Source organism: uncultured Streptococcus sp., assembly GCF_902463925.1.
GTDB lineage: Bacteria > Bacillota > Bacilli > Lactobacillales > Streptococcaceae > Streptococcus.
On record NZ_CABQHE010000003.1, the window covers coordinates 1 to 57671 of the forward strand.

Annotated in this window: 55 protein-coding genes and 4 pseudogenes (1 of these 59 running past the window's edge); 16 read left to right on the forward strand and 43 right to left on the reverse strand. The window is 39.6% G+C overall.

Annotation, left to right across the window (positions count from 1 at the left end):
• Positions 1-183 precede the first annotated feature (183 nt).
• From hpf to RDY04_RS02890, 3 genes are all read right to left on the reverse strand, one after another.
• Positions 184-732 carry a ribosome hibernation-promoting factor, HPF/YfiA family gene (gene hpf, locus RDY04_RS02880; RefSeq protein ID WP_295496733.1) on the reverse strand — a complete coding sequence of 183 codons (549 nt, stop codon included), beginning with the start codon at positions 730-732 and terminating at the stop codon, positions 184-186.
• 78 nt (positions 733-810) lie between these two features.
• Entirely contained in the window at positions 811-1473 is a 663-nt protein-coding gene (locus tag RDY04_RS02885) for a ComF family protein (RefSeq protein ID WP_303951953.1), read from the reverse strand.
• Complete coding sequence (locus RDY04_RS02890; protein WP_303951956.1) at positions 1454-2773, reverse strand: DEAD/DEAH box helicase; 1320 nt, start codon at positions 2771-2773, stop codon at positions 1454-1456. Before RDY04_RS02890 ends, RDY04_RS02885 begins: the two co-directional genes overlap by 20 nt.
• A 54-nt stretch (positions 2774-2827) precedes the next feature.
• Between RDY04_RS02890 and RDY04_RS02895 the strand changes: the two genes are divergently transcribed.
• Together RDY04_RS02895 and cysK are read left to right on the forward strand one after the other, a co-directional pair.
• Entirely contained in the window at positions 2828-3454 is a 627-nt protein-coding gene (locus RDY04_RS02895; RefSeq protein ID WP_303951958.1) for a YigZ family protein, read from the forward strand.
• A 101-nt stretch (positions 3455-3555) separates the two neighbouring features.
• A complete protein-coding gene (gene cysK, locus RDY04_RS02900) occupies positions 3556-4476 on the forward strand; it encodes a cysteine synthase A (RefSeq protein WP_303951960.1) in 921 nt (306 codons plus the stop codon).
• A gap of 169 nt (positions 4477-4645) precedes the next feature.
• Here cysK and RDY04_RS02905 read toward each other — a convergent pair whose 3' ends face one another.
• The 15 genes and pseudogenes from RDY04_RS02905 to RDY04_RS02975 all read right to left on the reverse strand — a co-directional run bounded on the left by RDY04_RS02905 (position 4646) and on the right by RDY04_RS02975 (position 20197).
• Positions 4646-5305, reverse strand: a complete 660-nt coding sequence (locus tag RDY04_RS02905) for a CBS and ACT domain-containing protein (RefSeq protein ID WP_295492848.1) — start codon at positions 5303-5305, stop codon at positions 4646-4648.
• Between the two features lie 134 nt (positions 5306-5439).
• Positions 5440-6150: an ABC transporter ATP-binding protein gene (locus RDY04_RS02910; RefSeq protein WP_302545747.1), complete on the reverse strand. Its 711-nt coding sequence runs from the start codon at positions 6148-6150 to the stop codon at positions 5440-5442.
• A complete protein-coding gene (locus tag RDY04_RS02915; protein ID WP_295492854.1) occupies positions 6150-6914 on the reverse strand; it encodes an ABC transporter ATP-binding protein in 765 nt (254 codons plus the stop codon). The genes RDY04_RS02910 and RDY04_RS02915 overlap by 1 nt, the downstream gene beginning before the upstream one ends.
• 2 nt (positions 6915-6916) lie before the next feature.
• A complete protein-coding gene (locus RDY04_RS02920; RefSeq protein WP_003097900.1) occupies positions 6917-7867 on the reverse strand; it encodes a branched-chain amino acid ABC transporter permease in 951 nt (316 codons plus the stop codon).
• 3 nt (positions 7868-7870) lie between these two features.
• Entirely contained in the window at positions 7871-8755 is an 885-nt protein-coding gene (locus tag RDY04_RS02925) for a branched-chain amino acid ABC transporter permease (protein ID WP_303951964.1), read from the reverse strand.
• 43 nt (positions 8756-8798) lie between these two features.
• Complete coding sequence (locus RDY04_RS02930) at positions 8799-9974, reverse strand: ABC transporter substrate-binding protein (RefSeq protein WP_303951966.1); 1176 nt, start codon at positions 9972-9974, stop codon at positions 8799-8801.
• A 154-nt stretch (positions 9975-10128) separates the two neighbouring features.
• The gene (locus RDY04_RS02935) at positions 10129-10410 is read right to left on the reverse strand and encodes a YlbG family protein (RefSeq protein WP_295492865.1); all 282 of its coding nucleotides are present in this window, start codon (positions 10408-10410) and stop codon (positions 10129-10131) included.
• Positions 10403-10852 carry a YlbF family regulator gene (locus tag RDY04_RS02940; protein WP_295492868.1) on the reverse strand — a complete coding sequence of 150 codons (450 nt, stop codon included), beginning with the start codon at positions 10850-10852 and terminating at the stop codon, positions 10403-10405. Before RDY04_RS02940 ends, RDY04_RS02935 begins: the two co-directional genes overlap by 8 nt.
• Before the next feature lie 86 nt (positions 10853-10938).
• On the reverse strand, positions 10939-11529 hold the full coding sequence (clpP, locus tag RDY04_RS02945) for an ATP-dependent Clp protease proteolytic subunit ClpP (RefSeq protein WP_295492871.1): 591 nt from the start codon (positions 11527-11529) through the stop codon (positions 10939-10941).
• A gap of 183 nt (positions 11530-11712) precedes the next feature.
• A complete protein-coding gene (upp, locus tag RDY04_RS02950) occupies positions 11713-12342 on the reverse strand; it encodes a uracil phosphoribosyltransferase (RefSeq protein WP_003097908.1) in 630 nt (209 codons plus the stop codon).
• 97 nt (positions 12343-12439) lie between these two features.
• A pseudogene (locus tag RDY04_RS02955) lies at positions 12440-13026 on the reverse strand (levansucrase); the annotation flags it as partial.
• 79 nt (positions 13027-13105) lie between these two features.
• Complete coding sequence (locus tag RDY04_RS02960) at positions 13106-14269, reverse strand: MalY/PatB family protein (protein WP_303951969.1); 1164 nt, start codon at positions 14267-14269, stop codon at positions 13106-13108.
• A 10-nt stretch (positions 14270-14279) separates the two neighbouring features.
• Positions 14280-15374: a cystathionine gamma-synthase gene (locus RDY04_RS02965; protein ID WP_303951971.1), complete on the reverse strand. Its 1095-nt coding sequence runs from the start codon at positions 15372-15374 to the stop codon at positions 14280-14282.
• A gap of 294 nt (positions 15375-15668) precedes the next feature.
• Positions 15669-18449, reverse strand: coding sequence for a cation-transporting P-type ATPase (locus RDY04_RS02970; RefSeq protein ID WP_303951972.1), 2781 nt, complete (start codon positions 18447-18449; stop codon positions 15669-15671).
• A 116-nt stretch (positions 18450-18565) separates the two neighbouring features.
• Positions 18566-20197 (reverse strand): polysaccharide biosynthesis protein, encoded by a 1632-nt coding sequence (locus RDY04_RS02975; protein WP_303951973.1) that lies wholly within the window; start codon positions 20195-20197, stop codon positions 18566-18568.
• 94 nt (positions 20198-20291) lie between these two features.
• Here RDY04_RS02975 and RDY04_RS02980 point away from each other — a divergent pair, with 94 nt between their 5' ends.
• Positions 20292-21737 carry a UDP-N-acetylmuramoyl-L-alanyl-D-glutamate--L-lysine ligase gene (locus RDY04_RS02980; RefSeq protein ID WP_303951975.1) on the forward strand — a complete coding sequence of 482 codons (1446 nt, stop codon included), beginning with the start codon at positions 20292-20294 and terminating at the stop codon, positions 21735-21737.
• Between the two features lie 67 nt (positions 21738-21804).
• Here RDY04_RS02980 and RDY04_RS02985 read toward each other — a convergent pair.
• The 12 genes and pseudogenes from RDY04_RS02985 to RDY04_RS03040 all read right to left on the reverse strand — a co-directional run bounded on the left by RDY04_RS02985 (position 21805) and on the right by RDY04_RS03040 (position 33660).
• Positions 21805-23036: pseudogene (locus tag RDY04_RS02985) on the reverse strand (lipid II:glycine glycyltransferase FemX).
• Between the two features lie 290 nt (positions 23037-23326).
• Positions 23327-23890: a TIGR00730 family Rossman fold protein gene (locus RDY04_RS02990; RefSeq protein WP_303951976.1), complete on the reverse strand. Its 564-nt coding sequence runs from the start codon at positions 23888-23890 to the stop codon at positions 23327-23329.
• Positions 23891-23954: 64 nt separating this feature from the next.
• On the reverse strand, positions 23955-24308 hold the full coding sequence (rbfA, locus tag RDY04_RS02995) for a 30S ribosome-binding factor RbfA (protein ID WP_272131891.1): 354 nt from the start codon (positions 24306-24308) through the stop codon (positions 23955-23957).
• 93 nt (positions 24309-24401) lie between these two features.
• The gene (gene infB, locus RDY04_RS03000) at positions 24402-27236 is read right to left on the reverse strand and encodes a translation initiation factor IF-2 (protein ID WP_303951980.1); all 2835 of its coding nucleotides are present in this window, start codon (positions 27234-27236) and stop codon (positions 24402-24404) included.
• Positions 27237-27254: 18 nt separating this feature from the next.
• Positions 27255-27557, reverse strand: coding sequence for a YlxQ-related RNA-binding protein (locus tag RDY04_RS03005; RefSeq protein ID WP_002883776.1), 303 nt, complete (start codon positions 27555-27557; stop codon positions 27255-27257).
• On the reverse strand, positions 27550-27846 hold the full coding sequence (rnpM, locus tag RDY04_RS03010) for an RNase P modulator RnpM (protein WP_008535929.1): 297 nt from the start codon (positions 27844-27846) through the stop codon (positions 27550-27552). Before rnpM ends, RDY04_RS03005 begins: the two co-directional genes overlap by 8 nt.
• A 20-nt stretch (positions 27847-27866) precedes the next feature.
• Complete coding sequence (nusA, locus tag RDY04_RS03015; protein WP_303951986.1) at positions 27867-29063, reverse strand: transcription termination factor NusA; 1197 nt, start codon at positions 29061-29063, stop codon at positions 27867-27869.
• 65 nt (positions 29064-29128) lie between these two features.
• Positions 29129-29602 (reverse strand): ribosome maturation factor RimP, encoded by a 474-nt coding sequence (gene rimP, locus RDY04_RS03020; RefSeq protein WP_295492920.1) that lies wholly within the window; start codon positions 29600-29602, stop codon positions 29129-29131.
• A gap of 140 nt (positions 29603-29742) precedes the next feature.
• Positions 29743-30996 (reverse strand): LCP family protein, encoded by a 1254-nt coding sequence (locus RDY04_RS03025; protein ID WP_303951988.1) that lies wholly within the window; start codon positions 30994-30996, stop codon positions 29743-29745.
• 8 nt (positions 30997-31004) lie between these two features.
• A complete protein-coding gene (locus tag RDY04_RS03030; protein WP_303951990.1) occupies positions 31005-31526 on the reverse strand; it encodes a GNAT family N-acetyltransferase in 522 nt (173 codons plus the stop codon).
• Entirely contained in the window at positions 31519-31962 is a 444-nt protein-coding gene (gene tsaE, locus RDY04_RS03035) for a tRNA (adenosine(37)-N6)-threonylcarbamoyltransferase complex ATPase subunit type 1 TsaE (protein WP_014633907.1), read from the reverse strand. Before tsaE ends, RDY04_RS03030 begins: the two co-directional genes overlap by 8 nt.
• A 276-nt stretch (positions 31963-32238) precedes the next feature.
• The gene (locus RDY04_RS03040; RefSeq protein ID WP_303951991.1) at positions 32239-33660 is read right to left on the reverse strand and encodes an NCS2 family permease; all 1422 of its coding nucleotides are present in this window, start codon (positions 33658-33660) and stop codon (positions 32239-32241) included.
• A gap of 208 nt (positions 33661-33868) precedes the next feature.
• Between RDY04_RS03040 and RDY04_RS03045 the strand changes: the two genes are divergently transcribed.
• Complete coding sequence (locus RDY04_RS03045; RefSeq protein WP_003097936.1) at positions 33869-34681, forward strand: Cof-type HAD-IIB family hydrolase; 813 nt, start codon at positions 33869-33871, stop codon at positions 34679-34681.
• Positions 34682-34725: 44 nt separating this feature from the next.
• On the opposite strand, the gene RDY04_RS03050 is transcribed toward RDY04_RS03045, so the two are convergent.
• Positions 34726-35457: a cyclase family protein gene (locus tag RDY04_RS03050; RefSeq protein WP_303951993.1), complete on the reverse strand. Its 732-nt coding sequence runs from the start codon at positions 35455-35457 to the stop codon at positions 34726-34728.
• A 378-nt stretch (positions 35458-35835) separates the two neighbouring features.
• Between RDY04_RS03050 and RDY04_RS03055 the strand changes: the two genes are divergently transcribed.
• The 9 genes from RDY04_RS03055 to serS all read left to right on the forward strand — a co-directional run bounded on the left by RDY04_RS03055 (position 35836) and on the right by serS (position 43995).
• The gene (locus RDY04_RS03055; protein WP_303951995.1) at positions 35836-36843 is read left to right on the forward strand and encodes a PTS sugar transporter subunit IIB; all 1008 of its coding nucleotides are present in this window, start codon (positions 35836-35838) and stop codon (positions 36841-36843) included.
• Positions 36844-36860: 17 nt separating this feature from the next.
• The gene (locus RDY04_RS03060; RefSeq protein WP_002889174.1) at positions 36861-37661 is read left to right on the forward strand and encodes a PTS mannose/fructose/sorbose transporter subunit IIC; all 801 of its coding nucleotides are present in this window, start codon (positions 36861-36863) and stop codon (positions 37659-37661) included.
• A 15-nt stretch (positions 37662-37676) separates the two neighbouring features.
• Positions 37677-38591 carry a PTS system mannose/fructose/sorbose family transporter subunit IID gene (locus RDY04_RS03065; RefSeq protein ID WP_303951999.1) on the forward strand — a complete coding sequence of 305 codons (915 nt, stop codon included), beginning with the start codon at positions 37677-37679 and terminating at the stop codon, positions 38589-38591.
• A 12-nt stretch (positions 38592-38603) separates the two neighbouring features.
• The gene (locus RDY04_RS03070) at positions 38604-38990 is read left to right on the forward strand and encodes a DUF956 family protein (RefSeq protein ID WP_303952000.1); all 387 of its coding nucleotides are present in this window, start codon (positions 38604-38606) and stop codon (positions 38988-38990) included.
• 263 nt (positions 38991-39253) lie between these two features.
• On the forward strand, positions 39254-40246 hold the full coding sequence (locus tag RDY04_RS03075) for a PTS sugar transporter subunit IIB (protein ID WP_303952001.1): 993 nt from the start codon (positions 39254-39256) through the stop codon (positions 40244-40246).
• Positions 40247-40313: 67 nt separating this feature from the next.
• The gene (locus RDY04_RS03080) at positions 40314-41129 is read left to right on the forward strand and encodes a PTS mannose/fructose/sorbose transporter subunit IIC (RefSeq protein ID WP_303952002.1); all 816 of its coding nucleotides are present in this window, start codon (positions 40314-40316) and stop codon (positions 41127-41129) included.
• Between the two features lie 14 nt (positions 41130-41143).
• Positions 41144-42055, forward strand: a complete 912-nt coding sequence (locus RDY04_RS03085; protein WP_303952004.1) for a PTS system mannose/fructose/sorbose family transporter subunit IID — start codon at positions 41144-41146, stop codon at positions 42053-42055.
• A gap of 78 nt (positions 42056-42133) precedes the next feature.
• A complete protein-coding gene (locus tag RDY04_RS03090; RefSeq protein ID WP_303952006.1) occupies positions 42134-42508 on the forward strand; it encodes a DUF956 family protein in 375 nt (124 codons plus the stop codon).
• A 209-nt stretch (positions 42509-42717) separates the two neighbouring features.
• Positions 42718-43995 carry a serine--tRNA ligase gene (gene serS, locus RDY04_RS03095; RefSeq protein ID WP_303952008.1) on the forward strand — a complete coding sequence of 426 codons (1278 nt, stop codon included), beginning with the start codon at positions 42718-42720 and terminating at the stop codon, positions 43993-43995.
• A 500-nt stretch (positions 43996-44495) separates the two neighbouring features.
• Here the strand turns inward: serS and RDY04_RS09575 are convergent.
• The 10 genes and pseudogenes from RDY04_RS09575 to RDY04_RS03140 all read right to left on the reverse strand — a co-directional run.
• Positions 44496-44697 (reverse strand): annotated as a pseudogene (locus tag RDY04_RS09575) (competence protein ComB); the annotation flags it as partial.
• A 286-nt stretch (positions 44698-44983) separates the two neighbouring features.
• Positions 44984-45523: a cysteine hydrolase family protein gene (locus tag RDY04_RS03100; protein WP_303952009.1), complete on the reverse strand. Its 540-nt coding sequence runs from the start codon at positions 45521-45523 to the stop codon at positions 44984-44986.
• Positions 45524-45543: 20 nt separating this feature from the next.
• Positions 45544-46191 (reverse strand): HI_0552 family protein, encoded by a 648-nt coding sequence (locus RDY04_RS03105; RefSeq protein ID WP_303952011.1) that lies wholly within the window; start codon positions 46189-46191, stop codon positions 45544-45546.
• Positions 46192-46255: 64 nt separating this feature from the next.
• Complete coding sequence (der, locus tag RDY04_RS03110; protein ID WP_303952013.1) at positions 46256-47566, reverse strand: ribosome biogenesis GTPase Der; 1311 nt, start codon at positions 47564-47566, stop codon at positions 46256-46258.
• A gap of 105 nt (positions 47567-47671) precedes the next feature.
• Positions 47672-48574 carry a primosomal protein DnaI gene (gene dnaI, locus RDY04_RS03115; protein ID WP_303952015.1) on the reverse strand — a complete coding sequence of 301 codons (903 nt, stop codon included), beginning with the start codon at positions 48572-48574 and terminating at the stop codon, positions 47672-47674.
• 3 nt (positions 48575-48577) lie between these two features.
• The gene (locus RDY04_RS03120; protein WP_303952017.1) at positions 48578-49753 is read right to left on the reverse strand and encodes a DnaD domain protein; all 1176 of its coding nucleotides are present in this window, start codon (positions 49751-49753) and stop codon (positions 48578-48580) included.
• Positions 49750-50229 (reverse strand): transcriptional regulator NrdR, encoded by a 480-nt coding sequence (nrdR, locus tag RDY04_RS03125; RefSeq protein ID WP_303952019.1) that lies wholly within the window; start codon positions 50227-50229, stop codon positions 49750-49752. The genes RDY04_RS03120 and nrdR overlap by 4 nt, the downstream gene beginning before the upstream one ends.
• Before the next feature lie 133 nt (positions 50230-50362).
• Positions 50363-51856 carry a HAMP domain-containing histidine kinase gene (locus tag RDY04_RS03130; RefSeq protein WP_303952021.1) on the reverse strand — a complete coding sequence of 498 codons (1494 nt, stop codon included), beginning with the start codon at positions 51854-51856 and terminating at the stop codon, positions 50363-50365.
• Positions 51853-52542 carry a response regulator transcription factor gene (locus tag RDY04_RS03135; RefSeq protein ID WP_303952022.1) on the reverse strand — a complete coding sequence of 230 codons (690 nt, stop codon included), beginning with the start codon at positions 52540-52542 and terminating at the stop codon, positions 51853-51855. Before RDY04_RS03135 ends, RDY04_RS03130 begins: the two co-directional genes overlap by 4 nt.
• 155 nt (positions 52543-52697) lie before the next feature.
• Positions 52698-53234 carry a DUF177 domain-containing protein gene (locus RDY04_RS03140; protein WP_064519554.1) on the reverse strand — a complete coding sequence of 179 codons (537 nt, stop codon included), beginning with the start codon at positions 53232-53234 and terminating at the stop codon, positions 52698-52700.
• A 297-nt stretch (positions 53235-53531) separates the two neighbouring features.
• Here RDY04_RS03140 and rsmG point away from each other — a divergent pair, with 297 nt between their 5' ends.
• The 3 genes from rsmG (at position 53532) to RDY04_RS03155 (ending at position 56389) form a co-directional block, all read left to right on the forward strand.
• Positions 53532-54245 (forward strand): 16S rRNA (guanine(527)-N(7))-methyltransferase RsmG, encoded by a 714-nt coding sequence (rsmG, locus tag RDY04_RS03145; protein WP_303952026.1) that lies wholly within the window; start codon positions 53532-53534, stop codon positions 54243-54245.
• 68 nt (positions 54246-54313) lie between these two features.
• Complete coding sequence (locus RDY04_RS03150; protein WP_303952028.1) at positions 54314-55678, forward strand: TrkH family potassium uptake protein; 1365 nt, start codon at positions 54314-54316, stop codon at positions 55676-55678.
• A gap of 39 nt (positions 55679-55717) precedes the next feature.
• The gene (locus RDY04_RS03155; protein WP_303952030.1) at positions 55718-56389 is read left to right on the forward strand and encodes a TrkA family potassium uptake protein; all 672 of its coding nucleotides are present in this window, start codon (positions 55718-55720) and stop codon (positions 56387-56389) included.
• A gap of 16 nt (positions 56390-56405) precedes the next feature.
• Here the strand turns inward: RDY04_RS03155 and RDY04_RS03160 are convergent.
• Together RDY04_RS03160 and tkt are read right to left on the reverse strand one after the other, a co-directional pair.
• Positions 56406-56576: pseudogene (locus RDY04_RS03160) on the reverse strand (ascorbate 6-phosphate lactonase); the annotation flags it as partial.
• Positions 56577-56629: 53 nt separating this feature from the next.
• Positions 56630-57671, reverse strand: the 3' portion of a protein-coding gene (gene tkt / locus RDY04_RS03165; protein WP_303952032.1) for a transketolase. The gene runs 935 nt beyond the window's last position; 1042 of the gene's 1977 nt are visible here — the last part of the coding sequence; the start codon falls outside the window, past its right edge — the gene reads right to left on this strand; the stop codon is at positions 56630-56632.

Below are 57671 nucleotides of genomic sequence, written 5' to 3' on the forward strand. Positions count from 1 at the left end.
TCTTCCGAAACAGCTTATTTATAATATCATCTCTATCTTGTCTTGTCAATAACTTTTTTAAAGTTTTGGAACCTTTACGAGTTAGAGACAAATCACTTAAGACAACTTTTATATCTTAACACCCTTTTGGATAGCTGTCAAGAGGTTTTTAAAAAAATAATAAGCAGGGTATAAACCTGCTTATTATTTTGCTTCAATCAAGCCATAGTTACCATCTTCACGCTTATACAGTACGTTAGTCATATGATCTTTGCTATCAGTATAGATAAAGAAATCGTGTCCCAACAACTCCATTTGAAGAATTGCTTCTTCAACATCCATTGGTTTCAACTCAATATTTTTAGTTCTTACAACTTCAACAGTTGGTGCTTCTTCAATTTCTTCTTTATTAAATTCAGCTGAGAACACTTCACCTCTTGAAACTTTCTCACGATGCTTACGTGCAATTTTTGTTTTGTTTTTACGGATTTGTCTTTCAATCTTATCGACCACTAAGTCAATAGAACCATACATATCTTGTGAAACATCTTCTGCACGTAGTGTTACAGAACCTGTAGGGATAGTAACTTCTACTTTAGCTGTCTTTTCGCGATAAACCTTAAGATTTACACGTGCATGTAGTTCTTGGTCTTCGTTGAAGTATTTTCCAACTTTGCTAAGTTTACTTTCAACATAGTCACGAAGTGCTTCAGTTACTTCGATGTTTTCGCCACGGATACTATATTTAATCATAAAAGACCTCTTTCTCGCTTGTTAGCGTTTTCTTTATCTTTATTATATCCTTTTCATGAAAATTTGCAAGGGTTTTTATTATCTAGCCAAGGAAAAGGTCAAAACTTCTTTAACATCCAAGTCATCTAATAGTTTGACCATTTGATACAGGGTAGATCCTGTTGTGTAAATATCATCGATTATGATGATCTTACTTGGCAGCTCAATACCTTTCTTCAAACTGAAAGGATTATCTTGACTTAACCTCTCTTCGCGTGTTCTCGAGGATTGCTTCTCAATATCTCTTTTCTCAAAAATATTTTTATAGGGGATTCCCTCTAGCAATCCTTTAACTTGATTGAATCCTCTATCTTCCAAGCGTTCTTCCGACAAGGGGACAGGTACTAAGATATATCCTTTCTTTAAAAAAGACTTTAAATTGGTTTTAATTTCTTGGTGAAATATTTTTCTAAGGCAATAATCTCCCATAAATTTATAGCGACTAAAATACTCTTTCATATTTTCTTCATAACAATAAATGGCAAAATGTTTTGGAATATAGCCTTTCTTCGCCCAAATTTTGCAATCAATGCAACCATTGCGATCTATTATTTTACAACAATTTGGACATCTCCCCTTCCCAAGCTTTTTAAATTGACCTTTACAATCTTCACAAGAATACTCTCTTCTTTGTTTAAACATAATTAAATCACTTAATTGAGCTACTGATTCAATCCATTCATTACATAGTAGACACTTCATTTTCAAAGCCTCCTTTTTTATTCATTGCATTTATTTCTTTCCGACATTGCAACATTGATTTAGATAATCCTTCATGAAAGAAATAGAGTTTCCCTGTAGGCCTCTCGGGCGAACGCCCCACCCTACCACCAATCTGAATAAGACTCGAACTAGTATATAAGTGATGATTTGCCATACAAACAAAAACATCTACTTGTGGAAAGGTAACACCACGTTCGAGAATAGTTGTTGTCACTAAGATTGACAGTTCTTTTTTTCGGAATTTCTCTACGATGGTTGAACGCTCCTCGCTTTTTGATGAAACAAAGACTATGTTTTCAGTAGGAAGGTATTTTTTTAGGGTAATACTAAATTTTTCACCTATTGCTATATTTGGGAAAAAGATCAATAGAGGAAAATTTGATTTACGCTGCTTCTTAATCTGGTGAATTAGAGGACTTGGGAGCTTGCCTTTCGTCAACGACTTTTGTAACCTTCCTTGCCAAAAGAAACGAGGAAAGACTAAAGGATTTCCATGGAAGCGTCTGGCAAGGTGATGCTTTTCTAAAGCTCCAAGGCGAACTTGCTCTTCTAAAGCTAATGTAGAAGTTGCTGTTAAGTAAATATACCGACCTGTTTCCGTCTTTGCTTGTTTAACAGCATGATTTAACATGACATTCCCTACAAAGGGGAAGGCATCAACTTCGTCAACAATAATCAAGTCAAAGCTATGATAAAATTTTAGTAATTGATGAGTGGTAGCTATAACGAGCGGACTACCATCATATGGTTCACTATCAGCATGAAGCAGAGAAATACTACAAGTAAAATCTTTCTGCATACGTAGAAACAATTCTCGACAAACATCAACTCGGGGACTTGCAATGGCGACACGATTTTTATTTTCAAGAACATAGGCAACAATCTTATAAATCATCTCTGTCTTACCAGCACCAGTCACTGCATGAACTAGACTGTGTTTTTGGTTTTTATAAGTCTTTAAAAGCTTTTCCGAGACCTCATTTTGATAAGGAGTCAGTTTTCCTAACCATTTCAAGACAGGAAAATTTACTTCTGATTTTTCTGAAGGAAAGTAATAGAGTTCTTTTCCTTCTTGGTTTCGACCAAAGACAATACATGCTCTACAATAATACTGGCCATTCGGTAATTGCCAATCTCCCTCTATTTGACTATAACATCTTTTACATCTAAGTTTTTTATCAACCTTTATCATACTTTCTAATTTTACAGCCTCTGAGAGATAGTCCACTGGTAACTGTGCTTTCGTAAATAGTCGTCCATAATATTCTTTAGGTATCATATCTTTCTATTCGAAAATATGTTTGAATTCACCTTTTTATGATAAAATTTTTTTATGGACTACAAAACAATTGCCAACGATAAAATCGTTGAAGAAGAAATCAAAAAATCTCGTTTCATTTGTCATTTGAAACGTATTAGCAATGAAGAAGAAGGGAGAGAGTATATCGCTCAGATTAAGAAAAAACATCACAAGGCCAATCACTCTTGCTCTGCAATGATTGTCGGAGAAGATGGTCAAATTAAGCGCTCTAGTGATGATGGCGAACCTTCTGGAACCGCTGGTGTGCCTATGCTTACTGTTCTAGAAAAACAAGGACTTACTAATGTCGTAGCTGTTGTGACTCGTTATTTTGGAGGAATCAAACTTGGGGCAGGTGGTCTTATCCGCGCTTACTCTGGTAGCGTTGCCCATGCAATCGAAGAAATTGGACGAGTGGAAATCAAAGAGTTAATGGGCCTAATTGTAAAGTTGACCTACTCTCAATACCAAGTTTTCTCTAACTTCCTTGAAAAAGAAGGTCTCCAAGAATTTGATACAACTTTCTTATCAGAAGTTTCTACCACTTTGTTTGTTGAAGAGTCTGAGATTGAAAGACTCGGTCAAGAGCTCACTGAGTTCTATCAGGGGAAAGTTAATTATGAAATATCTGGAAAGAAAATTGTTGAGATTCCTGTCTGATAGTCAAACATTATCACAGTGATAAAGAAGATGTATTTTACAAGTTAGTTCTACCGTCGTATACTTAAAACCATCAATCAAAGATTAAGAGGATTTTAAATATGACAATTTACAACTCAATCACTGAACTTGTTGGAAAAACACCTGTTATTAAACTTAACTCTATTGTTCCAGAAGGATCAGCAGATGTTTACGTTAAAATCGAAGCATTTAACCCTGGTTCTTCAGTAAAAGACCGTATTGCTTTTCGAATGATTGAAGATGCTGAAAAAGCTGGTACGATTAAACCTGGTGATACCATTGTTGAACCAACTTCAGGTAACACTGGTATTGGTCTCGCTTGGGTTGGAGCTGCTAAAGGCTATAAAGTTGTTATCGTAATGCCTGACACAATGAGCGTTGAACGTCGTAAAATCATCCAAGCTTATGGAGCTGAACTTGTTTTGACTCCTGGTAGCGAAGGAATGAAAGGTGCTATCGCTAAGGCTAAAGAAGTTGCTGCTGAGCGCGATGGTTGGGTGCCACTCCAATTTGCTAACCCTTCAAATCCAGCTGCCCATGCTGATACAACTGGCCAAGAGATTCTTGAAGACTTTGGGGCAGATGGTTTGGATGCATTCGTAGCTGGTATCGGTACCGGTGGTACTATTTCGGGTGTTTCTAAAACTCTGAAAGCTGCTAACCCAAATATCAAAGTTTATGGTATTGAAGCTGACGAATCTGCTGTCTTGAACGGTGATAAACCAGGACCACACAAAATCCAAGGTATCTCAACTGGCTTTATCCCTGACACATTGGATACAAAATCATATGATAGCGTTGTACGTATTCCTTCTGATGAAGCTATCTCAACATCACGTACATTGGGTAGCGAGGAAGGTTTCCTAGCTGGTATCTCATCAGGTGCTGCTATTGCTGCTGCTCTTAAAGTTGCTGCTGAACTCGGCGAAGGTAAAAAAGTATTGACACTTTTGCCTGATAATGGTGAACGTTACCTTTCTACAACACTTTATGATTTCTAAAACTAACAAAAAAGAAGCTGAACATTTAATGTTCTAGCTTCTTTTTTGTTGTTAAAAACTTATAGCCAGCTGCTAATCGTTCCAATAGAAAAACAACCTGTTGCTAATATACTGACCTATAGGAGTAGGACACCGAAATAAACTCGTTTAGTCTTGACTCCTTTTCTTATTAGTCTAATTCTTTTGCTTCTGTCTCAGCAATTTCAGTAACTGTAAACCCTGCTTCTACAAAAACTTTTTTAAGGTATTCTGGTTCTACATCCCCTTCAACTTGTAGTTCAACGCGAAGCACGGTATCAGTTTTTGGTGCAACAATTGTACGTTCAATGTTGAGATTTTCACTAGAAATGAGGTTGGCAATTTTTTCTAGGACACGTGGTGTGTCTAAGACTTCAAGCCCAATACGGATTCCGGCTTGACCATAGCCAGAGATTTCCAAAAAGGCACGAAAGACATCTTTATCTGTAATAATTCCAGAAATTTGGTCATTGTCTACTACTGGAAGAACTCCAACCTTGTTTTGCAACATAATGTAGATAGCATCCTCAAGGCTAGCATATTTGGAAACAGTAAGGACATTTTTAATCATGATATCTCCTACTTTTGTCTTATTAAGGAGATAGTTCATTTCATAAATAGACAAGCTAGTTGCTTTTGATGGTGAAGCCTCCGCCATTGTACCTTCTGTAATAAGACCAACCAGTTTATCGTGTTCAATTACTGGCAAGCGGCGCAAACCTTTGTCACGCATAATGTCTGCAGCTGTTGCAACTGTTGTTTCTGGTGAAACGTAAACCACACGTTTCGTCATAAAATCTTTTACTGCCATGTTTCATTTTCCTCCGAATGATTTCTTAATTGTATTATACCACACTAGTTGTAACCGATTGCATTATTTTGCTGAAAAATTAATACCTTACAATCAGTATGAGACTATAGAAAAACGCCCTTGGGCGCTTTTTCTTATCCTCCAAGATAGGCTTTACGAACTTCGTCTGATGCAAGAAGTTCTTTACCAGTACCTGAAAGAACCACTTTACCAGTTTCAAGAACGTAACCTCGATCCGCAATTGATAAAGCCTTATTGGCATTTTGTTCAATCAAAAGAACTGTAGTTCCTTGTGCCTTGATATCTTCGATAATATCAAAAATTTCTTGAATAAAGATTGGAGCAAGCCCCATTGAAGGTTCATCCAAAAGCAAAAGTTTCGGACGACTCATAAGGGCACGACCCATCGCCAACATCTGTTGCTCACCACCAGAAAGTGTTGCAGCGTCTTGATTCTTACGCTCTTCTAGACGTGGGAAACGTTGGAAGACTTTTTTCAATAGAGTTGTGTTTTCTTCTTTATTTTTATGAAGGAAAGCACCCATTTCAAGATTTTCCATTACGGTTAATCCTGCAAAGACGTGACGTCCTTCAGGCACTTGTGCCAAACCGTCTGCAACAATCTTTCGAGCTGGTGTTTTGTGAATGTCGTTTCCAAGGTAAGAAATAGTTCCTTCAGTTGGACGAACAAGACCTGAGATTGTACGAAGAATAGATGTTTTACCTGCTCCATTGGCTCCGATAAGAGTTACAACTTCACCTTCATTAACCTCAAAGCTAACGTTTTTAACAGCCTCAATAGAACCATATTTAATTGAGAGATTTTCAACTTTTAACATAGCCATTACGCTTCACCTCCCAAGTAAGCTTCGATAACACGCTTGTTATTCTTAATTTCATCAGGTGTTCCTTCTGCAATCAAGCGTCCATATTCTAAAACATAGATACGCTCAGTAACATCCATAACCAAACTCATATCATGCTCAATCAAGATAATTGTAATACCAAAGTCTTTTTGAATTTGACGAATATGAGCAGTCAACTCAGCTGTTTCTTGTGGGTTCATACCCGCAGCTGGTTCATCAAGGAAAAGAATTTTAGGTTCCGTTGCAAGTGCACGAACAATTTCCAAATGACGTTGTTGTCCGTAAGCCAAGTTTTTCGCAAGTGTCTCTGCCTCTCCATCCAAGTTGAAGATAGCCAAGAGTTTCATAGCTTTTGCTTTTAACTCTTCTTCACTTGAATAGTACTTAGGTAAACGCAAAAGTGATGCGAAGAAGTTTGAAGGTTGCTTATTTGATAAACCAACAAGAACATTTTCAAGTACAGTCATGTCTTTGAAAAGGCGGATATTTTGGAAAGTACGTGACAAACCGAGTGACGCAATCTTGTAAGGTGCTTTACCGTTGAGAACTGTACCATCAAGCGTTACAGTCCCTTCACTTGGCTCATAGACACCAGTCAAAAGGTTGAACAAGGTTGTTTTACCAGCACCATTTGGCCCGATAAGCCCAACCAACTCACCTTCATTGAGTTCCATTGAAACGTCACCAACAGCAGTTAAACCACCAAAGTTTTTAGTTAAATTTTTAACTTCAAGAAGTGCCATTTTTATTTGCCCTCCTTAGATTTATTGAAGAATTTTGAGAGATAGAGTTCTTTTGTTCCAAGAAGCCCACCTGGACGGAAGAGCATTACAAGAATCAAAGCCAATGCGTAAATAATCATACGAAGGTTTGAAACGTTTTGGAGGAACATGTTGATAATACCAAGAACAACAGCAGCAATGATAGTACCTGTAATTGATCCAAGACCTCCAAGAACGGCAATGATAAGGTAATCAATTGATTTCATGATTGTGAAGTCTTTTGGCACGACGGTCCCGATATAGCTGACATAAAGTGAACCAGCAATCGCTGAAATCATGGCACCGATAACAAATATAATAACCTTCATTTTTGTGACATTAACACCCATTGACTCAGCAGCAATTTCATCTTCACGAAGAGTGATTGCTTGGCGACCAGTTGCTGAACGCAAGAAATTGAGTACCAAGATTGTAATGATAACAACAAAGAAATAGATGACAGGCCAGCTGGTATAAGGAAGAATTCCAGTCAAACCAGCGGCACCATTGGTCAATTCACCACCATTAACGATAATGATACGGATAATTTCAGCCATACCGAGAGTTGCAATGGCAAGATAGTCACCTTTCAAACGAAGGGTAGGTATACCAAAAATAAGGGCAACGACAGCTGCGATGATGACACCTACAACCATTGAGAGGTAGAAACCATCATAAGTTGGCATCATGCCAGTGATGATGGCTGATGAGTACGCACCGATTGCCATGAAACCGGCTTGTCCAAGTGTAAATTGTCCGGAAAAACCAAGAACTAAGTTAGTACCAAGTCCCATAAGGATTGAAATCCCAATCCCCATTAAGATTTGGATGTAGTAAAGATTCATGATACCTGAAAGTTCAAGACCTTTCAAGATAAGGAAGAGTCCAATGATAAGACCAAACCAAATAAGGTTTACTTTTAGATTTTTCTTCATGCCTTACACCTTCTCTTTCACATTTTTACCGAGAATACCCGCTGGACGAAGCAAGAGGATAACTATCAAGACACCATAAACGATGGCATCACGGTAACTTGATAAACCAATTGCGGTTGACAAAGTCTCCAAAATACCGATAACAAAACCACCGAGTGCTGCACCAGGAATAATACCGATACCACCAAGAACAGCGGCAACAAAAGCTTTAATCCCTGGAGTCATCCCCATAAGAGGTTCAATTGAGTTATAGTAAAGACCAATGAGGACACCGGCAGCCCCTGCAAGTGATGATCCAAGAGCAAAAGTGAAGCTAATCGTATTATTAACATTAATACCCATCAACTCTGCTGCGTCGCTATCTACAGAGACAGCACGCATAGCTTTACCCATCTTAGTCTTCTTAACAATCAACTGAAGAGCAACCATAAGTACAAGAGCAACTACCAAAATGAGCAATTGCACATTTGTCACAGAGATTGACCCAAAATGATAAGTATACATTTTGATTGATTGTGGGAATGAACGTGTATCTGCACCTACAAAGTAAACCATGATGTATTCAAGGAAGAATGACACACCGATGGCCGTTATCAAGGCAGAAATACGTGTTGAATTACGCAATGGGCGATAAGCCAAGAATTCAATGACTACCCCTAAAATTGCACAGACAATCATAGAAAACACAAGGGCAATCCAGAAGTTCATCTTCAAGCTGTTAATCGCATAGTAACCAACGAAAGCACCCATCATGTAGATGTCTCCGTGGGCAAAGTTAATCAATTTGATAATCCCATAAACCATGGTATATCCAAGGGCAAGTAGTGCATAGATACTACCCAAGATAATACCATTGACTAGTTGTTGGGGAAGTTGTTCAAAAAACATATATAACCAAACTTTCTAGTTCAATTTCAGTATAGATAATAGATTATTTTTCAATTTCAACGGCTTCCGCTGAAACTTCTTTACCATTATCTCTTTTAACCATAAGAGCTGCTTTAATAGGGTTATGATTCTGGTCAATTGTCATTTTACCGGTAACCCCAACAAAGTTTTTCAGATTTGCCAAATTATCAGCGATATCTACTGATGTTTTCGCACCTTTTGATGCTTCTGCAACCATATAAACAGAATCGTAAGCTAGAGCAGCAAACATATTTGGTTCAGTTTTGTAAGCTTTCTTATATGCTTCAATGAAACCAGATGCCTTGTCAGAAAGAGCAATATTTGTTGAATACCCTGATACATAGTAGACGTTCGAAGCATTCTTTTTACCTGCAAGCTCTGTAAATTTCGCATCACTGAATCCGTCAGGTCCTAGAATTGGTTTATCAATTCCAAGGTCACGTGCTTGTTTTGTAATAATTCCAGTCTCAGTATAGTAACCAGGCATTACAATCGCATCATAATCAAGGTCTTTAAATTTAGTCAAAGCTGACTGATAGTCCTTGTCACCTGACGCAAAGGTAGCCTCAGTAACAATTTGACCTTTATATTCACGCTTGAATTCATCCGCAATACCCTTGGCATAATCCGAAGCATTATCATAGTAGAGAACTACTTTCTTAGCATTCAAATTATTGTAAGAATAAACCGCCAAAACTTTACCTTGGTAACTATCCTTAAAGGTTGTACGGAAAACAAATTTCTTAGCTCCGTTAGCATCTACCGTAAGGTCATCCTGCGTACCTGAAGGTGTCATCAAAGGAACCCCTGTTTTTTGTGACACGAGGCTAGCAGCAGCAACAGCACCTGATGTCGCTGGACCAACGATAGCATTTACATTACTCTGAATAGCCAGGTTCGTTGAAGATGTTGAAGCTTCAGCATTTTCAGATTTATTATCTTTTGTGACGAGCTCTAGATTTTTGCCGTCAACGCCACCTGCTTTATTAATTTCATCAACAGCCAACTTAATACCATTCTGCTCCGCCTTACCATAGGCCGCAACAGCACCTGTCAACTCCATGTTAACACCAATTTTGATTGTATCCCCAATCTTAGTACCTTTGGCATTAGCAGTCACATCTGGTGACTTGCCACAGGCAACCAAGAAAATGGAAGCAAAAAAGGCTAACACAATAAGTGTGATCTTTTTAGACATAAGATTTCTCCTTAATATTTTCTTAAAAAAGTCCACCTTATAGATTACAGAATTATCAGACAATTGTCAACCACACATAACTAATCCTCAACTACAGTAATCGTTTCCATTGCTTTTAAACTAACACTTTAAGAATAGAAAACTTTTCTCCTAGCTAAAGAGAAAAGTTTTTAAAATGTTCAGGGACAGAGGTGTCGTAGCGTTCCAGACTACCTACAAAATCCATATCAATATCAGAATAATAAGAAGGAAGAACTTTTTTGACCGCCTTCATTCCTTCAAGCTCTGTCAAGATGTCCTTAACCCTGTCTTGATCTACATAAAGGTGTACATAACGCATCTTATAAGAATGGTAGACAACATCGCCAAACTTGGCAATTTTACGTAAGTCTCTATTATAGTATAAATAAACAATAATTCCTTGACGCTTAATCATGACTCATCTTCTCCTTTATGTTAGTGTCACCCTTTTTATGATGAGGTTTATGAGGTGCAAGAGGTAGCCCAGTATCAATGAAAATCTGATTTGAGATAGCTTGAGCAACCTCCTCGCCAAGTGAAGCTAGTATTATCTGCAAATCGAACTCCGCCTGACGATAGCCTATAACCACCTCGTTTAGATCAATTTGGCGCTTCATTCGCAAAACCTGACGTTTCAAGTCCCTCACCTCTGGTCTAAAAGACTCATACTCCTTAGCCTTATCATAGCTTTCCTTTAATTCCTGAAATTCCAAAAGTAGCTCTTGAAGTTCTCTGGTATTTTCAAATTTCTGCCGTTTTAAACGGTAATTCTCTACTTCTGGCAGTCTTAGAAAATGTAAAACAAGACTGTCTATTGCTTGATCAATAGCAAGTAGCTCCTCATTGATTATTAACATGTTTCCTATTATAGCACAAAAAGTCAGATGAAATGGTTCTTATATAAACCGATTAGCATCTGACTTTTATCTTAGATAAGCTAAGCTTATTTTAATTGGTTGTTGGCCATGATTTCATCAATGAAGCCATATTCAAGTGTTTCTTGGGCACTCATCCAATTATCACGTTCAGCATCGACATGAACTTTTTCAATTGACTGACCAGAATTATCAGCCAAGATTTGCTCCAAGTTATTACGAGTCTTGAGCAAGTGTTCAGCTGCGATAGCCATATCCGTTTGTTGAGTACCACCACCAGTACCACCCATTGGTTGGTGAATCATGTATTCTGCATTTGGCAACATGAAACGTTTACCTTTGGTACCGCTTGAAGCGATAATTGTACCCATTGATGCTGCCATACCCATAACAATGGTTTGAACATCAGACTTGATGAAGTTCATTGTATCAACAATGGCAAGACCAGCTGAAACTGATCCACCTGGTGTATTAACATAAAGATAGATATCTTTTGTATTGTCTTGAGCATCCAAGAACAAGAGTTGAGCGATAATTGAGTTTGCCATATTATCTTCTACAGGACCTGTTAACATGATAATACGATCCTTGAGCAAACGTGAGTAAATGTCATAAGAACGTTCACCACGTGATGTTTGTTCAATAACTACAGGAATCATATGAATTCTCCTTTTAATATTGTCTTGATGTTATTATATGATTTTAGTCAAATTAGGTCAAATAAAAAACATCTTTCTTAGCACTCATTTAAAAAGAGTGCTAAATAAGTAAAAAACAGGTTATTATTGAGATTTTCCTAAGTCATTACCCTATTAAAAAAAGGGAGATTTTCCCTTTTCGACTTATTTTGTACCAAACAGACGGTCACCTGCATCTCCAAGACCTGGAACAATATAACCATTCTCATTAAGTTTCTCATCCAAAGATGCTGTGTATATATCAATATCTGGGTGAGCATCTTGCAATTTTTTGACACCTTCTGGTGCGGCAACTAAACATACAAACTTGATATTAGCTGCTCCACGTTTTTTAAGTGAATCCACCGCCAAAATTGCTGAACCACCAGTTGCAAGCATTGGGTCCACTACAAAAATCTGACGTTGATCAATATCTTCTGGCAATTTAACCAAGTACTCAACTGGCTCAAGTGTTTCTTCATCACGGTACATACCAATATGACCAACTTTTGCTGCAGGTACGAGGCTAAGCAAACCATCGACCATACCAATACCCGCACGAAGGATTGGAACAATTGCCAATTTTTTACCAGAAAGTTGTTTTTGAACTGTTTTTGTAATTGGTGTTTGAATTTCAACCTCTTCAAGAGGGAGATCACGCGATACTTCATAACCCATAAGCATAGCGATTTCATCAACCAACTCACGGAAGTCCTTAGTAGAGGTATCCTCACGACGTAAGATTGAGAGTTTATGTTGAATCAATGGATGTGAAATAACTTGAAATTTACCCATAATAGTTTCTTCCTTTGCTTTATATTCACTCTATTATATCAAAAACACAAAAAAAACGCTTGCTTTACTTGCAAACGTTTTTGAAAAGGGTCAAATTTTATTTTTTAGGTAGATGAATCTTACCTGTAACTAAAACATAGCCAAAAAGTGCTAAGCTACCAATAACCGCAAAGAAGGCTGCCAAAATTGAAAGAATCTTCTGAATCACTTGGTATCTTAGGAGTTGTAGCAAGTTTGACAGCAACTTTAGTGTTGTTGTCTCTCATCAGACTTAGTTACTTTATCAGCTGATGGCTGATTATTATCTGCTGGTTTAGAAGTCTTATCATCAGAAGAATGGTTTCCATCTGTTGGATTTACTGGAGTTTCTGATTTATCTGCTTTCTTATCTTCACCGTCTTTAACAGTTAACACACCGTGAGCATCAGAAATTCTCGTTGAACCGTCGACTGTAAGCATGTGGTTTAAGACCATAATCTAACACCGCTTAATAATCCACGTTAAAGTCCTCATTTGGCAATTTAGCACTGTTTTGATCAGCCACATGTACCAAGATTTCACCAGGTTTATCCCAAATCCAGTCCTTTGGTTGGTCATCTTAGGAAGAACTTCTGTAGTATCAGCTTCATTCATTTTAATGAGGAAGCTTGGAGCCCATGTCGATTTATTCTCAGCACTCAGCAATACTACTACGGTTAATAAGGAAAATCTCAAAAGAAGACTCCGTCTTCAATTTAAGGTGATGCCATTTGCTTCACTTTTCTTAATTTCCAAAGACAGAAACCAAACGTTTCACACCTTCAGCAACAACTTTAGTTGGCGTAGCTACGTTAAATCGGAAATGTTTTTCTCCTTCGGAACCGAAAGTAATACCGTCATTTAGCACTACCTTGGCTTCTTCTTTAAGTAAACGTCCAAGTTCATTATGATCTTGATCATAAGCTGAAAAATCAAGCCAGACCAGGTAAGTTCCCTCAGGTTTCATGACTTTGATATTAGTCTTTTCACTAAGTTCCTTGGTTAAAAGGTCAATATTAGTTTCAAAGACAGTTTTCAATTCCTCTAACCAAGGTTGACCGTAGGTAAAGGCAGCTTGGGTTGTAATCAAACCAATGGTTGGAATTTCATGTTGATTATTAGCCAATTGTTTTTGTTTAAAGGACTTACGCAAGTCTTCATTTTCAATGATGGTAAAACTATTCTTGGTACCAGCAATATTAAAGGTTTTAGTAGCCGAACTAAGGACCAAAGTGAAATCCTTATAGGCGTCTGAAATTGTATTTAGAGAGATATGCTTATTTCCATACAAGGCCAAGTCTTGATGGATTTCATCAGATACCAAGAGAACACCATGTTTCTGGCAAAGGTCTGCTACCTTGGTCAATTCTTCCTTAGTCCAGACACGACCACCTGGATTATGTGGACTACAAAAGACATAGAGTTTTACATCATTGTCTACGATATCACGTTCCAATTGCTCAAAATCAATTTCAAAATGCCCGTTAACCTTAACAAGACTATTCTCAATCAACTTGCGATTATTCAAGCGGACAGAACGAGCAAAAGACGGATAAACTGGTGTATTAATGAGAACAGCATTGCCTTCTTTCGTAAAGGCTTGAATAGCTGTTGAAATGGCTGGAACAACACCTTCAATAAGGACAATGCTCTCCTTATCAATTGAATAGCCATGTTGATTTTTTTCCCAATCAATGATGGACTGATAAAGCTCATCACTTGGATAAGGGTAACCAAAGATATGCGTTTCAGCATAGTTGATGACCGCTTCTCTAATTTCAGGGACAGGTAAGAAGTCCATGTCAGCAACCCAAAGCTCAAGTAGTTCTGGATTACTTTCGGCTTCGTGCCATTTCATAGTGTTTTGATTTAAGCGATTTGGTTGTGTTGTAAAATCATAACGTGTCATAGATAACTCCTTAAAGACTAAGGGCATTTTCCAAGTCAGCAATCAAATCCTCTGCTGCTTCAATACCAATTGAAAGACGAAGCAAGTCATCCGTTAATCCATACGAAGCACGCACTTCACTTGGAATATCTGCGTGAGTTTGTGTTGTTGGATAAGTAATCAAACTTTCAACACCACCCAAACTTTCCGCAAAGGTGAAGACCCTAAGAGTATTGATAATAGTTGGAATCTTATCTTGGTTAGCCACTTTGAAGGAAATCATCCCACCCTTACCTGGGTAGAGAACCTCTTTAACAGCTGGTGACTTTTCTAAGAAAGCTACAACTTCTTGAGCATTAGCTGTTGATGCCTCCATACGAAGTTTTAGGGTCTTAAGTCCACGCATGAGCATATAGCTATCAAATGGGGACAAGTTTGGACCAGTCGTATTGAGGTTATAATAAAGTTTATCGTAGAATTCTGGATTGCTAGTCACAACAACACCAGCCAGGACATCATTATGCCCTGATAGGTATTTAGTAGCTGAATGTACAACGATATCAGCACCTTGAGTAAGCGGGTTTTGGTAGATTGGGCTATAGAAGGTATTATCAACAATAACCACCGCACCCTTATCATGAGCAATTTTTGCCACTTTTTCAATATCAAACTCAATCATAAGTGGGTTTGTCGGTGTTTCGATGTAAACAATATCGGTATCTTCTGTAATAGCCGCAATCATCTCATCTTCTGTATTTGTGTATTCAAAAAAGAAACGGCCCTCTTTTTCCTTGTCATTAAACCAACGGAAAGAACCTCCGTAAAGGTCACGCGCAGCTACAACCTTACTGCCTACCGGGAAAATTTCAAAGGCCAAAACAATGGCGCTCATCCCTGAACTTGTCGCAATAGCATAATCTGCTTTTTCAATAGCTGCAAGTGTTTTTTCCACTGTTGCGCGTGTTGGATTTTTAGTTCGTGTATAGTCAAAACCAGTAGAATGACCAAATTCTGGATGTTGGTAAGTTGTTGAAAAATGAATTGGTGAAGCCAAGGCTCCTGTTGCTTCATCCGAATTGATTCCTGCGTGTGCCAAAATGGTTTCTAATTGATATTCTTGTGTCATAATGTGCCCTTTCTACATGGTAAAGTGGATATACTCCATATCTATGACCTCTATTTTATCACTATTTTCTGAAAAATAATGGTAAGTCCATCATACGGATTCTTGATAGTTAGTTATAGTTTATTTCTATAACCTAAAAAGACAGATAGATACTGACTCTAATTTAAAATAAGGCCAATTTTTGAGATTGTCAAAAGTAAGTTTTCAAGCATCAAAAAGTGCCTGAAACATTATAATTTCAAGCACTAAGAAACGATTTAAAAGTCTTGCTTCAATCTAAGCTAAGCCACCGACTTACTTTTTATCAAATAAGCGATATCTGATTTCTTCCAAAGCCATAATAACAAATGGACAAGCAAGTAAATAGAGCCAATCATCAAGTCCAATAGGCGCAGTGTTAAATAACGTGTGGAAGAAAGGCACGTAAGACAGGATGATAAAGAGAACAATTTCTAAAACAATCCCTAAGCTAATAATCCGATTAGCAAATGGTTTAACTTGGAAAATAGATCCCCTACCCTTGCGACTATTCATAGCCATACCAATTTGGGTAAAGATAATAGCTCCTAAGGTCATGGTAGTTGCCTCTCGATAGAGAGGACCTGAACTGGTCAAATGGTTTAAGTTACCTTGATTAACCCAATAATTAAGGAAGAAAGCCCCCATAGCTAAGGCTGCTTCAATCAGTCCATACCAAGCAAAGGCTTTTAAGAGTAATCGTCGGTTTAACAAACGATCTGATAGGCGTCTTGGTGGCCTGTCCATAACGCCTTCTTCAGGTGGCTCAACCCCTAGTCCCAAAGCTGGCATCATATCCGTTCCCAGGTCAATAGCTAGGATTTGCATAACTGTTAAGGGAAGAGGAATGCGTCCCAGAGAGAACAAGAAGAAGGAAGAGGGTACGGCTTCTGGCGTGTTGGAATTAAAAATATAAGTCAGGAATTTTTGAATATTTCGATAAACGGCACGTCCTTCTTCAACAGCATGGACAATAGAAGCAAAGTGATCATCCGTTAAAATCATATCGGCAGATTCCTTGGCTACGTCAGTTCCCGATACCCCCATAGCTACACCGATATCAGCCTTTTTAAGAGCAGGGGCATCATTAACACCATCACCAGTAACAGCAACAACCTCACCAAGTTCCTGAAGTGCATTGACCACACGATATTTTTGCTCGGGAGCCACACGAGCAAAAACGATTTCGCCTTTAAGAGCTTCTTTGAGCTCTTCGTCGGTCATATCTGCCAGTTCAAGTCCTGAAACAACACGGGCATTGTCACCTTTTACAATTCCAATTTTCTTGGCAATACTAAGAGCTGTCAACCCATAGTCACCTGTCACCATGATAATGCGAATACTGGCACGGTGACATTGCTCAATTGCTTCACGGACACCTTGACGTGGGGGATCACTCATGGCAACGAGTCCCACAAAGACCATATCTTCTTCGAGGGTCCGCATATCCCACTCGTCTTCTTTGATATGTTGGCTTTCCAAAGGACGATAAGCAACAGCTAAAACACGCAAGCCGTCACGAGCAAATTGGTCGTTAGCAGCAAGAATAGCTTGACGTTCTGTAGTGGTCATAGATTTGATTGCTCCTTGACCATCGTAATAGTCTGAGCAAAGTTCCATCACTTCTTTAGGCGCACCCTTAGTGATGGAAATATGATGACTGCCATCCAAACCTTTTTCGAGGCGATGTACCGTTGTCATCCGTTTACGATCAGAATCAAAGGGAATTTCTTTAATACGAGGCGCCCAGGTGTGGTTGTCATTTAAATCAAGTCCTGCTTTTTCTGCAAGAATATTAAGACAAGCTTCAGTCGGATCTCCTAAGACTGTATAATTGGGATTTTCAGCGCTTGGTGCCACCACTTGAGCATTACTAGCCAAATGAGAAAAGCGGACCAGACGATTCAAAAGAGAATTTTCTTTAAGAGAAACAGGGTGACCATCCTGCTCAATGTTTCCTTCTGGTGCGTAACCTAGCCCAGTTACCTCATAATTACCTGACAAGGTCCATAAGTGATTAACTGTCATCGCATTTTGCGTTAGGGTCCCTGTTTTATCTGAGCAAATAACAGAGGTTGCTCCAAGAGTCTCAACAGAAGACAATTTCTTCACTAAAGCATGTTCTTTAGCCATGCGCTGAACGGCCATGGCTAGAGAGAGAGTAACTGTGGGAAGAAGTCCCTCAGGAATAAAGGCCACAATCATCCCCAATGCAAAAATAAAGGCTTGAGACAAAGGCTGATGGACAAATAGAGTCGCTGCTACCATAAAGAAGAGACCAACAGACACCGCAATAACTGAAATCTGTTTGGTCAAATGGTCTAGTTCCTTTTGCAGTGGACTTTTTTCCTGAGCTAGGTTTTGCGTCAAGTCTGCAATTTGGCCGAACTCAGTTTCCATACCGATGGCTGATACTATAAAACGTCCAGAACCAGCGGAAACTGTGGTACCTGCAAATACCATATTGTCATATTCCAAATCAGTCTTATCAGGAGTCAAATCCGCTTGGTCTGATTTATAAATAGGATTAGACTCACCAGTGAGGGCCGATTGATTAACCTGCAAATCTGTCACAGCGACCAAGCGTCCATCTGCAGAAATACGGTCTCCTTCTTCAATGAAAACCAAGTCCCCTGGCACCAAGTCCTGAGCAAGAATCTTATCTTCTTTCCCATCCCGAAGAACCCTTGTGTAAGATGGAAGAAGCTTATTAAGGGCTGCCGTAGCCTGACTTGCTCTATGTTCTTGAATAAAACTAAAGAGACCATTAATAATGTTGACCAACCAAATAGCAATCCCCAACTCCAAGCTATGAGAAATCACAGCAATAAAGCCACCAACCCACAATAAGAGGGCCATGAGACTGGTAAAATGCCTGAAAAAGGTCAGCCAAATAGGTTCTTTCTTACTTTCTTTCAACTGGTTAGGACCATAAGTTGCTTGTCTCTTTTTTACTTCTTGTGAGTTTAACCCTTGAAGACTAGTTTGCAACACCTGATAAACCTGATCAGGGGCACAGGTTCCTAATTTAGTACCTTTCTGTCTAGAATTACTCATAATCCTTTCCTCGATTCTAAATCATTAAAGCGATTTCATATTTTTACACCTATTATACTCTTTTTTTCAAAAAAGGTTGAAAAGAAAAACCAAGCCACATAACTTGGTTTCAAATACTATTTAATATGTAATTTAGCTCGTAATCTACCTGCTCGTGCGCCAAGCAATTGGTCAGCCATACGTGTCACAAGAGCAAGCACTCCATAGACTAAAACGCCAAGACCTCCTCCAATCACTAAGTGAATCACACTACCCATACGACTTGTTGGAGATAGGATAAATTGGAATAACCAATAGAAAACAGCAACTGGAATAACCATGAGCATTGTAAGAATACAGATGAGTAAGGCTTTTCTAAAGACTGTCTTACGACTAAAGTGAGTAACTGTGTGAAGGCGATTATACATCAAAGCAATAGGAACCCCTAACCCAATGGCTGTCGAAATAACCGGACCAAGAGCTCCCAAGAAAATAATCAACGGTAGCTGTAGAATGGCCTTAACCAGCACCCCAATCGCAAAATAATTGATAGCTTTACGGGTCTCAAAGATGGCCTGAAGCATTGGTGCTAAAACACTATACAAGGCCAGGAAAATCACTTGAATCAAACTAGCTACAAAGAGTAAGTGAGCCTGACTATCCGGTGCACCATAAAAAACGGTGTAGAGAGGTTTGGCTAGAATCACTGATCCTGCAATAGCAGGAACAATAAAGAGCAAGAGTAACTGTAGATTATTAATAATGAGTTTGGCTGCTCCCCGAAGATCCTTTTTTACCATATTTTCCGTTAAGAGTGGGATTCCTACCCCAGCAATAGAAATAGCAACAGCAATCAAAATCATAGTAATCTTACTTGGGTTTGAAGACAAATAAGCATAGAGAACCTGAAGCTGACTGTTACTATAGCTTGTAAACTTCTCCATAGTACGAATAAAGGTCCATTGGTCAATCAACTGGAAAAGTTGAATCGCTGATCCAGTAATAATGAAGGGAATGGCTTCCTTAAATGTCTCAATAACAATTACAGTTGGATTGATATCAGGATGAACGGCCTGCTTACCAAAAAGGCTCTTGAGCTTGCCTTCTTTCCAAAGATAGAAGAAAAGTACCCCATAACTAGCCAACATACCGATGAAAGCGGCAAAAGTCGATTGGACAACTGCAGTCACATAGTCACCTGTACCAATTTTCATGATGAAGAAGGTCGCCAAAAGCATCCAAATAACACGGATAATCTGCTCTGCTATCTGACTTAGGGCATAGGGCTTCATGTTGTTAAAGCCCTGGAAAAAGCCTCGTAAAACAGACATAGATGGGAAAATAACAACCGCCCAAGAAAGACTGCGCATGACGCGAACCAGATCCTCGTCTCCCCCAGAAAGGTAAGACATCCACGGCGAAGCAAAGTACATGAACACGCCAAAGATCAGTCCGAGACCAATCATGTAATACAAGATACGCTTGAGTAAGAAGAAACTCGTCTCCATCTTTCCAAGCGTGTTATATTTTGACACCTGTTTGGCAATTGCGACTGGAATCCCTGCTGTAGAAATTAAAAGGAAAAGGGCATAAATGTTATACCCTTGACCAAAGAGGGCATTGGCTTGGTCGCCCTGTTTACCCATCCAAGCATACCAAGGAATAATGTAAAGTGCCCCTAAGAGACGACTGATAATATTGGATGCTGTCATCCATGCCGTCCCTCTTAGCATTTGCTGCTGCTGCCTGTCAGTTTTAGTTTCAGTCATAATTTTCTTTCTAGATAATAAAATACAATCTAGTTAATTATAAACTTTTGGCTCTGACTTGTAAAACAAGAACATTAAGGCTAAAATAGGAACTATGATTACTATTGAACAAGTTCTAGAGGTTCTTAAAAAGGACCATAATTTTAGAGATATCATCGATCAAGACAACTACTACTATTCATGGACTGGGGTGACCTTTGATCATCTTTCTTACGACAGTCGTGATGTCACACCATCTTCCCTCTTCTTTGCCAAAGGGGCTGCCTTTAAGCCTGAATTTTTAGAGAATGCTATCAAAGCGGGATTGAGTTTCTACGTAGCTGAAAAAGATTATCAAGTGGGAATTCCTGCTATTATCGTATCAGATATTAAGCAGGCTATGAGCCTCGTTGCTCAGGCCTTCTACCAATACCCTCAAGACAAGCTTAAATTGCTGGCTTTTACTGGGACAAAAGGGAAAACTACAGCAGCTTACTTTGCCTTCAATATTCTCAAGCAAAGTCATAAACCTGCTATGCTTTCAACCATGAACACGACACTAGACGGAAAAAACTTCTTCAAGTCTACCTTAACAACACCGGAGAGTTTGGACCTTTTCCGTATGATGGCTGAAGCTGTTGCTAATGGCATGACCCATCTGATTATGGAGGTCTCAAGTCAGGCCTATCTAACCAAACGTGTTTATGGGTTAACCTTTGATGTAGGTGCCTTTCTTAACATCAGTCCAGACCACATCGGGCCTATTGAACACCCAAACTTTGAAGACTACTTCTACCACAAGCGTCTGCTCTTGGAAAATAGTCGAGCTGTTATCGTCAATAGCGGTATGGATCACTTCGAGTTTGTTGCAGAGGAAGTCGCTGATAAAGACCACGACTTCTATGGTAAGGACTCCGAGAATACCGTTCAACATAGCTCAGGATTTAGCTTTAAAACAAAAGGTAAACTAGCTGGTGATTACGATATCCAACTCATCGGTGACTTTAATCAGGACAATGCTATGGCCGCTGGTCTAGCCGGCTTACGTCTTGGAGCCAGTCTTGAAGACATCAAAAAAGGGATTGCTCAAACCTCTGTTCCAGGGCGTATGGAGGTTCTAACCCAAACTAATGGGGCTAAGACATTTGTTGACTATGCTCACAATGGTGACAGCCTAGACAAGCTCTTACAAGTCGTAACTGACCATCAAAAAGGTAAGATTACTTTGATACTAGGGGCTCCTGGAAATAAGGGGGAAAGCCGTCGTAAAGACTTTGGTCATGTCCTCAACACTTACCCCGAGGTAGATGTCATCTTGTCTGCTGATGACCCTAACAAGGAAGACCCCCTTACCATCTGTCAAGAAATTGCTAGTCATATCAATCGTAAAGTTCGTATCATTGTCGATCGAGAAGAAGCCATCAAAACAGCCATGTCTGAGACTACAGACTCCAAAGACGCTGTGGTTATTGCCGGTAAAGGTGCTGATGCTTTCCAAATCATAAATGGGAAACGTGATAACTATGCTGGCGATATTGAAGTCGCTAAAAAATATTTGTAAATAATAACTTAAAAAGCCAATTGAGATGAAGATCATCATCTCAATTGGCTTTTTTACTATCGAAACACTAGTGTCTACCTAGTGTCTTCTTAAAAATATCGTAGAAAGGATTGAGGGTCTTAGTAAATGAGCCAACAAGCGTCTCTAATTGTCCGCCAAACTGACGCTTAAAATTAAAGTTTCCTTTGCCAGAACTAGCTGCCTCAGTTTCGATGGTCCCGTAAAAGTTAAAGCGTTTTTTAGCCTTACTCTTAGCATATTTTATCATCTCCCAATGAAGCAAAACCGCTCCCCGAAATTAAGGTAGGCTTCATCATTACCCCCGTAAAAGCTCACAATTTCTGAACCATAATCCATAAAAAGATAAGCTGAAAGCGGTAATTTGTCAGTCTTGATTTGGTAAGACTTGAATTGTTCTAACCGCTTATAGTAGCTTCTCAATTGATCCTCCGCATCTGCTATTTGACCCTTGGTACGTTTTTTCTGAGGTCCTTCTTTTAAAGCCTGAATCTTGGCTTCAAAAGATTTAATATTCTCATCAAGATAAGCCAAATAAGCTGGACAATCTAAATAAGCCAACATAAACTTGGCAGATTCGCCAAAACATTTTTTTAGATTTTGAAAATAAACTAGCGGATGAACAGAAAATCCCTTTCTCTCTGCTGTCCGAACTAGGATGTCATAAAACTGGTTGAGATTGTCCTCACTTAGTTCTTCAACTTTGACATTCAAAGCAGTGAATTTTTTTAAATCTCGCTTCAAAGATGGTGAGAAGGCTGATAGTATCTCATCAGAAGTCGTAAACGTGTCAATTGGCTTTACAAACATCTGATTAACAACTAGAGCCTGTTCTGGATCTAAATACTGCTCAAAACCTAATTTTTCAAATACCTTGGAGACCTCATTAGCCTTATCTTCTTCAATGATTTCAAGTTCTTCATTCCTAATAAGGTTGGTCAAATAGGGATGAATAGAAAGTGATGCAATATTTTTCTTTCTTAAATAGAGTATTAAAGCCTCGAGTAGCTCTGTCAAACTAGCCAGAGAGTGGTAATCTAACAGGGGACCATGTAACAAGAGGGCCTTTTTAAATATACGAAAGCTCTCCTTATAAACAACTATGGCTTGACCTACCCTTAAGCCATCTCTTTCGAAAACCAGAGCTTCTACTTTTTCTATATGGTCTTGGCTTTCCTGAAGTTTGGCCATTTCAGCAGACTGCAGAAAATTGGCACACTTTGCAGTTACCTGTGTGTTTTGATAATCCTCAAAACTAACACATTTAACCCTAATAGACATTACTATCATCCCTTCCGTTTCAACCTATATCCCACATTTCCCTAAAATCATTAAATACTTTTAATGATTAGCAAAATTTTCCAAACCAAGAGGGGCATTGGGTGATTATGAATGGTACTCACAGATGGAAAGAAAAATTAATTTGATTATTAAAATTACAAGCATCATTATATACTAAATTATCACTTTTGTTAAGCCTTTTGAGATATTTTCTGAAACTTACATTAATCTTCTTCTGATTATAAAAAGTCCTTCCACTTGAATGTGGAAGAACTTTTCTTCACTGATGCTTACCTATAACGTCGCAATTGAGGTGGTTCATAAGACTGGACAAAGGCTTCAATTTCTGAAAAATCATCTGTAAAAAGGAATTTTGCAGCCGTTTCGGCCTCTAAAAAATCATGAGCAACCATGGTATTTAGCATGGCCTTCATGGCATCGTAATAACCGTTGAGGTTAAAGAAAACACAGGGTTTGTCCAACTTACCCACACGAGCAGCTGCATTAGCTTCTGAGATTTCTTCAAGGGTGCCAAGGCCTCCTGGAAGGGCGATAAATAGCTCACCTTGCTCTAACATGGCAGTCTTGCGCTCTGCCATCGTTTCTACTATCGTCATTGAGGTCAATCCCTCATAAGCAATTTCCCTATCTTTGAGAAACTGTGGCATGATACCATGAGCCTGACCCCCATATTCCAAAACCGTATCACCTAGAACTCCCATAAGTCCCATCTTACTGCCACCATAAACTAGGATATGACCATTTTTAGCAATCCATCTCCCCAAGGCAATCGCTGCTTCTTTAAAACCAGGATTGTCACCCATATTAGCTCCCAAATAGACTGTTACTTTCATCGAAGTCCTCCTTTTTACTCTATTATAACGCAAAATTCCTGCCATAACTGACAGGAATTTTTGCTTAGTCTTTACGCTCCAAATTACGAAGCATTTCATCAATTTTATTACCATATTCGATAGATTCATCCTTAATGAAGGTCAAATCCGGAATCTTATACATAGTCAATTTTTTACCAAGTTCACGCTTGATTGTCCCAGTAGCCTTTTCAAGACCAGTTTGTGCTTTTTGGTTATCTGACGCTAAAGTAGAGTGAATGGTATAGAAAACCTTAGCCGCCGACAAATCACCAAGCATTTGAACATCTGTAATGGTTACATCTTGAACACGTGGATCACGAACCTTCTTTTGAAGAATTTCGTTGACTTCACGTTTGATTTCCATCCCAACACGATCTACACGAAATGAATTTCCCATAGTCTTATCCTTTCTTTTTTATAATGGAACAAAAGCCAGGCCAGATGACCCAGCTTTGTCCCCTAAATAAGCTTCCTTAGAAATCTGATGTGATTAACGTTTGATCTCTTCCATGATGTAAGCTTCGATAACGTCATCCACTTTAATATCGTTATAGTTTTCAATCATCAAACCACCCTCTTGAGCGTTTCCGACTTCTTTAACGTCATCTTTAAAGTGTTTCAAGCTTGCCAATTTACCATCAAAAATAACGACACCATCACGAATGACACGGGCACTTGAGTCACGAGTGATTTTACCACTAGTAACCATGAACCCACCGATTGTTCCGACTTTAGAAACTTTGAAGGTTTCACGGATAATAGCTTCACCAATGACTTTTTCTTCAAATTCAGGATCAAGCATCCCTTTCATGGCATCTTCAATTTCTTCGATAACCTTATAGATGATGCTGTGAAGGCGAATTTCAACTTCATCAGTTTCCGCTTGTTGACGTGCTTGTGGTGTAGGACGAACGTTAAATCCGATAACAACAGCATCTGAAGCTTCCGCAAGAGTAATATCAGATTCGTTGATAGCACCTACTGCTGAGTGAACAACATTAACACGAACACCCTCAACATCAATCTTGAGAAGTGATGCTGCCAAGGCTTCAACAGAACCTTGTACGTCGGCCTTGATGATAACATTAACAGTCTTCATTTCACCAGCTTTAAGGGTATCAAAGAGGTTATCAAGACTAACACGGTGTGTTTGTTGACGTTGTTTCATAAGAGCACGTTTTGCACGCTCTTCACCAGCAGCACGAGCTGCTTTTTCATCTTCATAAACCGCAAAATGATCACCAGCCATTGGTGCTTCATTCAAACCAGTAATTGAAACTGGTGTTGACGGTGCTGCAGTCTTAATGCGACGACCAAGGTCATTGGTCATAGCACGAACACGTCCGAAGGTGTTACCAACAACGATTGGATCTTGAACATTCAAAGTACCTTGTTGTACAAGAAGGGTAGCAACCGCACCTTTACCTTTATCTAAGCGAGCTTCGATAACAGTACCGATGGCACGAACTGTTGGATCAGCCTTAAGTTCTTCAACTTCTGCTACAAGAAGAACAGTTTCAAGTAATTCTTCAATGTTTTGACCAAATTTTGCTGAAATCTCAACGAATTCGCTATCACCACCCCAAGCTGTTGAGATAACGCCATGCTCTGCTAATTCACCGATAACACGTTCTGGGTTTGCACCTGGTTTATCAATCTTGTTAATCGCAACAATGATTGGAACACCCGCAGCTTTAGAGTGGTTGATGGCTTCAATCGTTTGTGGCATTACACCATCATCCGCAGCTACAATCAAGATAGTAATATCTGTAACAGAGGCACCGCGAGCACGCATAGATGTAAAGGCTGCGTGTCCAGGGGTATCAAGGAAGGTAATCTTCTTACCACCCTCTTCAATTTGGTAGGCACCAATGTGCTGTGTGATACCACCTGCTTCACCTGTAGCAACACGAGAATTACGAAGAGTATCAAGAAGGGTTGTTTTACCGTGGTCAACGTGGCCCATGATAGTAACAACTGGTGCACGCTCTACCATAGCATCCTTATTGAGGTAGTCTTCGTCAACAAAGAAACGTTCGATATCAGCATTATCGACCTCTTCTTTTTTGATTGCCTCAATACCATAGTCAACCATCAACAACTCAATTGTATCTCCGTCAAGAGATTGGTTTTGAGTTGCCATAACGCCCATCATGAAGAGTTTCTTAACGATTTCAGCTGGCTCACGTTTAATACGTTTTGCGATTTCTGCAACCGTCATGCCTTCCGTGTATTCAAATTCTTTTGGTAATTCATGGAATTTACGCTCTGTTACTGGTTTCGGAGCTGAATTACCACGGTTATTTTTACCTTTTTTATTTTTGTTTTTATTCCAGTTACTATTTCGTTGATTTCTCACTTGGTTTTGATTATTCCACTTATTATTTCTAGTTTGCTTTGGTCCATCTTCATTCTCGCGACGATTATCACGTGATTTATCTGGACGTGCCTTTTTACGACGTGTATCTTGTGCTTGTGCAGCTGGAGCTGGTTGAACAGCCGGTGCTGGTTTGGGAGCTGGCTTAGCTTCAGCAACTGCTTTTTGAGCAGCGACTTCAGCCTGTTGTTTTTCTTTTCTTGCCTTTTCCTGTTCTTTTGCACGGAGTTGCTCTGCAGCTTTTTCTTCACGGAAGCGTGTTTCACTTTGACGTGAATATTCTGCATTTTGCTCTGCTTTCAAGGCTGCTGCACGCGCTTTAAAGTCAATACGTGGACCTGCCTGATTATTGCGGGCAGCATCGTTACGTTTATTTCGAACTTGATCATTGCGCTGTTTACCTTGGAAATTACGGTCACGATTACTATTATTATCGCGGTTTCCATTGTTACGGTTTCCTTGACCATTTCCATTTTGGTTGCGACGATCATTATTCTGACGTTTACCTTGATCGTTTCCTTGTTGATTTCGGTTACGATTACGGTTGTCACGACCTCCGCCATTTTGACGACGCTCTGCTTCTGCCTTGGCACGTGCTTCACGTTCTGCCTTAAAATTACGGCTTTGTGGTTTTTTCGGAGTCGCAGGGGCTTCTTTGACTTCAGCCTTTGATGCCTCTTTAGCTGGAGCTGATTTGGCAACAGGTGCCTTATCAACCTTAGGCACTACCTTTTCCTCTTTAGGAACAGGTGCCGCTTTGGAAGCTGGCTTGCTTTCAGCCTTAGCTGTTCCCCCTTTTAAACTTGAACTGATACGATTAGCATCAGCTTCTTCAACTGATGAGGAGTGGCTCTTCACAGAAAGACCAAGTTCTTGAGCTTTTGCAACAACAACCTTGCTTTCTACACCAACCTCTTTTGCTATTTCATATAATCGTTTCTTTGACACGTGATGTCCTCCTATTCTTTAGTCCATAAGAGTCCTCATTTTCTTTGAAAATCCAGCATCAACTACAGCAACCGTTTTTCTTGGTTTACCAATAGCCATACTTAATTCCAGTGCGTTAAACACTGTGGAGACTTCTATATTATAGTAGTTACATTTATCAGTCGTCTTTTTAGTCACGTTACTACCAGCATCATTGGCAAGAAAAACTAGTCTCGCCTGCCCTGATTGAACTGCCTTGATGACAAGTTCTTCGCCAGAAATAAGCTTTCCAGCTCTTTGTGCTAGTCCCAACATATTTGACAATTTTTCTGTGTTATTCAAGACCTAACTCTCTTCTTTTGACCTTGTGATCCACATAAGCGATGAGTTCATCGTAAAAACTTTCAGGAACTTCCATTGAGAAGCTATGGTTAAAAGCTCTTTTCTTTTTAGCTTGGAGAGCTTCCTCATTATCTAATTTAATATAAGCTCCTCGTCCATTTTTCTTTCCTGTTGGATCAATGAAAATTTCACCATCTTTAGTTTTTACAATGCGGAGCAAATCACGTTTATCAATGATTTCTCCTGAGACAACTGATTTGCGTAAAGGTATTTTTCGTGTTTTAGCCATCAAACACCTCTATGTTCTTCTTATTCTGTTTCTGTTGTTTCAGTTACTTCTTCTGTTGTGACTTCAACAGGTGTAGCTCCTGCAACGATTTCTTCGACAACTTCATCAGTAGCAGCCTCAGCTTTTTCAGCTTCTAGTGCTTCGTATTCAGAAGCTGACTTGATGTCAATACGGTAACCAGTCAAATGCGCTGCCAAACGGACATTTTGTCCACGACGACCAATTGCAAGAGACAATTTGTTATCTGGTACAACTACTGTCGCACGTTTGCTATCATCTTCGTCGAAGAGAACATAGTCCACTTCAGCTGGTGCAATAGCATTGTAGATAAATTCAGCTGGATCTTCAACCCATTGAATAACATCAATATTTTCCTCAACAGGCACTTCAATTCCTGTCTTAGCATCCAAACGTGTTGGGTGGAAACGGCTGACAACTTTCTTGATGTTGCTTCCACCACGACCAACGATAGTACCAATAGCATCAACATTAGGGTTGTGACTGCGAACAGCAACTTTCGTACGATCACCAGCTTCACGAGATACGCTCATGATTTCTACAGTTCCATCAAAGACTTCAGGAATTTCTTGTTCCATGATACGTTTGATGAATTCTGGATGGCTACGACTTACAAAGACGTTAACACCTTTAGGGTTGTTTTCAACTTTATAAACATAAACATCGATGATGTCGTGTGACTTAAAGCTTTCGCCAGGAATTTGGTCTTGGCGTGACAATTGAGCTTCGAGCGTTCCAAGATTAACATAAATGAAACGTTGGTCAAAGCGTTCAACTGTTCCTTGCATGATTTCACCTTCATGTTGCTTATAGTCATTATAAGTAATCTCACGCATTTGCTTACGCATTTTTTCCATAATTGTTTGTTTAGCAGATTGCGCTGCGACACGACCAAATTCATCGACTGACTCTTCAAAGCGAATCTTGTCGCCAAGCTCGTAAGCTGAGCTAATAGCAAGCGCATCTTTCAAGCTAATTTCCAAACGACTATCGAAGACTTCGTCTACAACTTCACGAACGGTAAAAACTTGAAAATCACCTGTTTTTTCATTGAATTCAACGACTGCTGATTCAGACTGACCATAACGACGCTTGTAAGCTGATTTAAGTGATTCAACCACAGCATCGATGATATCTTCCTTGTTAATGTGTTTTTCTTCTTCCAAGACACGGAAGGCTTCTAGCATTTCTTTGCTCATATTATTTGTCGTTTTAGCCTTTAAGAGCCAAAACTGGCATCCTTTCTTTATTTACACTAAGAGTTTTAGAGTTTGACTGCCAAACGAGCTTTAGCAACTGTTTGATAGGGAATCTCAACAGTCTTATGGCGAGTCTTATCAAGATAATCAATTGTTAGGGTTTCCCCATCAAAGGCCACCAAGTCACCTTGGAAAATCTTGATCTTATCAATAGCCTTGTAAAGGCTAACATTAATATACTGACCAACAGCATTCTTCAAAGCTTCTTTGGTTTTTAAGGGACGCTCTAATCCAGGGCTGGACACTTCCAGCATGTATTGATCCGGGAAAGGATCAGGCTGAATAGTATCCAAGAGGGGACTGATAATTTCAGTCAAGTCTGCAGTATCTTCTACAGTAATACCTCCTGGCTTATCAATCAAAACTGACAAGACATAGTCACCGCCAAGCTTTTCGTACTCGATATCGACCAGTTCGTATGGCTCAGGAATAGCTGGAGCTACGACTGCCGTCACGAGATCAATAATTTTTTGCGACATTATGACCTCCTTACACACACAAGAGACGAAGTTTCTACTCCGCCTCTCTTTCATTATTTCCTTATATTATAGCATAGCTTAAAAACTATTGCAAGTAATAACCATATGACAGCCAAAAGGCTGGAAGTCTCTCAACCGTTCTATTGCGCTGCTGGAACCGAGCTATAAGTAGTTACACCTGAACCATTATTATCGTATGTAGAGGTTGTCGTACCTTGTTCCTGAACATAATTACCTGTGTTTTCACTATAGTTATTGCTGTAGGTAGTACCTCCATTGTAGGTACTTACTGATCCACCACCTATTGCCTCAGATAGTCCAGCCTCATAACTTCCAGATACTTCACTCGAAGCCAAACTTCCTTTAGAGTTAACGAAATCATCTGAACCATAGCTAGAAGTCCCAAAACCATTGAGTACCAGACTAGTCTTAAGATTAGATTCAGAAACTTTCTTCTTACCAACTTCCTTCTTAATGCGATTTTGCACCTTAAGAATATCCTCAGTGGAGGCTACTTGATAGCTTTCTCCATTGATCATAGCATCCGAACCAGCCAATTGGTAGGACTTAATATTTTTAAGGGCATCGCTATACCCCATCAAGCTACGCAAAGTATTGGTATCACCAAGATCGATACTGGTTTGAACATTTGAACTTACAGCTGATAAAATTTTCTTGTAAGAACCAATAGAGTCCATCTTCAAGAGCTTAGCTACAACTTTTTGAATAACCTCACGTTGACGTTTTTGGCGACCATAGTCACCATCAGGGTCATCATAACGCATACGTGAATAGACTAAAGCTTGCTCACCATTGATTTTATGAGTTCCGGGCTCAACTTTTGCCTGAAATTCAGGTTCATTTTCTGCAATCGAAATTGGAAAATCAAAATGATTCGTTACCTCAATACCACCAACAGCATCTACCAAATCAATCATACCCTGCATATTAATCAGTGCATAATAGTCAATATCAATATCCAAAACCTTTTGAATGGTTGAAATAGCCAAGTCAGCACCACCCTCAGCATATGCTGAATTTAGTTTTGCTTCACCCGACCCCTCAATATCTGTCAAAAGGTCACGTTCCAAACTGGTCATGGTTGTTTTCTTAGTCTTAGGGTTCACTGTTACCAAAATCATGGTATCAGAGTTTCCTTCCCAGGTTTCCTTACGTTCTTTGGATCCTGTATCTACCCCCATCAAGAGAATAGTTATAGGCTTAGTCTGTTGAATAGCCTTACTATTCCCCGAAGTTGCTTTAGAAGCCCTAAACGTTTTTGACAATTCGCCTGTGGCGTAATTATAAGTTGTCGTTAGGTAAATACCAGCAGCTACTACTGTCGTTGCAAAAATCGCCAACAACATCAATAAAATTTTTCGTCCAAGTTTCATGTTTTTTCCTAATCTATGAGTTTAGCCATAAGGTAAACATCTAGAAATTCTCCATTTTTAGTTCTTGCACCACGTTTCTTAGTGCCTTCAATGTCAAATCCGAATTTTTGATAGAGATGAACTGCCCATTCATTACGTGCTTGAACCGTCAACTCTAAGCGGCGGATAGTTGGTGTATGATCTGCCCAGTCAATCATTGTTTCCATAAGAAACCGGCCAACACCATTCCCCCAGTAGGGTTTAGAAACCGCAATAAATACGTCGCCAATATGACTAGTCTTAGTATCTTGATCAGAGGTAACATTACAAACACCAATGACCTCATGACCCAATTTCGCCACCAAACAAATCTCATTAAGCCTATGCTGATGACCTTCAATATAAGTGGCTAACTGTTCAGCACTCAGTATAGAACTTCTATCATCTTGTGCTAGAAAATCCGATTCCAAGGCTACAGTCTCTAGTAAACAAGCTAGAGAGGCAGCATCCTCTCTTTGAGCTTCCTCAATGACTAATTCTTGCTCAGCCATTTACCATTTCCTCCTGAATCTCCTTACTTCTAGGACCGAAAGATTCAAAAAGCAACTGACGTCCATCTCCATGATGAGATATCGAAATTAGGAGATAATCCCCTAACAGACTCTCGTCTAGGAGCTCACCCCACTCGATGATTGTCACACCTTCACCATACAGAAAATCATCTAAATCAATAGAATCTGGATCATCACCAATGCGGTAGACATCTAAATGATAGAGTGGCAGTCGCCCCTCATACTCCCTTACAATGGTATAGGTTGGACTCTTTATCATCTGTGAAATATCCAAACCTTTGGCAATCCCCTTGGTTAAGGTTGTTTTGCCAGCTCCCAGATCACCTGAGAGAACAATTATATCTCCAGAATCGAGTAGTCGACCTAGCTTTTGACCGATACTAATCAATTCTTCTTCATTTTGACTGTAAATCATGTTTTTATTATATCAAAAAATAAAAATATGGACTAGAATCCACTGTAAAAATACAGTAGAAACTTATAAATATTGAATCATCTAAGCAAGAAATTAAGATGAGTATTTTAATTTTGTGTTTATTTTGACCACATCAATCACTCATAGATTAGAAATGTTGTTGTAAAACTTACTATAGTTTCAAAAGCTAACCAATAGTAACTCTCTCACATTCCTCCAGATAAAAATCGCAAAAGAAAAAGCCTGACAAATGTACAGACTTTTTACTTTCAAGCTTTAGAACACAGCCATACTGATGAAGTTAAGGATAAACAAGATATCCAAAATCCACATAATAAAGTGGACATCCTTAGCTTGACCTTTGACGATTTTGACCAAAGTATAAGTAAGGAAACCAGCTGCGATACCATAAGTAATGCTATATGAGAATCCCATGAAAATAGAAGTGAAGAAGGCAGGAATAGCTTCAGACAAGTCTTCCCAATCGACACTCTTAAGGTTAGAGAGCATCATAACACCTACAATAATAAGAATAGGCGCTGTGGCTGCATTTGGAACGATTGACACCACTGGACTAAAGAAACTAGAAATGGCAAAGAGTACAGCAACCACAAGAGCTGTCAAACCAGTACGTCCACCAGCACCAATACCCGCTGCAGATTCAACGTAAGTTGTAACGTTTGAAGTCCCTGCAATGGCACCAATACTTGTACCAACAAGGTCAGAGTAAAGAGCACGGTCAAGAGCTTTTGATTCGTTGTTATCACCTGTTGAAGCAATGATACCAACCTTCTCACCAGTACCGATCAAAGTACCGATAGTATCGAAGATATCAGTCAATGAAAAGGCGAGAATAGCCATAAAGACACCAGGCAAACGAGAAACGTCTGCAAAGAGTGATCCCAATCCCTTAGATCCAAGCGCTGCACCAAAGACCTGACCAAGGTCTTTAATAGATGATGTCAAGCTAGCTGCGTGCCAGTCAATGCTTCCAAGATCAACAACACCAGCAAAAATAGCAATGATAGTCGTTACAAGGATTGAAAGAAGAACACCACCACGAACACCTTTAACAATAAAGAAAATCGCAATCGCAAGACCAATCAAACCTACAATTACAGTTGGATTATTGAAGGCAACCAAACCTGGTGTAGCTGATGATGAAGCTGTAATTGAAGCCTTGGCCATATCAGCGCCTTTACCTGCTACAGTGTAGGTATGAGGATTAATTGAGAATTTCAAGAAACCAGCATTTTTAATCCCAACATAGGCAAGAAAAACACCGATACCTGCTGAAATAGCAGATTTAAGAGCTGTTGGAATAGACTCAATAATCATCTTACGTACTTTAGTTACCGTGATGATCAATGAAATAACACCACATAGAAAGACCATTGCTAAGGCCTCTTGCCAAGTGTAACCCAAAGAAAAGACCACTGTGTAGGTGAAGAAGGCATTAAGCCCCATACCAGGCGCTTGAGCGTATGGTAAGTTAGCATAAAATGCCATCATCAACGTTCCTGCAACCGCACCAATAATTGTTGCTAAGAAAACACCTTGTGCAGGCATTCCTGTTTGGGCCAACATCGCTGGGTTAACAAAGAGGATGTAAGACATGGCAAAGAAGGTTGTCAATCCGGCAGTCACTTCTGTGCGGACGTCAGTACCATGTTCTTTTAATTTAAAAAACTTTTCCATGAAAGTTTATACTCCTTAATAAAAAATATTGTCAAAATCCGAATGATATCGGAACATTCTCACGTAGAATGCTACATCACCATTCTACATGAAATCATTTGATGGTGCAAGGTTTATTTTCTGATAGTTTTATCGCTAAAAACCGAACATTCCACCATAGACCTGGGTCAAACCCCAACAAATAACTGATTTCTGTTATAATAGAAACATGACAAAAAAATTGATTGCACTAGATCTTGATGGAACGCTTTTGCGACCAGATGGAACTATTTCAGAATTTACAAAAACAACTATTAAAGATGTACAAAACAAAGGGCATCAAGTCGTTATCGCTACCGGTCGTCCTTACCGTATGGCTATTGATCATTACAAAACATTAGGCTTAGAGACACCGCTCATTACCTTTAATGGCTCCTTGACCAATCTCCCAGACCGAGAATGGGCTTACGAGCACTCGGTCAAGTTGGACAAAAAATACCTAGTTAACCTCTTACAACGACACGATGAGTTAGAGATGGATTTTCTTGCTAGTGAATACCGCAAGCACTTTTATATCACTATGGAGCACCCAGAGCGTATTCAACCACAACTCTTTGGGGTTGATAAAATCATTGAGGCTATGCGTTTAGAGCCAGCTAAAATCACACGCAATCCTAACGCTCTTCTTATGCAGACCCGCCACGAAGACAAGTACCAACTAGCCAGAGATATTAAGAAAGATTTCAAAGAAGAAATTGAGGTTGATTCTTGGGGTGGACCACTTAATATCTTGGAGTTTTCACCTAAAGGAATTAATAAGGCTTATGCCCTGAACTACCTACTCAAAGCCATGCGAAAATCTCCAGATGATTTGATTGCCTTTGGGGACGAACACAATGATACAGAGATGTTGGAACTTGCCAAGACTGGCTATGCCATGAAAAATGCCAGTTCTGTCCTTCTCCCCCACGCTAACGAACAAATTAAGTGGACTAATGAGGAAGACGGCGTTGCCCGTAAACTTCAGGAACTACTTTTATAAACAGGAAAAGACACTGAAGAATTCTTCGGTGTCTTTTCTTCTGATTAAGGTAAAATAGCTACTGCACGCACTGGGGAACCTGTCGCCTTGTCCCAGTGAGGAAAGGCAATCGAAATCAAGGCACCGGCAGCTGGAACTTGATCCAATTGGAACAAAACTTCTACTTGGTAGATGTTTTGTTCCAAGAGGTAATATTCGTTAACCAATCCATGTTCTGCTGCTGGAATACCAGCATCGGTATCAAAGGTTTCATGACCTACTGCTTTGACATGGCGTTCATGAATCAAGAATTCCAAGGCTTCACGGCTCCACCCTGGACTTTGTTGAACCCCATTGTCATCCAGGTTACGCATAGCATCTTGATCTGGCCAACGTTTTGACCAATCACTACGAAAGGCGACAAAAGCACCTTCTACAATTTGTCCATGCTCAGCTTCAAAGTCTAAGATATCTTGTTTGCTCAAGATAAAGTTTGGATTCGCAGCAACTTCTTTAGACTTGTCGATAACATAAAGTGGCAAGAGAAGGTCTTTAAGGTCAATCTCATCCAACCAACGACCACCTTCTACAAAGTGAATCGGTGCATCGATATGGGTTCCGTATTGACCAACTACTGTAAATTTTTGAACATGGAAACCATCTTTTAATGTGAAAAGGTCTTCTTGTTTCAAGGCTGGAAGAGCCGGAAAGTGTGGGCTTTCCGCATTAATCTTGTGGGTCAAGTCTACCCACTTTTTAGTATGCAACTCATTGTAAATACTTAGTAAATCTGACATAAGGAGGTCCTCTTTTCTTATAGATTTAACATTAAATAGTTAATTGGAGCTATTATATCAGTCACAAGCAGACGTTACAAGTGTTTATTATCATTTTGCATAATCCTATTTCCTCTACTTGGATATAGTTATAAACTATATCCGATTATTTTCAGTCTTATTCAAACTATAATTTGCAATATTTTGACGTTTTTTTAAGTTTTTTGACACTTTTTGCGCAAAAATTATTGACATAGAAATGAAAGCGTTTTATAATTAATCTGTTCTAATTTCGAGGGTTTAAAAAATATTGTTGTCATTTTCATACTAAGGGATGATAATACCAATAATCATTTTTCTATTCCTAAGAAACATTATATTAAAGGAGGAAGAACACTAATGGGTATCGGTATTATTATTGCTAGCCATGGTAAATTCGCTGAAGGTATTCACCAATCAGGTTCTATGATTTTTGGTGAACAAGAGAAAGTTCAAGTGGTTACTTTCATGCCAAATGAAGGTCCTGACGACTTGTACGCTCACTTCAAAGATGCCATCGCTCAATTTGACGCTGACGACGAAATTCTAGTCCTTGCAGACCTTTGGTCTGGATCACCATTTAACCAGGCAAGCCGAATTAAGGAAGAAAACCCTGATCGCAAGATGGTTATCGTGACAGGACTCAACTTGCCAATGCTTATCCAAGCATATACGGAACGTATGGTAGCTCCTGATGCAAGCGTTGAAGAGGTTGTCGCAAACATTTATAAGGAAACAAAAGAAGGTGTTAAAGTCCTTCCAGAAGGCCTTATCCCTGAAGAAGACACTAAATCATCCGACACCAAACCTTCAATTCCTAAGGGTAGCATTCCTGAAGGAACAGTTCTTGGTGATGGAAAAATCAAATACGTTTTGGCTCGTGTTGATACACGTCTCCTCCACGGTCAAGTGGCAACTGGTTGGACTCACTCAACCCACCCAGACCGTATCATCGTAGTTTCTGATACTGTTTGTCATGATAAACTTCGTACAAACATGATTAAACAAGCTGCTCCATCTGGTGTTCAAGTTCACGTTATCCCAATTAAAAACATGGTCAAAGCAAACAATGACCCACGTTTTGGCGATACACGCGCTATGCTTCTCTTTGAATCTGTTGAAGATGCTCTTGCTGCTGTTAAAGCTGGTGTTGACGTTACAGAAATCAACCTTGGTTCTTCAGCTTATAAGGAAGGAAAAGTCAACGTTACTAAGGCTCTTTCATTTGACCAAACAGATGTGGATGCTATCAAAGAGTTGCAATCATTGGGTGTCAAATTTGACGTCCGTGGGGTACCAAGTGATAGCCCAGCAAACGTTGATGCCTTGATTAAGTCAGCTGAAACTAAATTAGCAGAGAAGAAGTAATTTTGGAGGATGCATAAATGAGTTTAGTACAAATTATTTTAGTCGTAATTGTTGCTTTCATCATTGGTTGTAGCTCAGTTAACGACCAAATCGAAACTTACCAACCAGTCGTGGCTTGTTCCCTTATTGGTTTGGTTACTGGCCACCTCGAACTCGGCGTTATGTTGGGTGGTAGCTTGCAGTTGATCACTATGGGATGGGCTAACGTTGGTGCTGCTATGGCACCAGACGCTTCACTTGCCGCAGTAGCTTCTACCATTATCCTTATCTTGGGTGGTCAAGGAGCTAAAGGGATTGGTCCTGCCATCGCCCTTGCAGTTCCATTGGCTGTTGCCGGTCTTGCCTTGACAATGTTTGTCCGTACTGCTACAGTCTTCATCGCTCACGCTATGGATAGTCGTGCTGAAGCAGCTGATATTGCTGGAATTGAAAGATGGCACTTTATTGGTATGGCCCTCCAAGGTCTCCGTGTTGCTATCCCTGCCCTCCTCTTGCTCTTGATTCCTGCACACATCGTCCAAACGGGTCTTGAAGCTATGCCTGAATGGTTAACATCAGGTATGACAATCGGTGGTGGTATGGTTGTAGCCGTTGGTTATGCCATGGTTATCAATATGATGTCTAGTCGTGAAGTTTGGCCATTCTTCTTCCTTGGTTTTGCTTTGGCTGCTCTCAAAGAATTAACCTTGATTAGCTTGGGTGTTATCGGTCTCTGTCTTGCCGTGATGTACCTCGCGCTTGAAGCTAGTGGTTCAAATGGTTCTTCAAATGATGGAGGATCAGGTGATCCCCTCGGTGAAATTCTGGAAGACTTTTAATTAGGAGGAAAGAAAATGGCTGATTCAAAAATTAAATTAACAAAAGCAGATCGTTTTAAAGCTTTCTTGCGCTCATACTTTCTTTTAGCTTCATTCAACTATGAACGTATGCAAAATGGTGGTGTGGCTTACACCCTTATTCCTGCAATCAAAAAACTTTATCAATCAAAAGAAGAACGTGCAGCTGCCCTTAAACGTCACTTGGAATTCTTCAATACACAACCATTCATGGCCAACCCAATCTTTGGGGTTACACTTGCCTTGGAAGAAGAACGTGCCAACGGCGCTGACATTGACGACGCTGCTATCTCAGGGGTTAAGGTCGGTATGATGGGACCTCTTGCAGGTGCCGGTGACCCTCTCTTCTGGTTTACCCTTCGTCCAATCTTCCTCTCACTCGGAGCAGGCTTGGCTGTTTCAGGTAACATCATGGGCCCAATCGTTTTCTTCGTTCTTTGGAACGTCATGGTAGCTACCGTTAAGTGGTATACTCAAGAATTCGGTTATCGTGCTGGTACTGCGATTACGGACGACTTGTCAGGTAACCTCCTTCAACAAGTCACTCGTGGAGCTTCAATGATGGGGATGTTCGTTATCGGTTCTCTTATTCAACGTTGGGTAAGCATCACCTTTACACCAGTTGTTTCTACTGTTAAACAACAAGATGAAGCATTCATTCATTGGGATAAACTACCAAAAGGGATTGCTGGTGTCAAAGCAGCTTTTCTTCAACAAGCTGCTGGTAAATCACTTGAAGCTAACAAGGTAACAACCTTGCAAGATAACTTAAACCAATTAATTCCTGGTTTGGCTGCCCTTGGATTGACTTTCCTTTGTATGTATCTTCTTAAGAGAAAAGTTTCTCCAATCGTCATCATCTTGGGTATCTTTGTCCTTGCTATCTTGCTCCACATCATTGGTCTACTTTAATCGGAGCAAATCATGGTTAAATCGCTTAATACGGAAATGGCTCACACAACTAAGGGAACTTGGTTCCGTGAAGGGCCAATTTACGGAAATATTATGGTCGGTGATAAGGCCTTCGAATTTTACAATGATACGAAGTTACAAGACTACGTTCAAATTCCTTGGGATGAAGTCACTTATGTGATTGCCGATGTCTACTTCGGTGGTAAGTTCATCCCACGCTTTGAAATCCGTACTAAGCAAAATGGACGTTTCCGTTTTGCCAGTCGAAAAAGCAGAACAACTCTAAAAGAAATTCAAAAAAGAATTCCACGTGAAAGCTTAAGAAAAGCTCCTAGCTTTCTAGTTGTTCTCAAACAAGGTTTTAAAAATCTCTTCCGACTCATTGTTAAGAAGAACTAGTCTCTAAATATGATAAAAAGATTATCCAGTCTAATCATTGGATAATCTTTTTATCATTTCACGCTCATTTCTGATAGCGATTGGTCTGTTTTACATTTTTGTTTCACTAGCTATTGACATTTTAGTGGAAGCGTTTTAGAATATAATTGTTCTTGATTTCTTATGTTCAAAAAGATTGAGAGGCGCTTTTTTTGCCGTCTTGATGAAATCGGAGATAGTCTTTTTAAGCCTAAGAAAAAATATTTTAAAGGAGGAGAACACGAATGGGTATCGGTATTATTATCGCCAGCCATGGTAAGTTCGCTGAGGGAATCCACCAATCAGGATCTATGATTTTTGGAGACCAAGAAAAGGTTCAAGTCGTTACCTTTATGCCAAGTGAAGGTCCTGATGACCTTTACGGCCACTTCAACGATGCCATCGCACAATTCGATGCTGATGATGAGATTCTTGTCTTGGCTGACCTTTGGAGTGGTTCACCATTTAACCAAGCCAGTCGTATCGCTGGAGAAAATCCAGATCGCAAGATTGCCATCATCACAGGACTTAACTTGCCAATGCTTATCCAAGCATACACAGAACGTATGATGGATGCTAACGCTACAGCGGAGCAAGTTGCTGGTAATATCATCAAGGAAGCTAAGGGTGGTATTAAAGCACTTCCAGAGGAGCTTAATCCTGCGGAAGAAACTACAGCAGCACCTCAAGAAGCAGCAGCACCTCAAGGAGCTATCCCAGAAGGGACAGTTATTGGAGATGGTAAGCTCAAGATTAACTTGGCACGTTTGGATACACGTCTTTTGCATGGTCAGGTTGCGACTAACTGGACACCTGCATCTAAAGCGGACCGCATTATTGTAGCATCAGATGATGTTGCTAAAGACGAATTGCGTAAGGAGTTGATTAAACAAGCAGCACCAAATGGCGTTAAAGCAAACGTAGTTCCAATTCAAAAATTGATTGATGCTTCTAAAGATCCTCGCTTTGGTAACACACACGCTCTTATCTTGTTCGAGACTGTTCAAGATGCCCTTCGTGCTATCGAAGGTGGCGTGCCAATTAAAGAACTTAACATTGGTTCTATGGCTCACTCAACTGGTAAAACAATGGTTAACAACGTTTTGTCAATGGACAAAGACGATGTTGCTTGTTTTGAAAAATTGCGTGACCTTGGCGTAGCATTTGACGTTCGTAAGGTTCCAAACGATTCTAAGAAAGATTTGTTCGACCTTATCAAAAAAGCTAACGTTCAATAACCTTCATTCGGATACATTAGTTGATTTTCCCAGCTAATCACAACTCAATAGAAAAGGAATTATAACCATGTCAGATATGTCAATTATTTCTGCTATTTTGGTCGTAGTTGTTGCCTTCCTTGCTGGTCTTGAAGGTATCCTTGACCAATTCCAATTCCACCAACCACTTGTTGCTTGTACTCTTATTGGTGCTGCTACAGGTAACCTCACTGCAGGTATCATGCTTGGTGGTTCCCTTCAAATGATTGCCCTTGCTTGGGCTAATATCGGTGCCGCTGTCGCTCCTGACGCTGCCCTTGCCTCTGTTGCTGCTGCCATTATTTTGGTTAAAGGTGGTAACTTCACAACTGAAGGTATCGGTGTTGCGACTGCAACAGCTATCCCACTTGCGGTTGCCGGTCTCTTCCTAACTATGCTTGTTCGTACAGCATCTGTTGCCCTTGTTCATGTCGCAGATAAAGCTGCAGAAAACGGAAACATCGCTGGTGTTGAACGTGCACACTACCTCGCCCTCCTTCTTCAAGGTTTGCGTATTGCTGTGCCAGCAGCCCTTCTTCTTGCCATCCCAGCCCAATCTGTTCAACATGCCCTTGGATTGATGCCTGACTGGCTCAACCACGGTATGGTTGTCGGTGGTGGTATGGTCGTAGCCGTTGGTTACGCCATGGTTATCAACATGATGGCAACTCGTGAAGTTTGGCCATTCTTCGCCATCGGTTTTGCTTTTGCTGCTATTAGCCAATTGACACTTATCGCTCTTGGTGCTATCGGTGTCGCTATCGCTTTCATCTACCTCAACCTTTCTAAACAAGGTGGCGGAAATGGTGGCGGAACTTCATCTGGTTCAGGCGACCCAATCGGCGATATCTTGGAAGACTACTAGGAAGGGGTGCTCTCATGGCTGAAAAAATTCAATTATCTCAAGCGGATCGTAAAAAGGTTTGGTGGCGCTCACAATTCTTGCAAGGTTCATGGAACTATGAACGTATGCAAAACTTGGGTTGGGCTTACTCACTCATTCCTGCTATTAAAAAACTCTATACTAACAAAGAAGACCAAGCCGCAGCTCTTAAACGTCACTTGGAATTCTTCAATACCCACCCTTACGTAGCTGCTCCTATCATGGGTGTTACCTTGGCTCTTGAAGAAGAAAAAGCTAACGGTACTGACATCGATGATGCTGCTATCCAAGGGGTTAAAATCGGTATGATGGGACCTCTTGCCGGTATCGGTGACCCTGTTTTCTGGTTCACAGTTCGTCCTATCCTTGGTGCCCTTGGTGCATCATTGGCACAAGCTGGTAACATCGCTGGTCCACTTATCTTCTTCATCGGTTGGAACCTTATCCGTATGGCCTTCTTGTGGTACACTCAAGAACTTGGTTACAAAGCAGGTTCAGAAATCACTAAAGACATGTCTGGTGGTATCTTGAAAGATATTACTAAAGGGGCATCAATCCTTGGTATGTTCATCTTGGCCGTCCTCGTTGAACGTTGGGTCTCTATCGTCTTCACTGTAAACCTTCCAGGTAAAGTTTTGTCTAAAGGTGCCTATATCGAATGGCCTAACGGCAATGTCAGTGGTGACCAACTTAAGACTATCCTCGGCCAAGTTAATGACAAACTTAGCTTCGATAAGATTCAAGTTGATACCCTTCAAAAACAATTGGATTCATTGATTCCAGGTTTGATGGGACTTCTCCTTACTTTTGCATGTATGTGGTTGCTTAAGAAGAAAGTTTCACCAATCACAATCATCATTGGACTCTTTGTAGTTGGTATTGTTGCAAGCTTCTTCGGAATCATGTAAAAAGAGCAAGAGTTTAGCAAAGCTGAACTCTTTTCTTATGCTATAATAAAGGTACTACAATCAAAAAGCGAGATAGATATGGCACAATCACTAAACAAAACAGTTGAATTGCATACAACAGGCGTTTCCTACATGGCTATCGGAGGGAAAGTCGGTAAATTTCTAATTGGAGATGTAGCTCTTGAATTCTACCCAGATGTCAATGTCGAGCAATACATTCAAATTCCATGGACTAGCATCACTCAAATCGGTGCGAATGTATCAGGAAAGAGAATTAGCCGCCACTTTGAAGTGTTGACAGACAAGAGCAAATTCCTCTTTGCTTCTAAAGATTCTGGAAAGATTCTAAAGATTGCTAGGGAACATCTCGGCAATGAAAAAGTCGTCAAACTACCAACTCTCATCCAAACCATTGGTACTCGTATCAAAGGTTTATTTGCCAAAAAATCATAATTTTTGTATAATGTAAAGGACGGATAAGTAATAGCTAGACCTTTCCAGAAAGCCTGCGGTTGCTGTGAGCAGGTAGGGTTGACCTACGAAATTCTACCGTTTCTAATAATTAAAAACATAAACAAGTGCACTCCTGTGAAGTTGGATGGAACCGTGGCCCATGTCACTCCAACACTTTCACCGGGTGTTTTATTTTTTTGGAGGAACTTATGTTAGATGTAAAACGTATTCGTAACGACTTTGATACCCTTTCTGAAAAATTGGCTACACGTGGTGTCGTTGCTGAGACTTTAAATGAACTAAAAAAGCTTGATGTTAAACGCCGTGAACTTCTTATCAAATCTGAAGAACTCAAAGCTCAACGTAATGTTGCTTCAGATGGTATTGCTCAAGCAAAACGTAATAAAGAAGACGCCTCAGAGCAAATTGCAGCCATGCAAAAAGTTTCTGCAGAAATTAAAGAAATTGATTCTGAACTTGCTGCTATTGATGAAAAACTTAACAGTATCGTTGTGACACTTCCAAACACACCAAATGACTCTGTTCCAGTAGGTGCTGACGAAGACGAGAACGTAGAAGTTCGTCGTTGGGGAACACCTCGTGACTTTGATTTTGAGATTAAACCTCACTGGGATCTTGGTGAAGACCTTGGTATTCTTGATTGGGAACGTGGTGCTAAAGTTACTGGTTCTCGCTTCCTCTTCTACAAAGGCTTAGGAGCAAAATTAGAACGTGCGATTTACAACTTCATGTTGGATGAACATGCTAAAGAAGGTTACACTGAAATGATTACACCTTACATGGTTAACCACGACTCTATGTTTGGTACTGGTCAGTATCCAAAATTTAAAGAAGACACTTTCGAGCTTGATGGTACTGACTACGTTCTTATCCCAACAGCCGAAGTTCCTTTAACCAACTACTACCGTGGCGAAATTCTTGACGGAAAAGAATTACCAATCTACTTCACAGCCATGAGCCCTTCATTCCGTTCAGAAGCTGGTTCAGCTGGCCGTGATACACGTGGACTGATCCGTCTTCACCAATTCCACAAGGTTGAAATGGTTAAATTCTCAAAACCAGAAAGCTCATACGATGAATTGGAAAAAATGGTAGTTAACGCTGAAAATATCCTTCAAAAACTTAACTTGCCATACCGTGTCATCACTTTGTGTACTGGCGATATGGGATTCTCAGCTGCGAAAACTTACGACTTGGAAGTTTGGATTCCTGCACAAAATACCTACCGCGAAATTTCTTCATGTTCAAACACAGAAGATTTCCAAGCTCGTCGTGCACAAATCCGTTACCGTGACGAAGCTGATGGTAAAGTAAAACTTCTTCACACTCTCAACGGTTCAGGTCTTGCTGTTGGACGTACAGTAGCCGCTATCCTTGAAAACTACCAAAACGAAGATGGTTCAGTAACTATCCCTGAAGTTCTTCGTCCTTACATGGGTGGTGCTGAAGTGATTTCACCGAAATAAATAAATAAATGAGGTTGAGACAATTGTTCCAACCTCGTTTTTATTTTACTTTATACAAATGATGCAGTAGTAAACTGAACTTTTCGTCCACTTTCTAGCTCAGGAGAGACCAAGTTAACCTTGTGGGCATGTTATTACGAAAGGGATACCTTTGAGTGCTAATTTAAAGTTCTCATTCAAAAAAAGAACCTGACTCTAAGATGATAAGTCAAGTTCCTCGTAACATATTTTTGGAGATATAACCCATCACATTTCAGATTATTATATCTGATAAAAACGCTAGTAATATAAACTTATATAGTTTTACTACTTATGTATCATTATCATTTAGAAAATGGAAGGGAAATAAGAAAAATTTCATATATACAGAACAATAGAAAAATTACGAAACAAATTATCTTTATCTCACCACTTTTACTCTTTATAGCTATAATAGGTAGTATTACCTTAAAGAAGAATGTATAATAATCTAACTGATACATTATTTACATTTTTACTAATCAAGATGTCATCTTATATAACAGCTTATCTTCAAAACAGTTAAAATAAGTTTTTTCAGCAACAACTGTTACAGTCTTGCCCATCATATTTTACAAGTTGTGCTTTTTCTTTAGAAAAATTAAACTCTGCTGTGATTTTATAAAGACTTCCTTTTTTAGTTACGGTTGATGAAAATGCCACGGTAGTAATTTTTCCTTTTATTCTTTCGAACAGTAATATTTCAGCACTTACAATTCATTCTTTCAAACTTTTTCAAAGATTTCACCACAAACATAACATCTTTGAAGAAAATGGAAATATAATGAAACTTTTCTGGAATATCTAAAAAGTAATGAGCAGTACCATAACAAGCATTTATCAGAATCTATATCATTACTCTAGACTTAATAAATTAAAATCTTGTAATTTATCTACTCCCTTTTTAAAAGCCCCATACCTTCTAATTCATCAAAAAAGCCCCTAGAAGATGGCATAGAGCTCTTCATTATCATCCCTCCCCCATGAACTCCTCTGTTGTCATTACTTGAGCAAATTCATCGTGTAAGGATACTAGATTTATGGTATGTAGGACCTCTGGATCTATCAAATGACCATCTAAATTGGGGAGGGCAAAACTGGCCGTTGCATCTGAAATAAGTAACGTCTTAAACCCTAAATTAGCCGCCATGCGAGTTGTGGTAGACACACAGTGTGGCAAGGTTAAGCCTGCAATAACTAACTTATCAATTCTTTTATCTCTTAAATAGCTCTCTAAATTTGTCCCAATGAAAGCACTATTAACTATCTTTTGGAAAACAGGTTCACTTGGGCATGGTTGAAAGCCATCTTTAAAATCTTGACCTTGAGATTCGTGAAAACGTGATTGAGTATTCTCTGATACGTGTTGAACATGAAGTACTGGCCATCCCTTTTCTCTAAAAAAATTAAGCAATTTTTGGGAATTCACTTCAAGCTGAGGGTTATTACGTTCTCCCCATGAACTATTATCAAAAGCCCTTTGCATATCAATCATTAATAATCCTTGCATTTTTACTCTCCTCTTTTACACTAATCTTCCAACAACTTATTGGCATCCTGACAACTATCATAATAAGGACTTATCAGTTGAAAGCCTTCCATTAGTTGATCTAGCAAGTCATCCCTAGTCAAGCTATCCGTCACAGGAACATCATATTTAACCAAGACCTTTCGAACACGACCATCTTTGACTGCTTCTTTAAGCATCTGACGATTCTCTTCACTTCCTTCCACACGATGGCTGACACCATCTTCCTGGGCAAAATAGTATAGAGAGGGGACAATCGGTAAGTCTAGAACCTTATGTTGCTTCGCTAGAGTAGTATCTGATTTTTTCCGTTCTACAAAGCTCACTTCAACCGATATTCCCCAATCTTCAGCTTGACCGTAGAGTCGAATCGCCATAGCAACATCATCTAAACTGTCCTCAGGTGCCCTGTAATAGCACCAAAAGTGTGGCCGACATAATTGTGCCTGATTGGCCCAATTACTAACACGATCCATCTTAAAGGGTGCCAAACGCTTCTCTAGACGTTTTGATAAAGTCTGCATCTCCTTACGAGCTGATTGACCAAGTGCCTTGAGGTCTTCCATCTCTTCCTGATGTGGCCCCGCTTTTTCAGGTTTGATATACTTAACTCCTTGTTTGGATAAATAAGTTTGAACATTTTCTAACATCGTTTTCTCCTTACAATGCCAAAAGACCAACCCATAAAGATTCTATTCTGGTTGGTCTCTTTTTTTATTTACGTTTACGAGCAATCAAGTGGATTGGTGTTCCCTCAAAACCAAAGGCCTGACGAATTTGATTTTCCAAGAAACGCATGTATGAGAAGTGCATAAGCTCTTCTTCATTGACAAAGACAACAAATGTTGGTGGTTTAACCGAAACTTGTGTGCCGTAGAAAATCTTAAGGCGTTTTCCTTTGTCAGTTGGTGTTGGGTTGATGGCAATGGCATCCATGATAACATCATTCAAGACAGCCGATGAAATACGACGGTTTTGACTCTCACTGATGCGTTTGATCATCTCTGGTAACTTGTTAAGACGTTGTTTCGTCTCAGCCGATACAAAGATAATTGGGGCATAGCTCAAGAATTGGAATTGATCACGGATATCTGCTTCCCAGTTGGAAACAGTATGGTTGTCCTTCTTGATCGTATCCCATTTGTTAACTACAATGATAATCCCTTTACCAGCTTCATGGGCAAAACCAGCAATACGCTTGTCATACTCACGGATACCTTCTTCGGCATTGATAACCATAAGAACAATATCAGAACGGTCAATGGCACGCATAGAACGCATAACAGAGTATTTTTCTGTGCTTTCATAAACCTTACCAGATTTACGAATCCCAGCGGTGTCAATCATGGTATACTCTTGACCTTCACTGTCCACAAAGTTTGTGTCAATGGCATCACGAGTCGTACCAGCAATAGGACTTGCAATCACTCGGTCCTCACCTAAAATGGCGTTAATCAAACTTGATTTTCCGACGTTTGGACGCCCAATCAAACTGAAACGAATGATATCTGGGTTTTCCTCTTCAACTTCTGTTGGGAGGTTTTCAACGATAGCGTCGAGAACGTCCCCCGTACCAATACCGTGTACAGATGAAACTGGGTAGGGATCGCCAAGCCCAAGAGAATAGAAATCATAGATATCTGCACGCATTTCAGGGTTATCCACTTTATTTACCGCTAAGATAACTGGCTTGTTGGTCTTATAGAGAATACGGGCAACGTACTCATCCGCATCTGTCACGCCTTCCTTGCCTGAAACGACAAAGACAATAACGTCAGCTTCAGTCATGGCAATGTCAGCTTGGTGCTTAATCTGTTCCATGAATGGAGCATCGACATCATCGATACCACCTGTATCAATCAAGCTAAACTGACGGTTAAGCCACTCAGCAGAGGTATAAATACGGTCACGTGTTACCCCTTCAACGTCTTCGACGATGGAGATACGTTCACCCGCAATTCGGTTAAATAGGGTCGACTTCCCAACATTTGGGCGACCCACGATAGCAACTGTAGGTAATGTCATATATTTAAGTCCCTGATTAAATTAGGGATTCCTTTCTTCATTTAGCAATCTCACTTCCACCAAGGAAAGCAAACACGCTTGTTCCTTATCATTATTAGGATCACCTTAACGGCGATTAACACCTTTCAAGTGAACCTCTTTAGCTAGAAAACGAATACGTTCCATCACACGTTTGGCCTGCCAAGTCTCGTCTCCCTGACGTCCATTTGATAGTTTAACTTCTAAGTCTGCAAAACTATAGTTGGATGTGAAGAAGGTCGGTAGCTCCTTGATCATGCGATACTGGAGAATGACTTGCAAAACTTCATCCCTAATCCAAGAAGAGAATTGCTCTGCACCAATATCATCTAAAACTAGGACTTCTACTTCTTTGACAGCATCAATTTGTTCCTTCACAGAATTGTCCTTAATCCCATTTCTAACATCAATAGCAAAAGATGGATAATGAATAATGGTCGTTGCAACCTTCTTAGTCTCTGAAAGCTCATGGGCCATAGCTGCCAACATGAAGGATTTTCCAACCCCCATATCCCCGTAGATATAGAGACCTTTCTGGTCTGGACTAGGGTAATTAGCCACAAAATCAACAAGTGCCTCAAAAGTATCAACACGAGCGACATCATCTAGTACGATATCAGCAAAGGTAATCTTGCGATAAGACTGAGGCAAACTCAACAAGTTAATCCGCTTAGAAATAGCCTGTTGTTCTTGTTGTTCCTTAAGCTGACGCGTTTCCTTATAAGTCACATCAGCATAGCCTTCATTCATGGTCAGAATCGGCTCATACCCTTTGGCAATGTAGGTGACATCACCTTCTTTGACCTTACGGCATTCCACCAAGAATTGATTGAACTTTGGAAGACTACGCTTGATTTGGTCCTGACTTAAGCCATGTTCTTGAATAAAGCCAGCCACTCTTGTATCTGCCAAGATTTGCTTCGTTAAATCTGTTGCATTGCCAGACCCATGATGCCCTGTTCGGTTGAGGGTTTGTCCAACTCTTTCCATTGGCTACTCCTTTCCTTTTTCTAGTTTTGCCAAAGCCCGATGTCTAATTTCATCCAACTTGGCCTGATCAGCCTGACTGGTTTGATTATCATAATCTGGATTACTCCAGCTCGGCACATTTGTTTTCTTCTTAGAATCAGCTTTTGCTTGCTGCGATTTCTTGTCGTAACCACTACGCAAAGCCAAAAGCCCTTGTTCAGCAGTAACAATCTTCTTAAAGGCAAAATCGTTGGCAAGTTTAGAGATATATTCTCGGTTCACATTTGTTGAACGTGTCCGTCCCAAACTGTAGGCAACCATTAGATTAATGACCTCATCCATAAAGCCTCTTTGTGCCAAGTCTGTGAGAATTTTTTTCTCAGAATTAGTTACAGTCCCTCCTGGACCCTTAGCACTCTGTAAGTAATCAATAGGTTTTTCAGATTTAACAGCTTTAAGAATCTTTTCCTCTGTATCCGTCAATGCAGAATCACCACCCAATTTTTGAGCTTGAGCTTGCTCTAATTGTACCTGCATACGCTTGACAATAATCTGGTGGTTTACAGCTGTCTTTTTAGCTAAGAGATAGGTATCATACCAATTCATGCCATGAGTTTCAGACAGTTTATAGATTTCTAGCACATCTGTCTTTTCATCTGCAAAGACAAGCCCATCAGCCTGCATACGATTCCTGAAACTACTTAAATCAAATGAATTTTTAGGCTTAATTTCAGAAATAGATTTTTGAGCTAAACGCTCATCAGTAAAAACATCCGAAAAACGTTTAGATAAGTCTTGTAAACCATGTAAACTTATCGGTTTTAAAGCATCTACTGCTGGCTCACCAATCTTTTGCTCGAGAAGTGAACTATAAACCGCATGCTTTAGAAAATGCTCAATTGATAAGGGAGACTTAAGCTCCACAACATAAATTCCCTGAGGAGAATGATAGAAGGCCAACAAGTCTACCGCTGTCAGGACCGCCAAGGCTTCCTGAAGGGGCTGCATTCCAAAGTTAAGGTGGTTCAGAATAGTCGCAAACTTATGGCGGTGATTACCATTGTCATAAAAAGCCAGGAAATACTGGTAGAGAGCGTATCCCTCACTCCCGATAATGGGATAATAACAACGCATCAAACTTGCCTGATCGGGAACGATAACCTGATTGCCAACATAGACAAATTCTTCAATAGGTCTCATTTTTTAGACTCTTTTTTCGCACGGACTGTCTTGGTGATTTCTTGAAGCAATTTTTCAATCTCATCAACATCTTTGAAAGAACGGTAGACGCTGGCAAAACGGACATAGGTAATTTCATCAAGGTCTGCTAGTTCTTTCATGACTAAATTCCCAATAACCTCACTATCAACCTCTCCATCATGGTTACGACGAATGTTTTGCTCTATACGGGTGATGGCATTTTCAATATCCTCACTTGAAACTGGGCGCTTCTGAGCACTCATCAAGATACCATTGAAAATCTTATCGCGAGAGAATTGTTCACGAGTACCGTCTTTTTTGACAACTAAAAGTGGAACTTCTTCCACACGCTCAAATGTAGTAAAACGGGCATGACAGGCATCACACTCTCGACGACGACGAATAGTATTTCCATCCTCTGCCTGACGGCTATCGATAACACTAGATTTATTATGTTGACATTTTGGACAACGCATGCACTTCACCACCAATCTTTGAAATTCGGTACTCTATTTTACCATAAAAACACATAAAAAGCACGCCTTTAACTAGACGTGATCATGATTGAGCGTTAGTATAAATCTCTTGTAAGTTGACTTAACCTTCAAGTTAAGGTGTCGTAGTTTCTGACCCTGCAAAAGGAATGTAGAGGTCAAAACATGTACCCACACCAAGTTCTGAACTGACATCGATATGGCATCGATAAGCTTCCACAATTTGATAGAGGATTGATAAACCAATACCCACACCAGATTGGGTTGTCGTACGATTACGCGCCTTATCTGAACGATAGAAGCGTTCAAAGATATGTTCAATATCTTCTTTAGAGATACCCTCACCATTATCCTGTACCTGTACCAACATCTCATCTTCCAGAGCCTTGATAGTAACATGGATTTCCTTATTAACAGGCGAATACTTGACCGCATTATCAATCAAAATAGTAATAACCTGTTCAAAATGCTGGCTGTAAATCTGTGCTGGACGCTCTGAACTATCAAAATCATTGAGGTAGAATTGGTAGTCTTCATGTAGGACACGGAAATTCCCAATAACCGTACGGATTGAAGAATTCAAATCACATGTATCATTTCTATGATTGTCAAATGACCCTTTAACACGAATAGAATCCAACATATCGTTAATCATAATCGTCATACGGTTGGCTTCGTGACTTGCAGCTTCAAGACTTTCTTCAAGGATTTCAGGATCATTTTTACCCCAACGTTGCAAGAGGTCCATATATCCCTTAATAACTGCAATTGGAGTACGTAATTCGTGACTGACGTCACTCAAGAAACGCATCTGCATCTGATTATTTTCTTGAATTTTATCCATCATACGCGCCACATCACCGATCTCACCATGACTCTCAATCTTAGCTCGAAGCTCCCAATCACTTGGCGAATCTGTAATCATACCCATCGTTTCGTGCAACTGCCTCATCGGACGAAGAATAGATGTCAAAACAACTACAGTTACTGCAATAACTAAGACCGCCATTCCTACTTCAAGGAATATCAATAGGAAAATTAGACGCTCTTTTAACGCATAGTAGAATTCCAAATCATGGAAAACTTGAGCATACCCAACAATGGTCTTCTTATCCTTGCCATAGATTGGAACTTGTAGTAAGAAACCACGTTTACCCTTATAGGAAACCGACTTCAGTTTATTGACCTCAGACATGCCTGGAGGTGAGTCTGTATCCTCCTCAGAAGTAAAGATAAAAGTTCCCTTTTTGTCATAAACATAGACAGACTGATTGGAATATAATTTATTAGAAACCGCAACTTGACCATCTAAGGAATGCTTTTCAGAAAGCACTCCATTAACCATTGATGCATAGATATTTTTCGGTGAATAAAGGGCCGCTAAAAGCGGTTCTGGACTCAACTCTTCATCAGAGTCCCAGTCCTTTTCGATATAAGTAACAACTTTTGAGATTGTATTATTTACATTTTGACGTTCACGTTGCAAAAGAAGCGTATTGGCTGAGAAAACAACAACCAAAGTGAACATCGACAATACAAGAAAGAAGACCACAGCAGCTGTCATGGTCAACTTTTTTCTAATGGTTACTTTACCAAATAATTTACTCATTTTTCACGGATAACGTAACCCATCCCTCGTACTGTTTGAATGTATGATTCCTTACCTGGAATATCGATTTTCCCACGTAAGTAACGAATATAAACATCTACAACGTTTGTTTCAATTACGTCATCATATTTCCAGACTTGAAGCAAGAGTTCCTCACGGGTCATTACTTGGTTCATATTGCTTAAAAGTGTGTTCAACAAATCAAACTCACGTTTTGTCAATGGAATCGCCTCATCACCACGGACAACTGCACGATTTTGAACATCCAATTTCAAATCGCGATAGGTTGACGCTTTAGCTGGTGCACTCTTAGTAGCTTCAATATCTTGGCGACGGAAGGTTGCACGAATACGTGCCAACAGTTCTTCAATCGCAAATGGTTTTACAATATAGTCATCAGCTCCACGGTCCAAACCGGCAACAATATCCATGATTGAGTCGCGAGCTGTCATCATCATAATATAAGTATTTTTTTCTTGTTGGAGACGACGTGTCACTTCGAAACCGTCCATCTCAGGCAACATAAGGTCCAAGAGAATAAGATCGAAATCTTTCTCAAGTGCCATTTCAAGTCCTTCGCGTCCGTTGTCTGCTGTCACAACGTCGTATCCTTCGTGTTGAAGTTCAAGAGAGACAAAACGAGCAAGGTTTCTCTCATCTTCAACAATCAAAATGCGTTTGCTCATAATAACTATTTACCACTTTCATAAAAAATTTTTTTGACTTCCATTTTCCCAAAAAGTATTTAGATTTACCCAATGAATAAATTCGAAAATTAGCTTATAATCATAGAATAATATAGATTTTTAAAATTGTCAAACATTTTTAGTTTGTTTTTGAATTAATTGTCATCAAATAGTCCATTCAATTGAGCAAAAGGATTACTTGCCTCTTTCTTCTCTTGTTTAAGAGCTTCAAAATCCTCTTCTGACAAGACTTCCCAGTCATTACCTGAGAGCGAAATTTGTCCTGATTCCTCTTCAGGTGTCAGCACTCTCAAAGGAATATTAAGAAGAATATTATCTAAAATACTCTCATTAAGGTTAATAGTATCGCCATCCAAGATAAGAACTAGATTTTCTTCGACTAATTCCTTTTGAAGAGCAGCATCAGCCTCTTGTATAAAGGTTTCCGAGACTGGGTAATTAAACCCAAGTGTCGTAGGCTCAAGTGAACGGCTAGATGGCAAAGTAATATCATAGCTAAGTTGATAATCTAAAAGATATAAGCCATTATCATAGACTACATGACCACTTGCTTGAAGTTGTTCAAGATTTAAAACTTGGTCATAGCGTTCTTTAATTGACTCCAACAAAGAAGGTGCTTCATTAAAGGCTAGCCCTTCTGGAGACTTTCTAACTTCTGAAAGATAAATCATTTTTAATCCTCAAATTAAATTTTCCCATAGGGATCTATTTTCAATCCACAAGACCATAATCCCCTATATTCACTTTTCATTAAAGCGAGTAATTATGATTTTAGACTTAGTTAACATTATATCAGATTTTAAAGAGAAAATAACATCTTTAATATTACATAATTTTAAACTTAGGAATTTTTTAGCAGCTTATTAAAAACTGGTTCTTACTTAATCTGAAACAATCTTTTGCCATTAGATGAAAGAAATTAATTATGGTAAAATAGGGGCATTGAAACTAGATAAAAGGAATATAAAATGACACCTGAAGATTTTTACAAGACTCTGAAAGAACTGGGGTTCGATCTCAGCCAAAAACAAAAAGACCAATTCCAACGCTACTTTGAGCTCTTGGTAGAATGGAACGAAAAGATCAACCTTACTGCAATCACAGAAAGAGACGAGGTCTACCTCAAACATTTCTACGATTCCCTAGCTCCTGTTCTCCAAGGACATATTAAAAATCAAAGTATTCGACTTCTGGATATCGGTGCTGGAGCTGGATTTCCAAGTCTCCCTATGAAAATCCTTTGTCCTGAACTTGATGTGACTATCATTGACTCTCTTAATAAACGCATCAATTTCCTTAATCTCTTGGCCGATGAACTTGAGCTCAGCGGTGTTCACTTCTATCATGGACGTGCAGAGGATTTTGGACAAGACAAGGCCTTCCGTGCTCAGTTTGATATTGTAACTGCCCGTGCTGTTGCACGCATGCAGGTTCTCTCAGAATTGACCATTCCTTTCTTAAAAGTGGGTGGGCAGCTTATTGCACTTAAAGCTGCAGCAGCTGACGAAGAGCTAGCCAATGCTAAAAATGCCTTGAACTTGCTTTTTGCCAAGCCTGTTCTCAACGAGAACTATAAACTGCCAAATGAGGATGGCCGTAATATCACCATTGTCGATAAGAAAAAAGAAACCCCAAATAAGTACCCACGTCGTGCTGGGATGCCTAACAAGAAGCCGTTATAACGTTTATCCAAGGATGTTTCTTACTCCTTGGATTATTATTTACTCTTATGATAACTCGGAGGTTTTCATTGATCAATCGTCTTTCTGTCACGCAAAAGCTTGTGCTCAGCTTTGTCTTTGTCATTATAGTTGGGAGTATCTTACTTAGCCTTCCCATAAGCCACTATGCTAACAGTCCAAAAACAAGCTACCTAGACCATCTCTTCAATACTGTGTCAATGGTCTGTGTAACTGGACTTTCTGTTGTCCCGGTCAGTAAGGCTTACAATGGTCTTGGTCAAATTCTCTCTATGCTTCTCATGCAGACAGGAGGACTTGGACTAGTCTCTCTTATAGCCTTTAGTACTTATACCCTTAAAAATAAATTAGGACTGAGCGATCAAGATCTCCTTCAATCCGCACTTAGTAGGGATAACCAAAAAGATTTGAAGGCTTATCTTTTTAAGGTCTATAAAATAACTTTTTCTATTGAAGCTTTATCAGCACTCGTGATTATGACTGACTTCATTCCTCGTTTTGGACTTGGTCATGGCATTTTTAATAGTCTCTTTCTAGCTGTCTCTGCCTTTTGTAATGCTGGATTTGATAACTTAGGTTCTAACAGTTTACAGGATTATGCAACCAATCCAACCATTAACCTTGCTGTAGCTTTTCTCATCATGTCTGGAAGCTTGGGATTTGCAGTTTGGATTGATTTGATTCAACTAATAAGACGTTATATTAAAGATCGTCCAAGGAATTGGAAATTAGCTTGGAGACCTTTCAGTAATCAAAGCCGTCTTGTGCTTATGAGCACCAGCTGTCTCCTTTTAGTCGGAACCCTACTTGCTTGGTTACTGGAAATGGATAACTCTAAGACAATCGGTACCCTCAATGTCTGGCAGCAACTTCTGGTAAGTTTCTTTCAGACTGTAACCATGCGTACCGCTGGTTTTGCGACTATTTCCTACACCAATGCTGATTTTTCTACAAATCTTCTTTTTATGATTCAGATGATTATTGGGGGTGGTCCTGGGGGAACTGCTGGCGGTATCAAGGTGACAACTGCCTCTATCATGTTCCTACTTTTTAAGTCAGAGCTATCTGGTAACTCGAGCGTGGTTTTCCGAAACCGTATTATATCTAACAAAACCATTTTGCAAGCATTCACAGTTATACTCTTTTTCCTATCAATGCTCTTTGTCGGCTATGTTATTTTGCTGGAAACTAATCCTACTCTCTCACCACTAGGCCTACTTTTTGAGAGTGTGTCAGCCATTGCTACCGTTGGTGTTTCAATGGATTTGACCCCTAATCTAAATACCCTAGGACGCTTCGTTATCATGGCTCTGATGTTCATTGGTCGTGTCGGACCTATTACTGTTCTCTTGAGCTTGATGACAAAAAAAGAAAAACATGTTTCTTATGCCCCAACCGACATTTCAGTCGGCTAAACTATTTTATTAATTGACAATATTCTGAAAGGATTTTATATGAAAACACAAATTATTGGGGTCCTAGGTTTAGGAATCTTTGGACAAACAATTGCAACCGAACTCTCCTCTTTTGGACAAGATGTCATTGCCTTGGACAACAACTCTATAACAATTGATTCTCTTGCTGATCAGGTGACTAAGGCTGCTGTTGGGGACATTACTGACATTGAATTTCTACGTTCTGCTGGTATCGATACTTGCGACTCAGTCATTATTGCAACTGGAGAGCACCTAGAATCGTCTGCGCTAGCGCTCTTGCAGTGCAAAAAACTTGGTATTAAGAATATTATTGCCAAAGCTACGAATAACAATTATGAGGAAGTTCTTTACGGAATGGGGGCCAACTGGGTCATCACTCCTGAACGTAGCACAGCAAAAGAATTGGCTTCAAATATCCTCCGCTATAACATATCAAATGTTTTTCATTTAGAGGATGATGTGGCTTTAATTGAGTTGAAAATCCCTAATGAATGGGCTGGAAAGTCCTTGCATACTTTAAATCTAAGACAAAAATATAACGTCAATGTTATAGGTTTTAGAGATGAGAAAAGTGGCAAGTTAAACACTCACTTTGACCCAAGTAAGAAACTACCTGATGAAGGAATCATACTAGTTGTCGCTGACAATCGAACACTAGAAAAATTTGATTATTTAGGATATTTGAAATAAAATGACTTAAATAGACTAACATTTCTTGAATACCTAGATAGTTATTGATAGCTACTTCAATATCAAAGTCCTTATCATGTTTTGCAAAGTAGTTAGAGAAATGACAGTCTGCACCATGATAGATTGGGCCACCCAGTGTCTCAAATACATCGTTAACAGCCCTAGGTACCCTTTCTTCATTAGACAAAAAAACATTGGTCCTTACAACCAATGTTTTTTTGTCTAAGAATTCAAATTATCTTAGTTCATACCTTTTACTGTTTCAACAACATTTTCTACTGTAAAGCCATATTCTTCAATAATTTTAGCAGCTGGAGCTGAGGCACCAAATGTATCAATTCCAATCACAGCACCGTCCAAACCTACATATTTATACCATGGTAGACTTGCTGCCATTTCGATTGCTACACGACGACGAACTGCATTTGGAAGAACTTCCTCTTTGTAGGCTTGATCTTGTGCATCAAAGACATCTGTTGATGGAACACTCACAACACGAACTTTGTAACCTTCTGATTCCAAAGCTTTTGCTGATGCTACTGCAAGATTTACTTCTGAACCAGAAGCAAGGAGAATAGTATCAAAATCTGCTGCTGTTTCATGAACAACATAAGCACCTTTTGAGACTTTATCAAAATCTGTTCCTTCTTCAACAGTCAAGTTTTGACGTGTCAAAACAAGCGCCGTAGGTGTTGATTTAGAAGTTACAGCTTGATACCATGCAGCTTGTGTTTCACGCGCATCTGCCGGACGATAAACATTAAGGTTTGGAATAGCACGAAGTCCAGCTAGATGTTCGATTGGTTCATGGGTCGGTCCATCTTCACCGACTGCAATAGAGTCGTGAGTAAAGACATAAGTAACTGGAAGTCCTTGAAGTGCAGACAAACGAACTGCTGCTTTTACATAGTCTGAGAATACGAAGAAAGTACCACCGTAAACACGAAGTCCACCATGGAGAGACATACCATTCAAGACTGTTCCCATCGCAAACTCACGTACACCAAATTGAATGTTACGGTTAAGACGATGTGCATCATCTTGTAGACCATCAGATTTAATGTAAGTCATATTTGAGTGAGCCAAATCCGCAGAACCACCTAGGAATGTTGGCACTTTATCAGCAATAACATTCAAAGCATCTTGACTTGAATTACGAGTTGCTTGTGAATAACCATTTTCAAGAGCTGGGAAATCTGAAGCTTGGAATTCAACTGCATCCTTACCTCCAAGAATGCGTTCAAGTTCAGCACCAAGTTCTGGGTAAGATTGTTTGTACTCA

Bases quoted from the DNA above. Each gene is read 5' to 3' on its own strand.
- hpf (WP_295496733.1), bottom strand. From the start codon at position 732: ATGATTAAATATAGTATCCGTGGCGAAAACATCGAAGTAACTGAAGCA.
- RDY04_RS02885 (WP_303951953.1), bottom strand. From the start codon at position 1,473: ATGAAGTGTCTACTATGTAATGAATGGATTGAATCAGTAGCTCAATTA.
- RDY04_RS02890 (WP_303951956.1), bottom strand. From the start codon at position 2,773: ATGATACCTAAAGAATATTATGGACGACTATTTACGAAAGCACAGTTA.
- RDY04_RS02895 (WP_303951958.1), top strand. From the start codon at position 2,828: ATGGACTACAAAACAATTGCCAACGATAAAATCGTTGAAGAAGAAATC.
- cysK (WP_303951960.1), top strand. From the start codon at position 3,556: ATGACAATTTACAACTCAATCACTGAACTTGTTGGAAAAACACCTGTT.
- RDY04_RS02905 (WP_295492848.1), bottom strand. From the start codon at position 5,305: ATGGCAGTAAAAGATTTTATGACGAAACGTGTGGTTTACGTTTCACCA.
- RDY04_RS02910 (WP_302545747.1), bottom strand. From the start codon at position 6,150: ATGGCTATGTTAAAAGTTGAAAATCTCTCAATTAAATATGGTTCTATT.
- RDY04_RS02915 (WP_295492854.1), bottom strand. From the start codon at position 6,914: ATGGCACTTCTTGAAGTTAAAAATTTAACTAAAAACTTTGGTGGTTTA.
- RDY04_RS02920 (WP_003097900.1), bottom strand. From the start codon at position 7,867: ATGAAGAAAAATCTAAAAGTAAACCTTATTTGGTTTGGTCTTATCATT.
- RDY04_RS02925 (WP_303951964.1), bottom strand. From the start codon at position 8,755: ATGTTTTTTGAACAACTTCCCCAACAACTAGTCAATGGTATTATCTTG.
- RDY04_RS02930 (WP_303951966.1), bottom strand. From the start codon at position 9,974: ATGTCTAAAAAGATCACACTTATTGTGTTAGCCTTTTTTGCTTCCATT.
- RDY04_RS02935 (WP_295492865.1), bottom strand. From the start codon at position 10,410: ATGATTAAGCGTCAAGGAATTATTGTTTATTTATACTATAATAGAGAC.
- RDY04_RS02940 (WP_295492868.1), bottom strand. From the start codon at position 10,852: ATGTTAATAATCAATGAGGAGCTACTTGCTATTGATCAAGCAATAGAC.
- clpP (WP_295492871.1), bottom strand. From the start codon at position 11,529: ATGATTCCTGTAGTTATTGAACAAACATCACGTGGTGAACGTTCTTAT.
- upp (WP_003097908.1), bottom strand. From the start codon at position 12,342: ATGGGTAAATTTCAAGTTATTTCACATCCATTGATTCAACATAAACTC.
- RDY04_RS02960 (WP_303951969.1), bottom strand. From the start codon at position 14,269: ATGACACGTTATGATTTTACAACACAACCAAATCGCTTAAATCAAAAC.
- RDY04_RS02965 (WP_303951971.1), bottom strand. From the start codon at position 15,374: ATGACACAAGAATATCAATTAGAAACCATTTTGGCACACGCAGGAATC.
- RDY04_RS02970 (WP_303951972.1), bottom strand. From the start codon at position 18,449: ATGAGTAATTCTAGACAGAAAGGTACTAAATTAGGAACCTGTGCCCCT.
- RDY04_RS02975 (WP_303951973.1), bottom strand. From the start codon at position 20,197: ATGACTGAAACTAAAACTGACAGGCAGCAGCAGCAAATGCTAAGAGGG.
- RDY04_RS02980 (WP_303951975.1), top strand. From the start codon at position 20,292: ATGATTACTATTGAACAAGTTCTAGAGGTTCTTAAAAAGGACCATAAT.
- RDY04_RS02990 (WP_303951976.1), bottom strand. From the start codon at position 23,890: ATGAAAGTAACAGTCTATTTGGGAGCTAATATGGGTGACAATCCTGGT.
- rbfA (WP_272131891.1), bottom strand. From the start codon at position 24,308: ATGGGAAATTCATTTCGTGTAGATCGTGTTGGGATGGAAATCAAACGT.
- rnpM (WP_008535929.1), bottom strand. From the start codon at position 27,846: ATGGCTAAAACACGAAAAATACCTTTACGCAAATCAGTTGTCTCAGGA.
- nusA (WP_303951986.1), bottom strand. From the start codon at position 29,063: ATGAGCAAAGAAATGCTAGAAGCCTTCCGTGTCTTGGAAGAAGAAAAA.
- rimP (WP_295492920.1), bottom strand. From the start codon at position 29,602: ATGTCGCAAAAAATTATTGATCTCGTGACGGCAGTCGTAGCTCCAGCT.
- RDY04_RS03025 (WP_303951988.1), bottom strand. From the start codon at position 30,996: ATGAAACTTGGACGAAAAATTTTATTGATGTTGTTGGCGATTTTTGCA.
- RDY04_RS03030 (WP_303951990.1), bottom strand. From the start codon at position 31,526: ATGGCTGAGCAAGAATTAGTCATTGAGGAAGCTCAAAGAGAGGATGCT.
- tsaE (WP_014633907.1), bottom strand. From the start codon at position 31,962: ATGATTTACAGTCAAAATGAAGAAGAATTGATTAGTATCGGTCAAAAG.
- RDY04_RS03040 (WP_303951991.1), bottom strand. From the start codon at position 33,660: ATGGAAAAGTTTTTTAAATTAAAAGAACATGGTACTGACGTCCGCACA.
- RDY04_RS03045 (WP_003097936.1), top strand. From the start codon at position 33,869: ATGACAAAAAAATTGATTGCACTAGATCTTGATGGAACGCTTTTGCGA.
- RDY04_RS03050 (WP_303951993.1), bottom strand. From the start codon at position 35,457: ATGTCAGATTTACTAAGTATTTACAATGAGTTGCATACTAAAAAGTGG.
- RDY04_RS03055 (WP_303951995.1), top strand. From the start codon at position 35,836: ATGGGTATCGGTATTATTATTGCTAGCCATGGTAAATTCGCTGAAGGT.
- RDY04_RS03060 (WP_002889174.1), top strand. From the start codon at position 36,861: ATGAGTTTAGTACAAATTATTTTAGTCGTAATTGTTGCTTTCATCATT.
- RDY04_RS03065 (WP_303951999.1), top strand. From the start codon at position 37,677: ATGGCTGATTCAAAAATTAAATTAACAAAAGCAGATCGTTTTAAAGCT.
- RDY04_RS03070 (WP_303952000.1), top strand. From the start codon at position 38,604: ATGGTTAAATCGCTTAATACGGAAATGGCTCACACAACTAAGGGAACT.
- RDY04_RS03075 (WP_303952001.1), top strand. From the start codon at position 39,254: ATGGGTATCGGTATTATTATCGCCAGCCATGGTAAGTTCGCTGAGGGA.
- RDY04_RS03080 (WP_303952002.1), top strand. From the start codon at position 40,314: ATGTCAGATATGTCAATTATTTCTGCTATTTTGGTCGTAGTTGTTGCC.
- RDY04_RS03085 (WP_303952004.1), top strand. From the start codon at position 41,144: ATGGCTGAAAAAATTCAATTATCTCAAGCGGATCGTAAAAAGGTTTGG.
- RDY04_RS03090 (WP_303952006.1), top strand. From the start codon at position 42,134: ATGGCACAATCACTAAACAAAACAGTTGAATTGCATACAACAGGCGTT.
- serS (WP_303952008.1), top strand. From the start codon at position 42,718: ATGTTAGATGTAAAACGTATTCGTAACGACTTTGATACCCTTTCTGAA.
- RDY04_RS03100 (WP_303952009.1), bottom strand. From the start codon at position 45,523: ATGCAAGGATTATTAATGATTGATATGCAAAGGGCTTTTGATAATAGT.
- RDY04_RS03105 (WP_303952011.1), bottom strand. From the start codon at position 46,191: ATGTTAGAAAATGTTCAAACTTATTTATCCAAACAAGGAGTTAAGTAT.
- der (WP_303952013.1), bottom strand. From the start codon at position 47,566: ATGACATTACCTACAGTTGCTATCGTGGGTCGCCCAAATGTTGGGAAG.
- dnaI (WP_303952015.1), bottom strand. From the start codon at position 48,574: ATGGAAAGAGTTGGACAAACCCTCAACCGAACAGGGCATCATGGGTCT.
- RDY04_RS03120 (WP_303952017.1), bottom strand. From the start codon at position 49,753: ATGAGACCTATTGAAGAATTTGTCTATGTTGGCAATCAGGTTATCGTT.
- nrdR (WP_303952019.1), bottom strand. From the start codon at position 50,229: ATGCGTTGTCCAAAATGTCAACATAATAAATCTAGTGTTATCGATAGC.
- RDY04_RS03130 (WP_303952021.1), bottom strand. From the start codon at position 51,856: ATGAGTAAATTATTTGGTAAAGTAACCATTAGAAAAAAGTTGACCATG.
- RDY04_RS03135 (WP_303952022.1), bottom strand. From the start codon at position 52,542: ATGAGCAAACGCATTTTGATTGTTGAAGATGAGAGAAACCTTGCTCGT.
- RDY04_RS03140 (WP_064519554.1), bottom strand. From the start codon at position 53,234: ATGATTTATCTTTCAGAAGTTAGAAAGTCTCCAGAAGGGCTAGCCTTT.
- rsmG (WP_303952026.1), top strand. From the start codon at position 53,532: ATGACACCTGAAGATTTTTACAAGACTCTGAAAGAACTGGGGTTCGAT.
- RDY04_RS03155 (WP_303952030.1), top strand. From the start codon at position 55,718: ATGAAAACACAAATTATTGGGGTCCTAGGTTTAGGAATCTTTGGACAA.